General features: G+C 40.6%; 42 protein-coding genes, 2 tRNA genes and 2 rRNA genes (1 of these 46 running past the window's edge). 35 read left to right on the forward strand and 11 right to left on the reverse strand.

The annotated features are described in order from the left end of the window. The 9 genes from DXC10_RS06645 to DXC10_RS06685 all read left to right on the forward strand — a co-directional run. Window positions 1-2601: ribosomal RNA gene (locus tag DXC10_RS06645) — 23S ribosomal RNA — on the forward strand; the annotation flags it as partial. A 71-nt stretch (window positions 2602-2672) separates the two neighbouring features. Beyond that, a 5S ribosomal RNA gene (gene rrf, locus DXC10_RS06650) occupies window positions 2673-2783 on the forward strand. A gap of 313 nt (window positions 2784-3096) precedes the next feature. Further along, entirely contained in the window at window positions 3097-3681 is a 585-nt protein-coding gene (locus DXC10_RS06655) for a DUF177 domain-containing protein (protein ID WP_117737550.1), read from the forward strand. Between the two features lie 12 nt (window positions 3682-3693). After that, window positions 3694-3879: a 50S ribosomal protein L32 gene (rpmF, locus tag DXC10_RS06660; protein WP_004288267.1), complete on the forward strand. Its 186-nt coding sequence runs from the start codon at window positions 3694-3696 to the stop codon at window positions 3877-3879. 119 nt (window positions 3880-3998) lie between these two features. After that, entirely contained in the window at window positions 3999-5003 is a 1005-nt protein-coding gene (locus DXC10_RS06665; protein WP_101543493.1) for a beta-ketoacyl-ACP synthase III, read from the forward strand. Between the two features lie 120 nt (window positions 5004-5123). Beyond that, window positions 5124-6008, forward strand: coding sequence for a GTPase Era (gene era / locus DXC10_RS06670; protein WP_101544198.1), 885 nt, complete (start codon window positions 5124-5126; stop codon window positions 6006-6008). Window positions 6009-6049: 41 nt separating this feature from the next. Further along, on the forward strand, window positions 6050-7363 hold the full coding sequence (gene der / locus DXC10_RS06675) for a ribosome biogenesis GTPase Der (RefSeq protein ID WP_101543495.1): 1314 nt from the start codon (window positions 6050-6052) through the stop codon (window positions 7361-7363). A gap of 141 nt (window positions 7364-7504) precedes the next feature. Beyond that, window positions 7505-9706, forward strand: coding sequence for a tetratricopeptide repeat-containing sensor histidine kinase (locus tag DXC10_RS06680; RefSeq protein WP_117737551.1), 2202 nt, complete (start codon window positions 7505-7507; stop codon window positions 9704-9706). 7 nt (window positions 9707-9713) lie between these two features. Beyond that, window positions 9714-10367, forward strand: coding sequence for a response regulator transcription factor (locus DXC10_RS06685; protein ID WP_101543498.1), 654 nt, complete (start codon window positions 9714-9716; stop codon window positions 10365-10367). A gap of 235 nt (window positions 10368-10602) precedes the next feature. Here the strand turns inward: DXC10_RS06685 and DXC10_RS06690 are convergent, their stop codons facing one another. Then, on the reverse strand, window positions 10603-11373 hold the full coding sequence (locus DXC10_RS06690) for an ABC transporter ATP-binding protein (RefSeq protein ID WP_101543500.1): 771 nt from the start codon (window positions 11371-11373) through the stop codon (window positions 10603-10605). Window positions 11374-11400: 27 nt separating this feature from the next. Then, window positions 11401-12144, reverse strand: a complete 744-nt coding sequence (locus DXC10_RS06695) for an ABC transporter permease (protein WP_101543502.1) — start codon at window positions 12142-12144, stop codon at window positions 11401-11403. Between the two features lie 205 nt (window positions 12145-12349). On the opposite strand from DXC10_RS06695, the gene lptB reads away from it, so the two are divergent. Further along, the gene (lptB, locus tag DXC10_RS06700) at window positions 12350-13108 is read left to right on the forward strand and encodes an LPS export ABC transporter ATP-binding protein (protein WP_101543504.1); all 759 of its coding nucleotides are present in this window, start codon (window positions 12350-12352) and stop codon (window positions 13106-13108) included. 47 nt (window positions 13109-13155) lie between these two features. On the opposite strand, the gene DXC10_RS06705 is transcribed toward lptB, so the two are convergent. Beyond that, a complete protein-coding gene (locus tag DXC10_RS06705) occupies window positions 13156-13404 on the reverse strand; it encodes an RNA-binding protein (RefSeq protein ID WP_101543506.1) in 249 nt (82 codons plus the stop codon). A gap of 630 nt (window positions 13405-14034) precedes the next feature. On the opposite strand from DXC10_RS06705, the gene tig reads away from it, so the two are divergent. From tig to DXC10_RS06765, 12 genes are all read left to right on the forward strand, one after another. Further along, window positions 14035-15390, forward strand: coding sequence for a trigger factor (tig, locus tag DXC10_RS06710; protein ID WP_117737552.1), 1356 nt, complete (start codon window positions 14035-14037; stop codon window positions 15388-15390). Window positions 15391-15524: 134 nt separating this feature from the next. Then, window positions 15525-16187, forward strand: a complete 663-nt coding sequence (clpP, locus tag DXC10_RS06715; RefSeq protein WP_101543511.1) for an ATP-dependent Clp endopeptidase proteolytic subunit ClpP — start codon at window positions 15525-15527, stop codon at window positions 16185-16187. A gap of 2 nt (window positions 16188-16189) precedes the next feature. Next, window positions 16190-17431: an ATP-dependent Clp protease ATP-binding subunit ClpX gene (clpX, locus tag DXC10_RS06720; RefSeq protein ID WP_101543513.1), complete on the forward strand. Its 1242-nt coding sequence runs from the start codon at window positions 16190-16192 to the stop codon at window positions 17429-17431. A 158-nt stretch (window positions 17432-17589) separates the two neighbouring features. Next, entirely contained in the window at window positions 17590-19773 is a 2184-nt protein-coding gene (recQ, locus tag DXC10_RS06725; RefSeq protein ID WP_101543515.1) for a DNA helicase RecQ, read from the forward strand. A gap of 104 nt (window positions 19774-19877) precedes the next feature. Further along, window positions 19878-21353: an IMP dehydrogenase gene (guaB, locus tag DXC10_RS06730; protein WP_101543518.1), complete on the forward strand. Its 1476-nt coding sequence runs from the start codon at window positions 19878-19880 to the stop codon at window positions 21351-21353. An 82-nt stretch (window positions 21354-21435) separates the two neighbouring features. Beyond that, complete coding sequence (locus DXC10_RS06735; protein WP_117737553.1) at window positions 21436-22986, forward strand: peptidylprolyl isomerase; 1551 nt, start codon at window positions 21436-21438, stop codon at window positions 22984-22986. Between the two features lie 57 nt (window positions 22987-23043). Continuing rightward, window positions 23044-23886, forward strand: coding sequence for a peptidylprolyl isomerase (locus DXC10_RS06740; protein ID WP_117737554.1), 843 nt, complete (start codon window positions 23044-23046; stop codon window positions 23884-23886). Window positions 23887-23901: 15 nt separating this feature from the next. Continuing rightward, the gene (locus DXC10_RS06745; RefSeq protein ID WP_101544200.1) at window positions 23902-25269 is read left to right on the forward strand and encodes a peptidylprolyl isomerase; all 1368 of its coding nucleotides are present in this window, start codon (window positions 23902-23904) and stop codon (window positions 25267-25269) included. Further along, window positions 25254-26879, forward strand: a complete 1626-nt coding sequence (locus DXC10_RS06750) for an OstA-like protein (RefSeq protein ID WP_101543526.1) — start codon at window positions 25254-25256, stop codon at window positions 26877-26879. The genes DXC10_RS06745 and DXC10_RS06750 overlap by 16 nt, the downstream gene beginning before the upstream one ends. 4 nt (window positions 26880-26883) lie before the next feature. Continuing rightward, window positions 26884-27174, forward strand: a complete 291-nt coding sequence (locus DXC10_RS06755; protein WP_101543529.1) for a hypothetical protein — start codon at window positions 26884-26886, stop codon at window positions 27172-27174. A 36-nt stretch (window positions 27175-27210) separates the two neighbouring features. Next, window positions 27211-29094: a DNA mismatch repair endonuclease MutL gene (gene mutL / locus DXC10_RS06760; protein ID WP_117737555.1), complete on the forward strand. Its 1884-nt coding sequence runs from the start codon at window positions 27211-27213 to the stop codon at window positions 29092-29094. Window positions 29095-29204: 110 nt separating this feature from the next. Continuing rightward, window positions 29205-30398, forward strand: coding sequence for an OmpA family protein (locus DXC10_RS06765; RefSeq protein WP_187120671.1), 1194 nt, complete (start codon window positions 29205-29207; stop codon window positions 30396-30398). 151 nt (window positions 30399-30549) lie between these two features. Here DXC10_RS06765 and DXC10_RS06770 read toward each other — a convergent pair whose 3' ends face one another. From DXC10_RS06770 to DXC10_RS06805, 8 genes are all read right to left on the reverse strand, one after another. After that, window positions 30550-31767: a discoidin domain-containing protein gene (locus tag DXC10_RS06770; protein ID WP_117737557.1), complete on the reverse strand. Its 1218-nt coding sequence runs from the start codon at window positions 31765-31767 to the stop codon at window positions 30550-30552. 43 nt (window positions 31768-31810) lie between these two features. Continuing rightward, window positions 31811-34204 carry a M60 family metallopeptidase gene (locus DXC10_RS06775; protein ID WP_117737558.1) on the reverse strand — a complete coding sequence of 798 codons (2394 nt, stop codon included), beginning with the start codon at window positions 34202-34204 and terminating at the stop codon, window positions 31811-31813. A gap of 145 nt (window positions 34205-34349) precedes the next feature. Then, entirely contained in the window at window positions 34350-36401 is a 2052-nt protein-coding gene (locus DXC10_RS06780) for a RagB/SusD family nutrient uptake outer membrane protein (protein ID WP_117737670.1), read from the reverse strand. 25 nt (window positions 36402-36426) lie between these two features. Beyond that, window positions 36427-39741: a TonB-dependent receptor gene (locus DXC10_RS06785; RefSeq protein WP_233519886.1), complete on the reverse strand. Its 3315-nt coding sequence runs from the start codon at window positions 39739-39741 to the stop codon at window positions 36427-36429. A gap of 231 nt (window positions 39742-39972) precedes the next feature. Next, window positions 39973-40968, reverse strand: coding sequence for a FecR family protein (locus DXC10_RS06790; protein WP_117737559.1), 996 nt, complete (start codon window positions 40966-40968; stop codon window positions 39973-39975). 75 nt (window positions 40969-41043) lie between these two features. Continuing rightward, window positions 41044-41586 carry an RNA polymerase sigma-70 factor gene (locus DXC10_RS06795; protein ID WP_101543545.1) on the reverse strand — a complete coding sequence of 181 codons (543 nt, stop codon included), beginning with the start codon at window positions 41584-41586 and terminating at the stop codon, window positions 41044-41046. A gap of 163 nt (window positions 41587-41749) precedes the next feature. Then, a complete protein-coding gene (trpS, locus tag DXC10_RS06800) occupies window positions 41750-42850 on the reverse strand; it encodes a tryptophan--tRNA ligase (RefSeq protein WP_117737560.1) in 1101 nt (366 codons plus the stop codon). Between the two features lie 222 nt (window positions 42851-43072). Continuing rightward, window positions 43073-43309, reverse strand: a complete 237-nt coding sequence (locus DXC10_RS06805; RefSeq protein ID WP_101543550.1) for a hypothetical protein — start codon at window positions 43307-43309, stop codon at window positions 43073-43075. Window positions 43310-44204: 895 nt separating this feature from the next. On the opposite strand from DXC10_RS06805, the gene carB reads away from it, so the two are divergent. The 13 genes from carB to DXC10_RS06875 form a co-directional block, all read left to right on the forward strand. Continuing rightward, on the forward strand, window positions 44205-47426 hold the full coding sequence (carB, locus tag DXC10_RS06810) for a carbamoyl-phosphate synthase (glutamine-hydrolyzing) large subunit (protein WP_101543552.1): 3222 nt from the start codon (window positions 44205-44207) through the stop codon (window positions 47424-47426). 114 nt (window positions 47427-47540) lie between these two features. Beyond that, window positions 47541-48101 carry a sugar O-acetyltransferase gene (locus tag DXC10_RS06815; protein WP_101543554.1) on the forward strand — a complete coding sequence of 187 codons (561 nt, stop codon included), beginning with the start codon at window positions 47541-47543 and terminating at the stop codon, window positions 48099-48101. 130 nt (window positions 48102-48231) lie between these two features. Then, a tRNA-Val gene (locus tag DXC10_RS06820) sits at window positions 48232-48306 on the forward strand. 29 nt (window positions 48307-48335) lie between these two features. Further along, window positions 48336-48410 (forward strand) — tRNA-Val (locus DXC10_RS06825). Between the two features lie 162 nt (window positions 48411-48572). Continuing rightward, window positions 48573-49919, forward strand: a complete 1347-nt coding sequence (gene purB / locus DXC10_RS06830) for an adenylosuccinate lyase (RefSeq protein ID WP_117737561.1) — start codon at window positions 48573-48575, stop codon at window positions 49917-49919. A gap of 137 nt (window positions 49920-50056) precedes the next feature. Next, window positions 50057-51499, forward strand: coding sequence for a pseudouridine synthase (locus tag DXC10_RS06835; RefSeq protein WP_117737562.1), 1443 nt, complete (start codon window positions 50057-50059; stop codon window positions 51497-51499). A 28-nt stretch (window positions 51500-51527) separates the two neighbouring features. Beyond that, on the forward strand, window positions 51528-52931 hold the full coding sequence (gene asnS, locus DXC10_RS06840) for an asparagine--tRNA ligase (protein WP_117737563.1): 1404 nt from the start codon (window positions 51528-51530) through the stop codon (window positions 52929-52931). A 154-nt stretch (window positions 52932-53085) separates the two neighbouring features. After that, complete coding sequence (locus tag DXC10_RS06845) at window positions 53086-53577, forward strand: DUF4488 domain-containing protein (protein WP_101543561.1); 492 nt, start codon at window positions 53086-53088, stop codon at window positions 53575-53577. 330 nt (window positions 53578-53907) lie between these two features. Further along, on the forward strand, window positions 53908-54369 hold the full coding sequence (rplM, locus tag DXC10_RS06855; protein WP_101543563.1) for a 50S ribosomal protein L13: 462 nt from the start codon (window positions 53908-53910) through the stop codon (window positions 54367-54369). A 6-nt stretch (window positions 54370-54375) separates the two neighbouring features. Then, window positions 54376-54762 (forward strand): 30S ribosomal protein S9, encoded by a 387-nt coding sequence (rpsI, locus tag DXC10_RS06860; RefSeq protein WP_004288304.1) that lies wholly within the window; start codon window positions 54376-54378, stop codon window positions 54760-54762. Between the two features lie 177 nt (window positions 54763-54939). After that, the gene (gene rpsB / locus DXC10_RS06865; protein ID WP_101543565.1) at window positions 54940-55776 is read left to right on the forward strand and encodes a 30S ribosomal protein S2; all 837 of its coding nucleotides are present in this window, start codon (window positions 54940-54942) and stop codon (window positions 55774-55776) included. A 122-nt stretch (window positions 55777-55898) separates the two neighbouring features. Further along, window positions 55899-56891, forward strand: coding sequence for a translation elongation factor Ts (gene tsf, locus DXC10_RS06870; protein WP_117737564.1), 993 nt, complete (start codon window positions 55899-55901; stop codon window positions 56889-56891). A gap of 372 nt (window positions 56892-57263) precedes the next feature. Then, window positions 57264-57671, forward strand: partial view of an SUMF1/EgtB/PvdO family nonheme iron enzyme gene (locus DXC10_RS06875; RefSeq protein WP_117737565.1) — the 5' portion only. Its footprint extends 3021 nt past the window's final position; the window shows 408 of its 3429 coding nt (coding positions 1-408); the start codon lies at window positions 57264-57266; its stop codon lies off the right edge, out of view.

Genomic DNA, 57671 nt, shown 5'->3' on the forward strand with positions numbered 1-57671 from the left:
TGGGGTTGTAGGACCACGATGTGGCATGAAAACTGGTGAGTGGAACCCTCTGGAAAGTGGGGTCATAGACGGTGATAACCCGGTACACGAAGCCAGTCCAAGCCTAGTGGTATCCTGAGTAGCGCGGAGCACGAGGAATTCTGCGTGAATCTGCCGGGACCATCCGGTAAGGCTAAATACTCCCGAGAGACCGATAGTGAACCAGTACTGTGAAGGAAAGGTGAAAAGCACTTCGAACAGAAGAGTGAAATAGTTCCTGAAACCATGCGCCTACAAGCGGTCGGAGCAGCTATATGCTGTGACGGCGTGCCTTTTGCATAATGAACCTACGAGTTACTTTTTCCGGCAAGGTTAAGGGGCTAAGCCCTGCAGCCGAAGCGAAAGCGAGTCTTAATAGGGCGTCTCAGTCGGAAGGAGTAGACGCGAAACCAAGTGATCTACCCTTGGGCAGGTTGAAGGATGGGTAACACCATCTGGAGGACCGAACCAATAAGCGTTGAAAAGCTTCTGGATGACCTGAGGGTGGGGGTGAAAGGCTAATCAAACTTGGAGATAGCTCGTACTCCCCGAAATGCATTTAGGTGCAGCCTTGACTTATACTGGCATGAGGTAGAGCGACTGATAAGATGCGAGGGCTTCACCGCCTATCAAGTCTTGACAAACTCCGAATGCGTGCCAGTTCTATGTCAGGAGTGAGGGCATGGGTGCTAAGGTCCATGTCCTAAAGGAGAACAATCCGGACCAACAGCTAAGGTCCCGAAATGAATACTAAGTTGAACTAACGAAGTCAGATTGCTAAGACAGCTAGGATGTTGGCTTGGAAGCAGCCATTCATTTAAAGAGTGCGTAACAGCTCACTAGTCGAGGAGTTTGGCGTGGATAATAATCGGGCATAAGTATTCTACCGAAGCTTTGGGATGTTTATACATCGGTAGGGGAGCATTCCACTCCGCGTTGAAGGTGAAGCGCGAGCTTTGCTGGAGCGTGTGGAAAAGCAAATGTAGGTATAAGTAACGATAAAGCAGGTGAGAAACCTGCTCGCCGAAAGACTAAGGTTTCCTGATCAACGCTAATCGGATCAGGGTCAGTCGGGTCCTAAGGCTCAGCCGAACGGCGAGGCCGATGGCAGAACAGGTTAATATTCCTGTACTACCTTAAGGAGTGACGTGGAGACGGAGCAGTGACAATGCCGCCATCTGACGGAATAGATGGTTGAAGGGTGTAGATGTTGATTGTGCCAGGCAAATCCGGTGCAAGAGTCGAACCTGATAGTATGGAGCGTTCTTCGAACAATCCAATAGCGCATGTAATCATACTTCCAAGAAAATCCGCTAAACTTAATCCTTGAGGTACCCGTACCGCAAACGGACACACGTAGTCGGGTTGAATATACTGAGGCGCTTGAGTGATTCACGGTTAAGGAACTAGGCAAATTGACCCTGTAACTTCGGGATAAAGGGTCCTCATCAGCGATGGTGAGGCGCAGAGAATCGGTCCAGGCAACTGTTTAACAAAAACACAGGGCTATGCGAAATGGAAACATGAAGTATATAGCCTGACACCTGCCCGGTGCTGGAAGGTTAAGAGGAGATGTCATCGCAAGAGAAGCATTGAATTGAAGCCCCAGTAAACGGCGGCCGTAACTATAACGGTCCTAAGGTAGCGAAATTCCTTGTCGGGTAAGTTCCGACCTGCACGAATGGTGTAATGATCTGGACGCTGTCTCAACCGTGAGCTCAGTGAAATTGTAGTATCGGTGAAGATGCCGATTACCCGCGATGGGACGAAAAGACCCCGTGAACCTTTACTATAGCTTAACATTGAATTTGGGTAATTGATGTGTAGGATAGGCCGGAGGCTTCGAAGCAGGTACGCCAGTATTTGTGGAGCCGCTGTTGAAATACGGCCCTTTGATTATTTGAGTTCTAACCCGCGCTGCGGGGACACTGTTTGGTGGGTAGTTTGACTGGGGTGGTCGCCTCCAAAAGCGTAACGGAGGCTTCTAAAGGTGCCCTCACGACGATTGGTAACCGTCGGCAGAGTGTAATGGCATAAGGGCGCTTGACTGGGAGACAGACAAGTCGATCAGGTAGGAAACTAGAGCATAGTGATCCGGTGTTTCTGTATGGAAAGGACATCGCTCAAAGGATAAAAGGTACTCCGGGGATAACAGGCTGATCCCTCCCAAGAGCTCATATCGACGGAGGGGTTTGGCACCTCGATGTCGGCTCGTCACATCCTGGGGCTGGAGAAGGTCCCAAGGGTTGGGCTGTTCGCCCATTAAAGTGGCACGCGAGCTGGGTTCAGAACGTCGTGAGACAGTTCGGTCTCTATCTATCGTGGGCGCATGAAATTTGCGTGGCTCTGACACTAGTACGAGAGGACCGTGTTGGACTGACCTCTGGTTTACCGGTTGTGCCGCCAGGTGCATTGCCGGGTATCTAAGTCGGGATTGGATAAGTGCTGAAAGCATCTAAGTACGAAGCCAGCCACAAGATTAGATTTCTTAGGGTCGTCAGAGACGATGACGTTGATAGGATGCAGGTGTAAGGGTGGTGACATCTTAGCCGAGCATTACTAATTGCCCGTTGACTTTTTGCCTTCCGTGTATGGGGGATATATACGTTCAGCGTAAAAGACTGACTTTGCTTTTTACATCATGTCTGCCTTATTCAGGTGACTATAGCACCGGGGTTCCACCTCTTCCCATTCCGAACAGAGAAGTTAAGCCCGGTCACGCCGATGGTACTGCGTAACAGTGGGAGAGTAGGTAGTCGCCGTCTTAGAGGAAAGCCTCCATGTCGAAAGATGTGGGGGCTTTTTTTTGTCTTGCCCGTCCCTTGCCCGCCATCCCCCTCCTCCGCATACTGGTGGAAAAGGGAAGATAGAAAATGGAAAGTGGCGTTGGGAACGTTAGTGGGAATTTGCTCTAAATACCGTACTCTCTGGCTGGGAAGGAAAAACATAAGGAATTTATTGGGGGTATAGGTGTGATCTATAGTAGTATGAATATAAAAAAGTGAATATTTTGTCCTAAATACTACATAATGAGGATAATTATTTGTATCTTTGTCGCCCGAATAAACAAAAGAAGCTTTGGGAAAGTTTGATAAATACAAAATCGATTTGAAAGGTATGCAAGCTGACTCTTGTAAATATGAGTTTGTTTTAGATAACCTTTTTTTTGCTAATATTGATGGACCGGAAGTACAAAAAGGTAAAGTCAATATTCTGTTGGTTGTAAAGAAAACATCTCGTGCTTTCGAATTGAACTTTCAAACAGACGGTATGGTATGGGTTCCATGTGATCGTTGTTTGGATGATATGGAGCAACAGATTACTTCTACTGATAAACTGTTGGTGAAGTTCGGTCATGAATATGCAGAAGAGGGTGATAACCTCGTCGTTATTCCAGAGGACGAAGGAGAAATTAACGTAGCATGGTTCATGTATGAGTTTATAGCTTTGGCGATTCCAATGAAGCATGTACATGCTCCTGGTAAGTGTAATAAAGCAATGAGTAGTAAGTTAAGTAAACATATGCGTGTTACACCGGATGATGAAATGGAAGATGATACTTTTGTTCAGGAAGATGGGGAAAGTGTGATTGCTAATGAAGATACAGAAATAGCGGTAGATCCGCGTTGGGACGAATTAAAGAAAATATTAGATAACAATTAAAGATTAAAGAAAATGGCACATCCTAAGAGAAGACAGTCAAAAACAAGAACTGCAAAGAGAAGAACTCATGACAAAGCAGTCGCTCCTACATTGGCTATTTGCCCGAATTGCGGTGAATGGCATGTATATCACACTGTATGTGGTGCATGTGGTTACTATCGTGGTAAGCTGGCAGTTGAGAAAGAAGCTGCTGTTTAATTAGCAGTTTGACTAAAATTTATACTTGAATATCGGGCGTCTGAAAAGATTTGTAGATTGAAAGAGCAAACCTTTTTAGACTGCCGTTGTTTAAGTGTTTTTATAAGCAAACAAGATTAATGGAAAAAATAAATGCAGTAATTACAGGAGTCGGTGGTTATGTACCAGATTATATCTTGACAAATGATGAGATATCAAAAATGGTGGATACTAACGATGAATGGATTATGACTCGTATTGGAGTTAAGGAAAGACATATCCTGAATGAAGAAGGGTTGGGTACTTCGTATATGGCGCGTAAAGCTGCAAAGCAGTTAATGCAGCGTACTGGTTCTAATCCGGACGACATTGATTTAGTGGTTGTCGCTACCTCTACTCCTGATTATCAATTCCCATCTATCGCATCTATCTTATGTGATAAACTCGGACTAAAAAATGCTTTTGCTTATGATTTGTCTGCTGCTTGTTGTGGATTTCTTTTCCTCATGGAGACAGCTGCGAATTTCATTCGTTCGGGAAGGTATAAGAAGGTTATTATTGTAGGTGCAGATAAAATGTCATCCATCGTGAATTATACAGACCGTGCTACTTGTCCTATTTTTGGTGATGGTGCAGCGGCTTTCATGATGGAACCGACAATAGAAGATGTAGGTGTTATGGATGCTATCTTGAGAACTGATGGTAAAGGTTTGCCTTTTCTGCATTTGAAAGCAGGTGGTTCGGTTTGCCCCCCTTCTTATTTTACGATAGACAATCATATGCACTATCTTTATCAAGAAGGTCGTACAGTATTTAAATATGCAGTATCCAATATGTCTGATGTAAGTGCAGCAATTGCTGAAAAAAATAGTCTGACAAAAGATACTATTGATTGGGTAATTCCCCATCAGGCAAATCTTCGTATTATTGATGCTGTGGCACATCGTTTGGAAGTTCCTCATGAAAAGGTGCTGATTAATATTGATCGCTACGGTAATACAAGTGCTGGTACTCTTCCACTTTGTATCTGGGATTTTGAAGAAAAATTGAGGAAAGGTGATAATCTTATCTTTACGGCATTTGGAGCTGGGTTTACGTGGGGAGCCGTTTACGTGAAGTGGGGATACGATGGAAAGAAACAGTAATGGTTTAATTATGAATTGTAAATTATGGGTTACTTTCTTGATTAGATCATAAAAATATAAAAAACGCATCCTATTTCGATTCGATGCGTTTTTTTGTCTCAATTCAAATATACAATGATTATGACGCATAAAGCAGGCTTTGTCAATATCGTGGGAAATCCTAATGTAGGTAAATCTACATTGATGAATGTGCTAGTAGGTGAACGCATCTCTATCGCTACTTTTAAGGCACAAACTACTCGTCATCGTATTATGGGAATTTATAATACGGATGATATACAAATTGTATTTTCGGATACTCCGGGTGTACTGAAGCCTAACTATAAGTTGCAGGAGTCTATGCTGAATTTTTCTACTTCAGCTTTGACGGATGCGGATGTGTTGCTTTATGTGACGGATGTAGTTGAGACCCCTGATAAACATAATGATTTTGTGGAGAAAGTAGGACAGATGGATGTTCCGGTGTTGTTACTTATCAATAAAATAGATTTGACTACTCAAGAGAAGTTGGTGGAGCTGGTAGAGGCGTGGAAAGCCTTGTTGCCGAAAGCGGAGATTATTCCTATTTCTGCAGCAACGAAATTCAATGTAGATTATGTAATGAAACGGGTGAAGGAGTTATTGCCCGATTCGCCGCCTTACTTTAACAAGGATCAGTGGACAGACAAGCCAGCACGTTTTTTTGTGAACGAAATCATTCGTGAAAAAATTCTGTTGTACTATGACAAGGAAATACCCTATTCAGTAGAAGTTGTGGTAGAACAATTTAAAGAGGAAGAAAAAAAAATATATATTAATGCTGTGATATATGTAGAGCGCGATTCGCAAAAAGGTATTATCATTGGTAAACAGGGTAAAGCTTTGAAGAAAGTGGCTACTGAGGCGCGTCGTGATTTGGAGAGGTTTTTCGGGAAGACAATTTTCTTGGAAACGTATGTGAAAGTTGATAAGGATTGGCGTAATTCAGATAAGGAGTTGCGGAGTTTTGGTTATCAACTGGACTAATATTAAAACGACTGTGACAGTCGCAAAAAAGAGTAGGAACTATGGGAAATTTAGTTGCAATCGTAGGACGCCCCAATGTGGGTAAGTCTACATTATTTAATCGTCTGACTAAGACAAGACAGGCAATTGTAAATGAAGAGGCGGGCACAACACGTGATCGTCAATATGGTAAATCCGAGTGGCTGGGACGTGAATTTTCACTGGTAGATACTGGCGGTTGGGTAGTAAACTCTGATGATATTTTTGAAGAGGAAATTCGTAAGCAGGTTTTGATGGCTGTGGACGAAGCAGATGTAATCCTGTTTGTTGTGGATGTGATAAACGGAGTAACAGATCTTGATTTGCAAGTGGCTTCTATCTTGCGCCGTACTAAGAAACCGGTTTTGCTGATTGCCAATAAGACTGATAATAATGAGTTGCAATATAATGCTCCTGAATTCTATAGTCTGGGTTTGGGGGATCCGTATTGTGTCTCTGCCATGACTGGTAGTGGTACAGGAGATATGATGGATCTTATTGTGAGTAAGTTTAAAAAGGAATCTGATGAGATACTGGATGAAGATATTCCTCGTTTTGCAGTAGTAGGACGTCCCAATGCTGGAAAGTCTTCAATTGTGAATGCTTTTATCGGTGAAGAACGTAATATCGTAACAGAGATTGCCGGAACAACTCGTGACTCTATTTATACGCGCTATAATAAGTTTGGGTTTGACTTTTATTTAGTGGATACGGCCGGTATCCGTAAGAAGAACAAGGTAAATGAGGACTTGGAATACTATTCTGTGATTCGTTCAATTCGCTCCATTGAAAATTCAGATGTTTGTATTCTGATGCTGGATGCTACACGTGGTATCGAAAGTCAGGATTTGAATATCTTTTCTCTTATTCAAAAGAATGCCAAGGGATTGGTGGTAGTGGTTAATAAGTGGGATCTTGTGGAAGATAAAACAACAAAAGTGATGAAGACTTTTGAGGATGCTATTCGTAATCGTTTTGCTCCTTTTGTGGATTTCCCGATTATTTTTGCTTCAGCTTTGACGAAACAACGTATCTTGAAAGTTTTGGAAGAAGCACGTACCGTATATGAAAATCGTATGACTCGTATATCTACAGCTCGTCTGAACGAAGAAATGTTACCGCTTATTGAAGCATATCCGCCTCCTGCAATCAAAGGCAAATATATTAAAATTAAGTATGTCACACAGTTACCTAATACACAGGTGCCTTCTTTTGTATATTTTGCTAATCTTCCGCAATATATCAAAGAGCCTTATAAACGTTTTCTTGAAAACAAAATGCGTGAAAAATGGAATTTGACTGGTACGCCAATAAATATTTATATCCGTCAGAAGTAAGATTGTGACTTGATAAGATAAAAAGGACTGATTTTAAAATAAATCAGCCTTTTTTTATGTGATATTGGATAATATTTAAAAAAATATAGGTTAGTATTAATATTATCGGTATTTTTGTCTTGACACTAATACTTACAAAAGATGAGATTATTCGGTATCTTGTGTATACTACTTCTGTTATTTTTGCCAGTGAATAATCTGGGGGCGAATGAAGCCGAAGATTTGTTAACACTGTGTCGGAAAGCCACTTTACAAAAAAATATAGCAGGTTATTCTGCTGTTTGCCGTTATCTTTATCTGCGGGAGGAGAAGCCGGAGTTACTTGCCTTGTATGCAGATAGTATTCGACAAATAGGTGTTCGTACAAAAAATGTGGAGTGCTTTATAGAATATTATTCATGGAATAGTGAAGCGTGCTTTATGAAGGGAGATTTCGTAGGTGGCTACGCATTAAAAAATAAAGCATTATCCTTGGCTGAACGTATGAAGAATAATAGCTATATTACCGAATTATGCTCGGATATGGGATATTATTACAATGTTGATGCACGTTATGATTCTGCACGTTACTATTTAAAGAAAGGTATGGCAGTTTCTAAAGAAAGTCCGAAACTGGCAGAACATTACCGTACTATGTTGACAAATTATGCCAGTTCTTATCTGTATGAAGGTGAAACCGATTCAGCATTGATTTATACGGAAAAGGCTAAGGAACGTTCAGTTGCTGATAAAGATACAGCAATGTTGATTGAAAATCTGAATCAGCTAGGTACACTTTATCGTCGTAAAAAACATCTGGAACTATGTATTTCAAATTTTGAGGAAGCTATTAGATTATGTGAAGCACAAAAGAATTTCAAAACAGCCGCTTTTATTTATGGAAATATAGCCACAGCATACTCCGATTGGGATCGTCCGGCCGAGGCAATTCCTTTTTCCCAAAAAGCACTGGAGTATGCTTTAAAGATGAAAAATCCGCAAATGGAAGGAGTCTGCTATATCAATTTGGGGGCTATTCTGTGTAATATTGAGAGCTTACGGGAAGAAGGTATTGTTATGGTGAAAAAAGCTATTCCTCTTTTGATCGAGGTGAATAACAAACGTCGCCTTTGTGAAGCTTATGTGTACCTGGCAGATGCATATCGTCGTGGTGGTAATTTGAATGCCGCAGTGGAATATTTGAACCTGTTGGAAAAATTATCCTCCGAGCTTAAAACGGATGTAGAGCGTTATCGTTATTATCGGGTAAAGGCACCAATATTGCAAGATCAACAGCAATATGTCGAGGCTATAAAATACTACCTACGGATAACGGACATGTTGGAGAAAGGATATCGGGATGTGAAAGATAGTGAACATTACGTACGTCTTGCGGCATGTTACGCTGCCATTCATGAGGATCGGAAGGCATATACCTGTCTTCAAAAGGCTTATGCACTGTGTGATTTAAATTATCAGGAGAAATATGTAGATCGTTTATCTGATTTCTCAGTAAGGTACAAAACTAAGGAGAAAGAATTGGAAATCATACGCTTACGTCAGAAAGAATTGGAACAAGAAGCTGTGCAGTTACACCGTCGTGTAGTCTATGGAACAACGATTTCCACTCTCCTTATATTCCTTTTGGTACTTCTTTATACTCGGCAAAGGCAGAAAGCACATCTTTCAAAATTGGCACAGACTGCAGGAGAAAAAGAACGTCAATTTCTTGCTTTACAGCAAGAGACGGAGCAACGTTTATCACGAAAGTATATTGATGGCTTGGAAAGTGAGCGCGAACGAATGGCTACGGAATTACATGACGATATTTGTAATAATTTACTTGCGCTTGAAATAAATATCCGTTCGCTCACGGATGGTGATACAAAGATGAATAAGCAGATTGATTTGTTGGAAGAAACCCGTGAACGTCTGCGAAATATTTCACATGAATTGATGCCACCAGTATTCCAATATGCCACTATTGATGAAATGCTTGCCGATTATGTACAACATTTAACTCTTCCGGATTGTACACAGATCGTATATCGTTCTACTGAAAATGTAAACTGGAACTTGGTTCCACAGAAGATTGGATTTGAATTTTACCGTATAGTGCAAGAAGCTGTGAGTAATGCTGTAAAGTATGCTGATGCTTCGATCATCCAAGTGATACTGACTTTGGAGGAAAACAAACTTTCTGTGTTCATTGGTGATGATGGAAAAGGTTTTGATATGTATAAGAAAGTAAAAGGTATTGGATTGCGTACTATATTGCAACGTGCCGAAACAATAGAAGCAAAAGTGGAATTAAACTCTGTATCGTGTAAAGGTACGAATATAGAAGTAACTGTCAGGATTTAAAAGTGCTATGGAAAAGAATGCGAAAGCCAAAATGTTGGTGGTTGACGACCACAGCCTGATATTGGATGGTATTTGTAGGATTGTCAATAAAATACCTGAGGTTTTGATAGCCGATGCCGTTACTTCAGGCAAACAAGCGATCGAACTGATATCTCAACGTGATTATGATATCTATCTTTTAGATGTGAGTATACCGGATGTGTCGGGGTTCGACCTTATAACGCAAATTCGTGAAGTGAATGAGCAAGCACGCATTATTATAAATACCATGCATGAGGAAATATGGATTATCAATCGATTAATCCGTAGTGGAGTGAATGCGGTTATTTTGAAAACTTCTGCCTCTTCCGAATTATTGAATGCTATACATTGTGTGCTGAAAGGAGAAACTTATACATGCCCCCGTTTTGAATCTATTTGTCAAAAACTACGTTATTCTTTGATGCATTCACAACCTAAAGACGTCCCTACAAAACGTGAACTCGATGTGTTACAAGCGGTAGCTAAAGGATTTAGTACTCATGAAATTGCTGCATTACTTGCAATTTCAGAAAATACAGTAGAAACTTTTCGTAAAAGATTGATTAGTAAATTTGGGGCAAGAAATGCTATAGATATGGTAATCAAGGCTGTAGAACGGGGATGGCTTATACTGAGATAACTATTGGAAACCTTATATCACGGTTTTCCGTGATTTTTTATTGAACTGTTTTACTTAACTTTGCTCCGAGATTGAAGTTGTAGCTTATCCCCTTGATAATGAGTGTTTGAGTACAACGTAAAGTATATCGTGATGATATAAGTCAATTCTATTAACTGGTTTTATGAGAATGAGATATCCGGAACATTGTTCCGGATATCTTTTTTATCAATATAAATATCGAATGACTTTCTGGTTATCCTTCAATGTTTTGTATTTCAACCTCTTTGACTTTACGGAAAAGATCTGAAGCGAAAATAAAGCTATTTAAACGTTCGTTGCTAGAAGTGAAGATATCATCTTTACTCCCTTCCCATTCTTTATGCCCCTCGTAAATATAGATGATTTTCTCTCCGATACCCATTACGGAGTTCATATCGTGGGTATTAATAAGAGTTGTCATATTATATTCACGAGTAATATCTTGAATAAGCTCATCAATGACAAGCGAGGTTTTGGGATCCAGACCAGAGTTCGGTTCGTCACAAAACAAGTATTGGGGGTTTAATGCGATGGCTCGGGCGATAGCTACACGCTTCTGCATACCACCACTGATTTCGCCGGGGAATTTATCTTTGGCCTCAATCAGATTAACACGTTCCAGGCAAAACATGGCACGCTGGGTACGATCGCGCAACGTGTCATTACTGAACATATTCAAAGGGAACATAACATTATCGAGCACTGTCATGGAATCAAAGAGGGCTGCACTTTGGAAAATCATTCCCATTTCGCGGCGTAACGCTTTCTTTTCCTTTTTGTCCATCAGCAGAAAGTTACGGTTGTCATACAGTAACTCCCCCTTTTCAGGTATAAGCAGCCCTACGATACATTTCATCAAGACAGTTTTACCTGAACCGCTCTGACCAATAATAAGGTTGGTTTTACCATTTTCAAATATGGCATTGATATCCTTCAGTACCTCTTTCCTTTCAAATGACTTGCAAAGTCCCTTTAGTTCTATCATCTTGTTATTTACGATTTACTATTTAATTTACCCCATCAATAACTGAGTCAATATTAAGTCGGCAAATAAAATCAATACACTGCTACATACTACAGAATCTGTAGAAGCCTTACCTACCTCAATGGAACCTCCTTCAACAGTATAACCAAAGAAAGCTGATACACTGGCAATGATGAAGGCGAAGAATAAGGATTTGATGATACCACACCAAATGAACCATTCTACAAACATATATTGCAAGCCGTATTCCAGATCAACTGCTGACATGATTCCTCCAAACCAGCAGGTACAAAATGCACCGATAATTCCGGCAAATATACTGAATGTCACCATCAGCGGGATAGTGGTCACCATTGCTGTAATCTTAGGTAATATCAGATAATTGGCAGAATTGACCCCCATGATTTCAAGGGCATCGATCTGTTGGGTCACTCGCATGGTTCCTAACTCGGAAGCGATATTTGAACCGACCTTTCCTGCCAATATCAAACACATGATGGAAGAGGAGAACTCTAACAACATGATTTCCCGAGTGACATATCCCACCGTCCAACGTGGCATAAAAGGACTTTCAATGTTTAATTTTATTTGAATAGTGATAACGGCTCCAATGAAAAACGAGATCAGCAGTACAATGCCGATAGAGTTCACACCGAGTTGTTCCATTTCGTTGATATACTGACGAAAGAACATACGCATACGTTCGGGACGGGCAAATACTCGTCCCATCAGCATGATATATCTTCCTACTGTTCTAAGTGCTTTAATCATGACTCATAAGTATTTGTCTGCAAATGTACATTATTTCGGCTTATTTTTGCTACATTTGCGCCAGTTTCACCACAGATTACGCAGTTTAGCACAGATTTCTTTGTGAAGTTTCATATTATTTGTGCACGGTAATGTAATCTATAGTGGGAAACAATTAACTGCCGGATTGGTTTTAATCTGTATAAATCTGTGGTGATATAGCGATATGGAAGAAGAAAGTAAAATGGTGCTCCGCACGGAAGACTTGGTTAAGAAGTACGGAAAGCGTACGGTCGTGAGTCATGTCTCTATAAATGTAAAGCAAGGTGAAATTGTTGGTTTACTTGGACCAAACGGTGCCGGTAAGACTACTTCGTTTTATATGACCGTTGGATTGATTACTCCCAATGAAGGGCGGATCTTTCTGGATGATTTGGATATCACGAAATACCCCGTGTATAAACGTGCGCAGACAGGTATAGGCTATTTGGCACAGGAAGCATCTGTATTCCGTCAGATGAGTGTGGAAGATAATATTGCTTCTGTTCTTGAAATGACCGATAAACCCTTGGAATATCAGAAGGAAAAATTGGAAAGTTTAATCGCAGAATTTCGTTTGCAGAAGGTGCGTAAGAATAAAGGTAATCAATTGTCAGGCGGTGAACGTCGTCGTACCGAGATTGCACGTTGTCTTGCCATCGACCCAAAGTTTATTATGCTTGATGAACCGTTTGCAGGCGTAGACCCGATTGCAGTGGAAGATATCCAGCAGATCGTGTGGAAGTTGAAAGATCGTAATATTGGCATTCTCATTACCGACCACAATGTGCAGGAAACACTGAGTATCACCGATCGTGCCTATCTTTTGTTTGAAGGCAAAATCCTATTTCAGGGTACCCCTGAAGAGTTGGCTGAGAACAAAATAGTTCGTGAAAAATATTTGAGTAACAGTTTTGTGCTTCGTCGTAAAGATTTTATGACATAAAAAAGACCGCTATAAGCGGTCTTCCTTTTTCTCCTTTATCTATATGATTAATATTTCGGAGGTCTGGCTTCTTTTACTACCATCTGGCGACCGAAGAATTCAGCGCCATCTAGTTCTGCGATAGCTTTGGCAGCAGCAACGCTGTCTTCCATTTCTACGAATGCGATACCTCTGAAACGTCCGGTTGCGCGGTCATTGATAAATTTTACAGAAGTTACTGTACCGTAATCTTCCATGGCCTTTTGCAGGTCACTTTCCTTAACACGGTAGTTAAGGTTTCCAACATAAATGTTCATAATGAAAAATGTAAATAAATGAAATAAATAAAACTCTCTTTGGAAAGACGACTTAATAATAAAAAGATTACATCGACAGAGAGTTTACAAAAGCGTTTTTTAACTGAAGTAAAAACTATGTAATAGAAATCGAGAAACTAATGTGTCGTCATTCCGCGACAAAGGAACACATTAATTTCGGATATACAATATTTTTCCTCAATTATTTTCAATTTTCTTTCCATTTCAATGAGTATCGGTAGCTTACCAAATATATGAATTGTGGACTGTACTGATTTGCGATATATGTGATATTTGAGCCGTTATAAATACTGGATTTTCATTTGTTGCTAAGCGGTTGAGTGATAGATGTATATGTGTGCCTGAAAATCCCTCATTTGGTATCTATCGTACCTTAGTAGGGTACATAACATTTCTTGGTAAGGTATCGGATGTGCCAAACTTGGGTGTTTTGTTACCCTGTGCGGGAACAGATGATATCCTTTGTAGAAACAGAACGGAATAGGAAATGAAGAAAGAGGAGACAGGAAATAATTGTCTGTGTTTTTTTGATAATTGAAAGATTAACGCTAATTTTGCACGCTCATTTGAGATTGAAATAAAGTATAAATCAAATAAATAATTGTCAGAATGAACGTTTCATTGCAAAACATTGACAAAGTAAGTGCATTGCTTACTGTAAAGCTTGAGAAAGCAGATTATCAAGAAAAGGTAGATAAGTCGTTGAAGCATTTCCGTCAGAAAGCTCAGGTACCGGGTTTCCGCCCGGGTATGGTGCCGATGAGTTTAGTAAAGAAAATGTATGGTAAGTCAGTATTGGCTGAAGAGGTGAATAAAGTTCTTTCGGAAGCTGTGTATAAGTATATTCAAGATAATAAGGTGAATATCCTTGGTGAGCCTTTGCCTAACGAAGAAAAGCAAAAGGAAATCGACTTTGATACAATGGAAGAGTTCGAATTCTTGTTTGATATCGCTTTGTCTCCTGAATTCAAAGTTGAAGTGGATGCAAAGGATGAAGTAGATTACTATACGATTGATGTAACGGAAGAAATGGTGAACAACCAAGTAAAAGCTTATACTCAACGTAATGGAAAATATGAAAAAGTAGAAACTTTCGAAGGTAACGACATGATGAGAGGTTTGCTTGCCGAGCTGGATGAAGAAGGTAATACAAAAGAAGGCGGTATTCAGGTAGAAGCTGCCGTTATGATGCCGTCTTACATGAAGAACGATGAACAAAAGGCTATTTTTGCTAATGCAAAAGTAAATGATGTTCTTGTATTCAATCCTTATGCTGCGTGGGACGGTAATGCTGCTGAACTTGCTTCTCTGTTGAAGATTGAAAAGGAAGCTGCCACTGGAATGAAGTCTAACTTCAGCTATCAGGTAGAAGAAATCACTCGTTTCGTGGAAGGCGAACTGAATCAGGAAATCTTCGATCAGGTGTTTGGTAAAGAGGTAGTGAAGAGCGAAGAAGAATTCCGTACAAAAGTAAAAGAGGTGGTTGCCGCTCAGTTTGTAGCAGATTCAGACTATAAGTTCTTGATCGATGTTCGTAAGATGTTGATGGAAAAAATTGGTACTTTGGAATTTCCGGATGTGTTGTTGAAACGTATTATGCGTTTGAACAATCCAGATAAGGATGAGAAGTTTGTAGAAGATAACTATGCAAAGAGCATTGAGGAACTGACTTGGCACTTGATTAAAGAACAACTGGTGAAAGCTAATGATATCAAGGTTGAGCAAGAAGACATCGCAAATATGGCTAAGGAAGCTACCCGTGCACAGTTTGCGCAATATGGTATGTTGAGTGTGCCTGAAGAAATTCTTGAGAATTATTCAAAAGAAATGTTGAAGAAAAAAGAAAGCGTTGAAGGTCTGGTGAATCGTGTGGTTGAAACCAAATTGGCTGCTGCATTGAAGTCTCAGGTGAAGTTGAACAACAAAACAGTTTCAGCAGAAGAGTTTAATAAGATGTTTGAATAAGACATTACCAGAAAATGGCCGGTTTTTATAAAGAAACACAGAGTTTGACAAACTATAACTCTGTGTTTTTTTGTGTCTCTGTGTTCTTTTTTGTTTCTTTGTACCTTATTATATAACCCAAAAACAGAAAGAAAATGGATGATTTTAGAAAATACGCTACCAAGCATTTAGGTATGAACAGCTTGGTGTTGGATGATGTGATTAAATCACAGGCTGGGTATTTAAATCCCTATATCCTAGAAGAACGTCAGCTCAATGTAACTCAACTGGACGTCTTCTCCCGTCTGATGATGGATCGTATCATTTTTCTAGGTACTCAGATTGACGACTATACTGCCAATACATTGCAGGCGCAGTTGCTGTATCTGGATTCTGCCGATCCCGGTAAAGATATTTCTATTTATATTAACTCTCCAGGTGGCTCGGTATATGCCGGATTGGGTATTTATGATACTATGCAGTTTATCAGCAGTGATGTGGCAACTATCTGTACCGGTATGGCAGCCAGTATGGCAGCTGTACTTCTCGTAGCAGGCGCAGAAGGTAAGCGTTCTGCCTTGACGCACTCCCGTGTCATGATACATCAACCGATGGGAGGTGCTCAAGGGCAAGCTTCGGATATTGAAATTACTGCGCGTGAAATTCAAAAATTGAAGAAAGAACTTTATGCTATCATTGCTGACCATTCTCATACTTCGTTTGATAAAGTATGGGCCGATTCCGACCGCGATTATTGGATGACTGCACAGGAAGCCAAAGAGTATGGTATGGTAGACGAAGTGTTGATTAAAAAATAAATATGGCAGACTCTAAACGAAATAAAAACAGATGTAGTTTCTGCGGACGTTCGGAAGATGAAGTAGGTTTCCTGATAACGGGAATGAACGGTTACATCTGTGATAGTTGTGCTACACAGGCATACGAGATTACTCAGGAAGCTTTGGGTGACAAAAAAAGTGGTGCTGCAAAACTAAATCTGGAAGAACTTCCTAAGCCCGTAGAGATTAAGAACTTTCTCGACCAGTATGTTATCGGACAGGATGATGCTAAACGTTTTTTGGCTGTATCCGTATACAACCATTATAAGCGTCTGTTGCAAAAAGACGGTGGGGATGATGTGGAAATAGAAAAGTCCAATATTGTTATGGTAGGAAGTACCGGAACCGGGAAAACGTTGTTGGCGCGTACTATTGCTAAGTTGCTTCATGTGCCTTTCACTATTGTGGATGCAACGGTTTTGACGGAAGCCGGTTATGTGGGTGAGGATATTGAAAGTATTCTGACGCGTCTTCTGCAAGTGGCTGATTATAATGTACCTGAGGCAGAACAAGGTATCGTGTTCATTGATGAAATCGATAAGATTGCACGTAAAGGTGATAATCCTTCGATTACTCGTGATGTAAGCGGTGAAGGTGTACAACAAGGATTGCTTAAATTGTTGGAAGGCTCGGTTGTAAATGTTCCGCCTCAGGGGGGGCGTAAACATCCCGATCAGAAAATGATTCCGGTGAATACTAAGAATATATTGTTTATCTGTGGCGGAGCATTCGATGGTATCGAGAAGAAGATTGCGCAACGGTTAAATACTCATGTGGTGGGGTATAGCGCTGTCCGTAATACGGCTACTATTGATAAGAACAACCTGATGCAATATATTGCCCCACAGGATTTGAAGTCCTTTGGCTTGATACCCGAAATTATCGGTCGTCTGCCAGTGTTGACTTATCTAAATCCGTTAGATCGTACTGCATTGCGGTCTATTCTTACAGAACCGAAGAATTCTATTGTCAAACAATATATCAAGTTGTTTGAAATGGACGGAGTAGAACTCGCTTTTGATGATGCTGTGTTTGAGTACATTGTAGATAAAGCTGTTGAATATAAGTTGGGAGCTCGCGGATTGCGCTCTATTGTGGAGACCATTATGATGGATGCGATGTTTGAAATCCCTTCTGAACAGAAAGATAGCTTTGTCGTAACGCTTGATTATGCCAAACGCCAGTTGGAAAAAGCAAACTTGGCAAGGCTTCAAAGCGCTTAAAATCAAAAGGTAATGCAAACTAAAGCCGACTTTTTTACTTTTTATTGAAAAATATTCGGTAGATTATGCTTGAAATTTAAGAAGTTGTTTATAACTTTGTTAGAGTTCTTGAAATACAAGTAGTATAATTGGTAACTCTATAAACAACCTAATGAATCATGGCAGGGAAGAAGATTAATTTGACAGACCAGCTGAAGAAATACTTCGGGTTCGACACTTTTAAAGGAAATCAGGAAGCAATCATACAGAATCTGTTGGAAGGTAATGATACGTTTGTGTTAATGCCTACCGGTGGTGGAAAGTCTCTGTGTTACCAGTTGCCTTCTTTATTAATGGAAGGTACGGGCATTGTGATCTCTCCGTTGATAGCTTTGATGAAAAATCAGGTCGACGCGATGCGTAACTTTAGTGAAGAAGATGGAATAGCTCATTTTATCAATTCTTCCCTTAATAAAGGTGCGATAGATCAGGTGAAGTCTGACATTCTTGCTGGTAAGACAAAGCTACTGTATGTAGCGCCCGAATCACTGACGAAAGACGAAAACGTGGAGTTTCTAAAAACGGTAAAGATCTCTTTTTATGCCGTAGACGAAGCTCACTGTATCTCAGAATGGGGACATGATTTTCGTCCTGAATATCGTCGTATCCGCCCTATTATCAATGAAATTGGGAAAGCCCCGTTGATTGCGTTGACTGCGACTGCCACTCCGAAAGTGCAGCATGATATCCAGAAAAATCTGGGTATGGTGGAGGCACAGGTGTTCAAGTCGTCGTTCAACCGTCCGAACCTCTATTATGAGGTACGTCCTAAGACTGCAAACGTAGATAAGGATATCATTAAGTTTATCAAGAACAATCCGGAAAAGTCGGGTATCGTTTATTGCCTGAGTCGGAAGAAAGTAGAAGAACTTGCTGAAATCTTACAGGCAAACGGTATTAATGCTCGTGCTTATCATGCAGGAATGGATTCGGCCACACGAACACAAAATCAAGACGATTTTCTGATGGAAAAAATTGATGTGATTGTGGCTACTATTGCTTTTGGTATGGGTATTGACAAGCCTGATGTGCGTTATGTAATTCATTATGATATTCCTAAGAGTTTGGAAGGATATTATCAGGAAACCGGACGTGCCGGAAGAGATGGGGGAGAAGGACAGTGTATTACTTTCTATACGAATAAAGACTTGCAGAAACTGGAAAAGTTTATGCAGGGTAAACCTGTTGCAGAACAGGAAATAGGCAAGCAGCTTCTGCTGGAAACCGCTGCGTATGCCGAATCGTCCGTTTGTCGTCGGAAGACGTTGTTGCACTATTTCGGTGAAGAATATACGGAGGATAATTGTGGTAATTGTGATAACTGTTTAAATCCGAAAAAACAAGTGGAGGCTCAGGAATTATTATGTACCGTGATAGAAGCGATTATTGCGGTGAAAGAGAATTTTAAAGCAGATTATATTATAGATATCATACAAGGAAAAGAAACTTCAGAGGTGCAGGCTCATCTGCACGAAGATCTTGAAGTGTTCGGTTCTGGTATGGGAGAAGAAGACAAAACTTGGAATGCTGTTATCCGTCAGGCACTGATTGCAGGCTATTTAAGTAAAGATGTGGAGAACTACGGTTTACTCAAGGTTACGGAAGAAGGTAAAAAGTTTCTTAGACATCCGAGATCTTTCAAGATAACGGAAGATAATGATTTTGAGGAGACAGAAGAAGAAGCTCCGGCACGTGGTAGTGGTGCTTGTGCGGTAGATCCGGCACTTTACTCTATGTTGAAAGATTTGCGTAAAAAACTATCTAAGAAGTTGGAAGTACCACCGTATGTGATTTTTCAGGATCCTTCTTTGGAAGCGATGGCTACTATTTATCCAGTGACTTTGGATGAGTTGCAGAATATTCCAGGGGTTGGAGCTGGTAAGGCAAAACGTTATGGTGAAGAGTTCTGTAAATTGATTAAGCGCCATTGTGAGGAAAATGAGATTGAACGTCCTGAGGATTTGCGTGTCCGTACGGTTGCCAATAAATCTAAATTGAAAGTTTCTATTATCCAGGCTATTGACCGTAAGGTCGCGTTGGACGATATTGCATTGTCTAAAGGTATTGAGTTCAGCGAATTGCTGGATGAAATTGAAGCCATCGTTTATTCTGGTACGAAGTTGAATATCGATTATTTTTTAGATGAAATCATGGACGAGGACCATATGTTGGATATATATGATTATTTTAAAGAATCTACTACGGATAAGATTGATGATGCATTGGATGAATTGGGTGATGATTTTGCGGAAGAAGAGGTACGTTTGGTACGTATTAAATTCATTTCTGAAATGGCGAATTGATTATAGTTCGGTGATTTAAAAAAAGAAAAAATATTGCGTGTAAATATACGGAATGGAATAAAAAACGTATATTTGCACGCAATAATTTTTAAACGCATAGCCCTATGTCATTTATTGCTGATAAGATTGTAATGGATGGATTGACTTACGATGATGTTTTGTTAATCCCTGCTTATTCTGAAGTACTTCCCAAAACTGTCGAGCTCACGACAAAGTTTTCACGAAACATTGAGTTAAAAGTCCCGTTTGTAACAGCCGCTATGGATACGGTTACCGAAGCAAAGATGGCTATTGCCATTGCTCGTGAAGGTGGTATCGGCGTTATTCATAAAAATATGTCTATTGAAGAGCAGGCGCGTCAGGTTGCTATTGTGAAACGTGCTGAAAATGGTATGATTTATGATCCGGTAACTATCAAGAGAGGGTCCACGGTAGCTGATGCTTTGGCTTTGATGGCTGAGTATAAGATTGGTGGTATCCCAGTGGTGGATGATGAAAAATATTTGGTGGGTATTGTTACCAATCGTGATCTGCGTTTTGAGAAAGATATGAATAAGCGTATTGATGAGGTAATGACTAAGGAGAATATAATTACTACCAATCCTACTACAGATATGGAGGCTGTTTCTCAAATTCTGCAAGAACACCGGATTGAAAAATTACCGGTAGTAGATAAGGATAATAAATTGGTAGGATTGATTACTTATAAGGATATTACTAAAGCAAAAGACAAACCGATGGCATGTAAAGACAGTAAAGGTCGTCTGCGTGTTGCTGCCGGTGTCGGTGTAACGGTTGATACGCTTGATCGTATGCAGGCTTTGGTCGATGCAGGTGCAGATGCAATTGTTATTGATACGGCTCACGGACATTCTGTTTATGTAATTGAAAAATTGAAGGAAGCCAAAAAACGTTTTCCAGGTATTGATATTGTCGTAGGTAATATTGCTACTGGAGAAGCTGCCAAAGCTTTGGTAGAGGCTGGAGCTGATGGTGTAAAAGTGGGTATCGGTCCAGGATCTATTTGTACGACTCGTGTGGTTGCCGGTGTTGGTGTACCCCAGTTGTCTGCCGTGTATGATGTAGCCAAAGCATTGAAAGGTACAGGCATTCCTCTGATTGCTGACGGTGGTTTGCGTTATTCCGGTGATGTGGTGAAAGCTTTGGCTGCTGGTGGTTACAGCGTAATGATTGGTTCGTTAGTTGCCGGAACAGAAGAGTCTCCGGGTGATACAATTATTTTTAACGGTCGTAAGTTTAAATCTTATCGTGGTATGGGGTCTTTGGAAGCAATGGAGAATGGATCAAAAGATCGTTACTTCCAAAGTGGAACAAGTGATGTAAAGAAGTTAGTTCCGGAAGGTATTGCTGCACGTGTACCTTATAAAGGTACTTTGTATGAAGTTATCTATCAGTTGGTAGGTGGTCTGCGTGCAGGTATGGGCTATTGTGGTGCTGCCAATATCGAGCAGTTGCATAACGCCAAGTTTACTCGTATTACCAATGCTGGTGTGCTGGAAAGTCATCCGCACGATGTAGCGATTACGAGTGAAGCCCCGAACTACAGCCGTCCGGAATAAACATATTTTGTAGACATGAGATAAATGCCCGGGGAGTGTATTATGCTTTTCGGGCATTCTTTTGTTTTCAGACAAAAAAATTATGGTAAGAACAAATTTGACAATCATACTTCTATTGCTGGTAAGTACTATAGTTGCGCAGCAAGATCCGGTAATGATACGTATCGACGGGAAAGATGTACTACGTTCAGAGTTTGAGTATTTTTATAATAAAAATAAGTCAGGTTCTGATTTAGAGAAGAAAACGCTAGATAAATATGTCAATTTGTTCGTGGACTTCAAGTTGAAAGTCCGGGCAGCTGAAGATGCTGGTTTGGATACTGTGGCGTTGTTTAAGAAAGAACTTGAAGAATATCGTCTACAATTGATTAAATCGTATCTCACCGATAGGGAGGTCACGGAGAAAGAAGCCCGTTACTTGTATGATAAAATGAAGGACAATCACCGTGCTGGTCAGGTACATGTGGCACATATTTTTAAGTATCTTCCTCAGAATGTAACTAGTATCACTCTTCGTGAAACTGAGATGCAGATAGATTCTGTTTATAAATTCCTGCAAAAAAATAATACGGATATGGCTTTTAAAAATTGTGTGGATAAGTTTTCCGATGAAAAGCAGACATTCTGGATGAGTTGGTTACAGATGCCGATAGAGTTTGAAGATACCGTATTCAGTTTAAAAGTCGGTGAGATATCACGTCCTTTTTATACTCCTCAGGGTATTCATATTGTAAAGGTACTTGAACGGAAAGAAATACCTTCGTTTGAAACTGTCAAAGATGAAATTATCCGGAGGAGGACACACCATTATAATATAGATAAAGGTACAAGGGCTTTTGTGGAAAAGTTGAAAAAGGAATACCGTTATACTCCTGATAAATTTAGTATCGATGAACTGATGACCCAAGGATCTACTGTCCGGACTTTGTTTACTCTCAATGGGAAAAAATATACAGGTAAGGAATTTTCTCATTTTGCCATGACCTATCCGGCAGGAGTACGTAAGCAACTGGAAGGTTTTATTATGAAATCTGTTTTAGATTATGAAAACTCGCGTTTGGAACAGAAATATCCGAATTTGTGTTATCAGGTATTGGAATATCGGGATAATCTTTTATTAGATAGAATTACTGAACAAGAAATTGAACGACGTGCTTTGACTGATGAGTACGGTTTACAGGCGTATTTTAATAAACATCGTTCTAACTATCAATGGAAAGAACCCCGTTACAAAGGTATTGTATTGCATTGTACCACTAAACGTATTGCTAAGCAAGCCCGTAAATTTCTGAAACATTTGCCAGAGAATGAGTGGAAAGATGCTATTCGGTTAACTTTTAATGCTGGCTCTCAACCTCAGATACAATTGGAACAAGGGGTATTTACTATGGGTGATAATATCTATGTTGACGATTTAGTGTTTAAAAAGGAGGATGCTACTCCTGTAATGTCATTCCCTTTTACTGCTGTGTTAGGTAAAAAAGTAAAAGGGCCGGAAGATTATCAGGAGGTACGTAAAGTTCTTATTGCCGATTATCATAACTATCTAGAGGGGCAGTGGATGAACCGATTACGTACTAATGCTAAGGTTGAAATTAACCAAGAGGTTTTAAAAACCGTTAATAATCACTGATGCAACCAATTAAAGCACTATCTTCGTACCTTAAAATATAGTAAATATCAGTAGATAATGCGAACAACCTGTATTGGGCTTTTAATTCTTCTTCTTTGTGTTGCATGCAAGGAACAACATGACCACGAGGGACGGACACCTTTGGTGGAGTTGGACGGTAATTTTCTTTATCGAGAAGACTTACAATCGGTACTTCCTGATGGATTGACGACGGACGACAGCCTGTTGTTTGCCGAACATTACATCCGTAATTGGGTGGAAGATGTTCTGCTCTACGAAAAAGCACGGAGTAATATCCCTAATAATGGTGAGATAGACAAGTTGGTGGAAAATTATCGTAAGGCTTTGATTATGCATACTTATCAACAGGCATTGATACATCAAACTCTTTCCGGGGAGATATCCGAACAGGAACTGATTGATTATTATACTAAGAATCATGTGCTTTTCAAGGTAGAACGTCCGTTAATGAAGGGATTATTCATCAAAGTTCCGTTGACGGCTCCTCAGTTGGGTAATGTACGGCGTTGGTATAAGACTGAAAATCGTGAGGCGGTGGAACATTTGGAGAAATATAGTTTGCAGAATGCTGTGAAGTATGAATATTTTTATGATAAATGGGTGCCGATGGCTGACGTGCTTGACTTGATGCCGTTGAAAGCTGCCGATACCGAAGAATATTTGGATAAAAACCGCCATGTAGAATTGAAAGATACAGCCTTCTATTATTTTCTGAATGTGAGTGATTTTCGTCGGATAGGAGAACAGGAACCGTTTGAATTTGCACGTGCGCAAGTGAAGGATATGCTGCTGAATATGAAACAAGTGGAATTTATGCAACAGGTAAAGAACGACTTGTATCAACGGGCGGAGAAGAAAAATGAAATTAAATATTATTAGTATAAGACACCAAGAATGAGAAAGTGTATGAACTTTAAGTTTGTAGTTTTATTTGCCTTGACACTGTTAGCCGGTACTACCGTTTATGGACAAGACAACGTGATTGACGAGGTAGTTTGGGTAGTAGGTGATGAGGCTATCTTGAAGTCTGAAGTAGAAGAGGCGCGTATGAGCGCTTTGTATGAAGGACGTAAATTTGATCGTGACCCCTATTGTGTGATACCGGAGGAAATAGCGGTACAGAAATTGTATCTGCATCAGGCTGCACTCGATAGTATTGAAGTTTCCGAAAGTGAGGTTATTCAGCGTGTGGACTACATGACAAATATGTATATTGCCAATATCGGTTCGCGCGAGAAGATGGAAGAATACTTTAACAAAACTTCCAGCCAGATACGTGAAACTTTGCGCGAGAATGCTCGTGAAGGGTTGAAAGTACAAAAGATGCAACAGAAACTTGTAGGGGAAATTAAAGTGACTCCGGCCGAGGTACGCCGTTACTTTAAAGATTTGCCACAGGATAGTATCCCTTACATTCCTACTCAGGTTGAAGTACAGATTATCACTCAGCAACCGAAAGTCCCTTTAGAGGAGATAGAAGATGTAAAGAGACGTCTGCGTGAATATACCGATCGTATCAACAAGGGAGAAACTAGTTTCTCTACATTAGCACGTCTTTATTCAGAAGACCGTGGGTCTGCCATGCATGGTGGTGAAATTGAGTTCTCCGGACGTGGTATGCTCGATCCGGCTTATGCAAATGTTGCTTTCAACTTGCAAGACCCTAATAAAGTGTCTAAGATTGTTGAGTCTGAATACGGTTTTCATATTATTCAGTTGATAGAGAAACGGGGAGACCGCATTAAGACCCGTCACATTTTGCTGAAACCGCATATACCGGAGGAAGCATTAGAGGCTGGTAAGGCTCGTTTGGATTCCATTGCTGATGATATCCGTAATGGCAAGTTTACTTTTGAAGAAGCTGCATCTGTGCTTTCACAGGATAAGGATACACGCAATAATCATGGCTTGTTGCCTAATCCTAATACCAATACTTCTAGATTTGAAATGCAGGAGCTTCCCCCTGAAATAGCTAAAATGGTAGATAAGATGAAAGTGGGTGAGATTTCTGAAGCTTTCGTGATGATACCGCAGAAGACGGGAAAGGAAGAGTGCGTTATTGTGAAACTTAAAAGTCGTACCAACGGTCATAAGGCTACCATTTCTGAAGATTATCAAAATCTGAAAAATATCGTATTGGAAAAACGCCGTGATGAAATGTTGGATAAATGGATACGTGAGAAACAGAAGCATACTTATGTCCGTATCAATGAGAATTGGAGAAACTGTACATTCAAATATCCAGGATGGATAAAAGACTGATATTTTCTGTTTTATACTTGTTCTGTGTGTGCTTGTTGAGCGCACAGGACAAGAAAAAAGAGCCTGAAAAGAAAAAAACGCGTGTTGATTTGCTCTATGCCGACGAAGCGCGGGCAGACAAACAGTTTCGTCCAGATGTACAAGTGCTTATCGGGGCGGTTAGGTTGAAGCATGACAGCATGTATATGTTTTGTGATAGTGCATTGATTTATGAGAAAATCAATTCTGTCGAGGCGTTTGGTAATGTACGTATGGAGCAGGGAGACACCTTGTTCATATATGGTGATTACCTGTATTATGATGGTATGTCTCAGTTGGCCATGTTGCGTGAGAATGTACGTATGATTAATCGTAATACTGAACTTACTACCGATAGTTTGAATTATGATCGTCTTTACAATTTGGGGTACTACTTTGATGGTGGTACGCTTACAGATGAAGAGAATGTATTGACTTCAGAATGGGGTGAATATAGTCCGGCAACTAAATTATCAGTATTCAACCATGACGTAAAGTTGGTAAATCCCAAGTTTGTTTTGACTTCGGATACATTGAAGTATAATACAGCTTCTAAAATAGCTACTATCCTTGGTCCTTCGGATATTGTTAGTGACAAGAATCATATTTACTCGGAACGTGGAATATACAATACCATTACAGAACAAGCTGAACTTTTAGACCGTTCCGTGTTGACCAATGAAGGTAAGAAACTCACAGGTGACAGCCTTTTCTATGACCGTAATCTGGGTTATGGTGAAGCTTTCAATAATGTGCAGATGAACGATACGGTGAACAAAAATATGCTTACTGGTAATTATTGTTTCTACAATGAACTTACTGGCAATGCTTTGGCAACTCAGCGTGCTGTTGCTATTGATTATTCTCAAGGTGACAGCCTTTTTATGCATGGAGATACATTGCGGTTGGTTACTTATCATTTGAATACGGATTCTATGTACCGTGAGATGCGGGTTTATCATAAAGTTCGCGCCTATCGTACAGATGTACAGGCTGTTTGTGATTCTTTGGTGTATAATTCCCAAGATTCCTGCATGACGATGTACACCGATCCGGTTATTTGGCATGGTGCGCAACAATTGCTTGGTGAAGAAATTAAAGTTTATATGAACGACAGTACCATTGATTGGGCTCATATTATTAATCAGGCTTTGGCAGTAGAGCAAAAAGACTCTATACACTATAATCAAGTTACTGGTAAGGAAATGAAGGCCTACTTTATAGCAGGTGAGATGCGTCGTGTGGATGTAAATGGTAATGTTCTTATCATATTCTATCCGGAAGAAAAAGATTCTACAATGATTGGTATGAACTATGCTGAAGGCAGCTTTTTGCGTATTTATCTCAAAGATCGTAAAATGGAGGAAGCTGCCCTCATCGGTAAGTCTAATGGTATTTTATATCCTATGGATCAGATACCGGCAGATAAAATGAAACTGCCTTCTTTTGTGTGGTTCGACTATATTCGTCCGCTCAATAAAGAGGATATCTTTGAGTGGCGGGGTAAAAAAGCAGGTGAAACTTTGCAGAAAAGTGATAGGAAACCTGTCTCTTCGCCAAGAGACATGCATATTAAACGAACTAAAAAGTAATGCTATGGGAATGTTTACAATGCGGAAGCCTCGTGGCTTTAATCATTCATACATTTATGTGGATGAGCGAAAAGAGAAGTTGGCAAAGATGGAAGAAGATGCTAAGCGTGAATTGGGTATGATACCAGAGAAAGAGTTTTCTCCGGAAGATATCCGAGGAAAGTTCGTTGAGGGTACCACTCATTTGAAACGTCGCAAGGAAAGTGGACGTAAGCCTGTACACTTGGGTGTTATTTTGGTTATCATAGCCTTATTAGGATATCTATGGTATGCTATCGCGAGCGGACTTCTCTAAGTTCCCATATCTTATATCTTATATTTTAACTTAATTATGAGCGATATCATTCATTTGCTGCCCGATTCGGTTGCTAATCAAATTGCTGCCGGAGAGGTTATTCAGCGTCCGGCATCTGTTATTAAAGAATTGGTAGAAAATGCGATTGATGCCGAAGCACAAGAAATACATGTATTAATAACTGATGCGGGAAAGACCTGTATTCAGGTGATAGATGATGGTAAAGGGATGTCTGAGACTGATGCTCGTCTCTCTTTTGAACGTCATGCCACATCCAAAATTCGTGAGGCCTCGGATTTGTTTGCCTTACGTACGATGGGATTTCGTGGGGAAGCATTGGCATCTATCGCTGCTGTGGCGGAAGTAGAGTTGAAAACTCGTATAGCCGATGAGGAATTAGGGACACGATTAGTAATAGCCGGTTCAAAAGTGGAGAGCCAGGAAGCGGTTTCTTGTCCGAAAGGTAGTAATTTCTCTATCAGAAATTTGTTTTTTAATATCCCGGCACGTCGAAAATTCCTGAAAGCTAATTCAACGGAGTTGAGTAATATTCTTATGGAGTTTGAACGTATTGCTCTGGTACATCCTGATGTTGCTTTTTATTTGTATAGCAACGATACGGAATTATTCAATCTTCCCGTCATGCCTTTGCGTCAGCGTATTCTTGCTATCTTCGGAAAGAAACTGAACCAGCAACTGCTGTCTGTTGAGGTAGATACAACGATGGTTAAGGTTTCCGGTTTTGTCGCTAAACCGGAAACTGCTCGTAAGAAGGGAGCACATCAATATTTCTTTGTGAATGGTCGCTATATGCGTCATCCTTATTTTCATAAAGCTGTGATGGATGCATATGAACAGTTGATACCTGCCGGTGAGCAAATTTCCTACTTTATTTATTTTGATGTAGACCCTGCTAATATAGATGTAAACATTCATCCCACAAAGACTGAAATCAAGTTTGAGAATGAGCAAGCCATTTGGCAGATCGTTTCAGCGGCAGTTAAGGAATCATTAGGGAAGTTCAATGCTGTACCTTCCATTGATTTTGATACGGAAGGTATGCCGGATATTCCTGCATTTGAACAAAGTCGTCCGATAGAACCTCCTAAAGTACACTATAATACGGATTTTAATCCTTTTAAAACCTCTTCTGCGTCAGCATATGGAGGAGGTTACTCTCGACAGAATGTGGAATGGGAAGGATTATATTCTGGCCTGGAGAAAGCCAGTAAAATGAACGAGCCTATGGAGGCATCGTTTGATCTTGAAGAAACCCCTCTTGCAGAAAGACCGGTGGAGATAATTCCTCAACCCGTTTCTTCACTGTATGCCGGTGAAGCATCTACTGTAGAAAAAGGAGCACAGCATTTACAATTCAAAGGCCGTTTTATACTTACGTCTGTTAAATCCGGTTTAATGTTAATAGACCAACATCGTGCACATATTCGGGTGTTATTCGATCGTTATATGAACCAGATACGCCAAAAACAAGGGTTTTCCCAAGGGGTGTTATTCCCTGAAATAGTTCAATTGCCGGTTTCGGAAGCAGCTGTGCTCGAAAGCCTTTTCGATGATTTGGCGGCAGTAGGGTTCGATCTAAGCCCATTGGGTGGGGGAAGTTATGCCATTAATGGTATTCCTTCGGGAATTGAAGGTCTAAACCCGGTGGAGCTTGTTCGTAATATGGTACATACAGCTATGGAAAAAGGTAATGATGTAAAAGAAGAGATACAAACTATTCTTGCATTGACTTTGGCACGTGCGGCTGCTATTGTTTACGGACAAGTATTGAACAATGATGAAATGTCCAATTTGGTGGATAATCTTTTTGCTTGTGCCACTCCTAACTATACACCCGATGGACGTACGGTTCTCGCTACAATCAAAGAAGAAGAAATCGAGAAGCTATTCTCAAAATAAGAGAAATCATAAAAAAAAACTCTTTTTCTAAAACCTTTTAGTTTCGATGGTGTTAATTAATCAGATTGAATGATAAAGAATTTAATTAACCACTTAACTATTTGAGGTATATGAAAAAGATTCTAATGTTGCTGGCTTTAGCCGGCGTATCTTCTGTTGCTATGGCGCAACAAAAGCCTGTTGTTGTAGAACAAATTGACGTTATCCAATTGCAGGATAAATATCAAGTAATCACCAATCCATTCTGGAGTAATTGGTTTTTCTCTATCGGGGGAGGTGCCTCGGTTATGTATGGAGATAATGACCAACAATTAGGCAGTTTTGGTAAGCGCATCAGTCCGACGATGAATGTTTCCGTTGGTAAATGGTTTACTCCTGGTTTAGGACTGCGTTTGCAATATAGTGGTCTTCAGGTAAAAGGTTTCACAATGGATCCTTCAGCTGATTATGTAAGAGGAACTCAGCGTAGTAATGGTTCCTACAAACAACGTTTTGATTACATGAATTTCCATGGTGATGTAATGTTTAACTTGAACGCACTTTTCGGTGGTTATAATCAGTATCGTGTATATGAGATTATTCCTTACTTAGGTGCTGGTATCACTCATAATTATACAAAGCCTCATCGCGAAGCCTTGGCGATAAACGCCGGTATTATCAATCGCTTCCGTATTTCGAATGCGATAGATATTAATCTCGAACTGAGTGCGATGGGAGCAGAGGATAAATTTGATGGAACAGTTGCCGGAAAGCGTGGTTATGACGGTGTATTTAGTGCAACTCTTGGGTTGACTTACCACTTCCCGAAACGTGGTTTTAACCGTCCGACACCACAATTGGTTTCTGCTGTGGAGTTGGCTGCAATGCAACAAGAAATTGCTAATATGGCTGCTGCAAACCAACAATTGAAGTCGGCTTTAACTGCTGCTGAAAACAGGCCGGTAGAGGTTTCTGAAATGGAAGTTGTTGTTACTGATCCGGATATTGCACCGCGTACTGTATTCTTCAATATAGGTTCTGCCGAAATAACTCCACGTGAAGTTATGAACATTTCTTATCTGGCAAAACAGATGAAGGAATTCCCGAATGCAACTTATACAGTAAACGGTTATGCTGACTCTGCAACAGGTACTCCGACATTCAATCAGGAATTGAGTTTGAAACGTGCACAAGCTGTAGTGAACGTATTGGTGAAGGATTATGGTATTTCTGCTGACCGTCTGAAAGTAGCTGCCGGTGGCGGTGTAGACAAGTTTGGACAACCTATTTTAAATCGTGTGGTATTAGTAAAATCCGCTAATTAAAATAATTAGTCTATATAAAAAAATCCCCCAAGAGTTTGAGAAATCTCACTCTTGGGGGATTTTGAGTTTAGACTTTTACGATATAAACTAAGGAAACATGTATTTCTTATTTATCTCTAAAAGTACAATCAGTCATTTTTTAATAAAAAAATTATTCTAAAGCATAATTCATTCCTAAATTGAATTCTGCAATTTGTAAGGTACTACTTGCCGATTCCCAGGCAGAATATTCAATTTTGACATATCTATATGTACTTGTAGTGATAGGATAATTAATGTTCTGCGTCTTATTAAGAGTTATCTCATTATCTATTTGGGTGAACGTACTACCGTCATTACTACCATGAATTTTTACTTTAGAAACTCTTAAGCCGGAAGTTGTATTGTCGCTTCTGTGTCCGATATAGAAATAATTAAACTTTTGTTGCTCTTTCATATCCACTATGAAATACAAAGAACCACCGGGGGTTTGACTAAAAGTGACACCTTTGTATTTACCGGCATTTGGAGCAAAGCTCGATTTTTCGGCTTTTAGTATTGCGAAATATGTTTTACTGTTACCGTCGAACATAGCTTCCGGTTCTCCGGTTTGTCCGGGTAGATTGTTGTTATAATCACCTATATAATTTAATGTTCCTCCAGTGGATAATGTATAATTTGTTGATGTAGACACCTTCCAATCTTTACGATCGAATAGGATATTGTTTTCTATGGTAATTGTAGCGGTAGTGGTTACATTACTGCCATCCGTTGTCGTTATATTGATCGTAGCATTACCACCGGTCTTACAACTCAATATGCCATCTGCGCTGATGGATATTATTTTCTCACTACCTTCTGCTACTGTAAATCGTAATGTCTTATAACTTGCATTGGATGGCAGTACGGAAGTGTAGTCATTCAAGTTGAGTGTTTCATTCATACGGATACTTACGGGGATATTGTCGGTAATGATTTCAGTTACCATTGTAGGAGGTGCAGGTGCTTGTATTACACTGATCTCTGTTTGATGCTTGTCATCGTAGCATAAAGTGAATTTTGCTTCTCTTTCTTCTATAAGTTCCGATTCTTCGACTTCAATTTTTAAAACATTTAGTTTTTTTTCTTGATCATAATCAATATATCCGGAAGCCCATAATTCATGGCTGACAACATATACGACTGAAGCATCCAATCCTGGAGCTAGTGTATAGTCACAAGATAGATCACCCCCCCTGTAGCCGATAGTCAAAGGATCAGAGGGTACAGTCACCCAGTTGTCGGGTACAGTAACATCTTTATCGTCATCGTTACATCCTGTAATGGAAAAACACATAAAAAGTAACAGTAACATAGTTGTAGTTACGTTCATTGCATATTTCTTATTCATAATTTTTAAACTTAATAGTTATAACTTTATTTTTCTAATTCTGTTATTTGTTCTTATAAGATTCCCAGTTATTATCTGTTATCAGATATAAATCGGCGGGAGCTTTCTTGGGATAGTTTTGGGCTTTGATTTCTGCAATCAGGGCATCAATCTGTGCTTGCGTGATTGTGAATTGTTTTTCTCCATAATCTTTCAGTTTCGTGCTTACCGCAGTGAGGAAGCCCATATCCTTGAAATAGCCGGTAAAGTCAATTCGGGCCATTCTACATACTTGTCGTACAAAATCCAGCTGATAGACACCATGAGTCATGCTTTCTGCATCAGTAGCAAGGGAATTTTCACCACGATAGTATTCATACAAGTCCCGATAGAAGTCTTTTTGTCCTAATGCATCAATCATATATAGTTTCAATTGCCAGAAGGGAACCAGTTTCTCATAACAATGGTTATAGGTATCATCCGAATAACCAACACAATGAGGGGTCTTGTTATCTTTGAATAGAGTAATTGCACTTTTATAAAAACCGTTACCATTATTCTCTTCGATAAGATAGGAGGTTCCTGTCAATTCCCAACGTACATATGTAGACATGATGTTGTTGGTCACTTCAGTCATACCAGCCCATTTCAAACCCGGACGTGTTTGATTACAATGCCCTACTTCATGTGCAGGTCCCCAACAACGTACTCCAAACCGTGCCGGATTACAGAATATTTCGGCATAGCTGTTGGAGTTTCCCACACTATATACGGTACGGTAATCACTGGCATTGGGGCTTGTTGCTTTATAGTCAATACAGAGGTGCATACGGTTGTTGAACTCCTTATGATATTTGAATAGTCCCATGAAATCCCATTCCAGCTCAACCAGCCGATCTGTGTTCGCTACCGTTTTGGTAATTTCTGTATTCGCAGCTCTGAAGTCTTCTACTTTCCACGTAATGTGTGAGTATTTGCCTAATATATCTATATCTTGATATTGAGCTTTATTGAGGATATTTTTCCAGTCGTTTTCCGTATTCTTCTGAATATCGAAGTAGCCGTTTACCTTCCCTGCCCCGAAATGTACTTGCACGGTCTTTGCCTTGATAATTTGCTTTTGGGCTTCTGAAGCTTGATCTGCCAATAATGGAATATCGTCTTCCACATGGTTCAGGATATAAATGAGACCACCAATTTCTACCGTTATTTCGTTATATCCTTCTTTAAGCTCATAAGTCTTACTGTTGGAATAACCACCGTTCAAGTCTTGGATCAACATCGATATTTTTCCGCCTTCATAAATCTCTCCCACAAATATAGGTAAGGTTTCGCCTGCCTTTGCATAGATGCCTGTAGGGTTATCACGCAAACTGTATTTGTTCGTCTTATTTTTAGTTGCCATGATATCCGGTTTCTGATAAGGACGGTAACTGGCTGAGCGATAAGACGTGTCGTACTCTCCTTTTAATAGGGCAAGCCCTAACTCTTTCAGATACTTGTTGGGCAGTTGTTTGATATTGTTTTCAGTTAGCCCTTCCTTAAGTTGCAGACCCATTTTATCTGCGAAGACAGAAGAACCGTCAAACTTATTGTTACTGGCTTCAAAAAACTCCATTTCAGCGCAACTAACCCGGTCCTGATAGGCTTTGGTGATAACAAATCGAACTTTCTTTACCTGTTTGATACCGTTTGCCAGTGTAATCGTGAATGGAGTAAACACTCCGTCGCCACGCTCATAACTGCCTATAGAGGTGAAATCATCCGGTTTGTCGACAGTAGATATTTCTACAGAGAACTTATCGAACGCTCCCCAGTAATTGTAGGTTTGCCGTGGCGTATAGACAATATAATCTAGAGTATGCCCGGTTTCCAATTCGTAGGTGATGTGGAACGGATAATTGACAGCTCCAAATTTAGAATTGAAGTAAGTGTTTTTATTACCATCATAAGACATTTTTAGAGTCAACGGGTTTTGGGTCGTTTCGTCTTTTTTGTCTGTTTCTTCAGAATCTGCTATTGCACCGATTATTTTGATAGTCTGATCTGCTGAACTGGGTGCAGCTTCTTGCGAAATGGGAAGATTACACTTATGATTATCGTCATACGTTAAAGTCAATATTGTATTTCTCGGTTTGTTATTCCATGAACGTTCACATAGAATTTTTAGTTTACCATTTTCAAGGTTAACTGTAATCCAGTCCTTCCCTTGCTGGGAAAGAGTAGAGGTTACCTTGGCGGCATCCAATCCTGTACCGAGTATAGCATCACGACTTTCCGTTCCTCCCTCAAAAGAGAAGCTCAGAGGCTCGGTAGATATATTTATCCAGTTCTCAGGAAACACCTCACCGTTGTCATCGCTACACGCCATAAGAGGAAATATATAAAGTAGTATCCATAAAAAGAACTTTGTATAGCTCCATTTACTTCTTATGGTATATTTATTCATATTATTCATGTTTCTGCTATTCTTTGTAGAATTGATCAATATCTGTTTAAGATATAGAGATTTAAGATTTAAAAGAATTGTGTTTCAAAAAGTAAAGGCAAGAGCAGACAAAGAAAAGAGTTTCTGTTCCTGCCTTTACATATTCGTACTATGATTAATTCCACAAAGGATTTTGTACCATTAACTTACTTTTCTGCATTTCATTATAAGGTACAGGATATAGTAACATTGCTTTCTTCCATGGGAAACGGTCTATAACGATACGGTTGTAATATGTACCGGGACCGTCTGCCTCCCGGAAAGTCTTGGCTTGTTTATTGGCACTTTCCTTGAATGCTGTAACTGTAATCTCATTTATATTCATACCGGTACGGATAATAGCTTTATCTTCATTGTCCTTGATCCATCGTCCGGTATTTTCGTCTTTAGACCACCCAGCTCTCATCCAACGGTGCATATCAAAATAATAGTTACCTTCGGCAAACATTTCGACAATGCGTTCTTGATAAATTGCTTCACGTTGCGCATTTTGGTTACCAATAATTCCTGTTTTAGTTCCGTTATCATTCATTTCACGATAACCTGGAATACCGGCACGTTCACGAACCATGTCCAAATATTTAATGATATTACTGTTACTCGGGTCTATTTCATTCAATACTTCCGCATAATAAAGGTAGAAATCTGCCAGACGGAAGTAAATCCACGGACGTCCCCAACTGGTTTTGTTACCATTGTTCTTCATAATATCACGATTATTGAATTTATAGAGTAAATAGCCTGTGCGTGCATTTGTATCATCTCCTTTATAAGAAGATTTTGAAGCGACGCTGAAGTAGGCTCCCCAGTCAGGATAGCTTGAAGGTTGGATGTGCCAACTCTTTCCTTCGTATGTAATGTTGGAGTAGAAACGTGGTTCACGATTGGCATACATATTGAAGATATGCTTGTCTACATGTTTTTTAGTCACCTTCGTATCAATCTCAATGTTGGTACAAGGATTTTGGATGTCACTGAAACCAGTTTCCTTATAACTTCCATTATTTAAACCGTCTTCAATAGTCAGACCGTCCTTGGTGAAGAACATATCTACCAATTCTTGATAAGGACCTACATTACCACCAATAGTACTGGCATAACCCAAAGACCAGGGAGCAGTACGTGGCTCCATTCTGCTTCCTATAGCACTATAATCATTGGTAGGATTAGCCCATAGAATTTCGTCATTGAGCTCCTGGAACAAATAATATACAGACATGTGAGGATCTTCTGTTCCGTCTGGATTTAAGTATTTATATAAACCCATTCCGTGAGAATCGGCAAAATTCAGTAATGCTTCCAGATGTGTTTTGGCTGTTTGCCATCTACTGCGGTCTTCGGGTTCGAATAGTTGTTTACCACTTTTGTCTGTCACCAATAGAGCTTCTGGATAACCGCCATTGAAGAGTGGAGAAGCTGCATATACCCACAAGCGTGCTCTCAATGCCAATGCGGCAGCTTTAGTAGGACGTAACATCTCGGTATAGTTATAACTGTTACCTTGCTTATAGTTGTCGGGGAGCACGTCGCTGTATTCACCTTCAATAATTTGTTCCAACAGACCGTCAATGTACTCTACTGTTTCTTTTACCGATGCACGCGGAAGATCAAGATCGGCGCTTTCGGGATCGGCAATTGTCTGTACGATGGGTACGGGACCATACATCTCAAACAACAGGAAATAGTTATACGCCATCAGGTAGATTACGTCTGCTTTCATACGGCGCATATCTTCTTCAGATCTGTATCCGTCACGGTCACTGGGATCACCCATTGTGGCTGGTGCATTTTCTAGATAAATCATGGCCTGGCGGATTTGTTTATAGCAGGATGCCCAACGATGATAACCTACTTGTGTGGTAAATGTATTTTGTCCATGTTGCAGTACATTGGGATGCGCGCAAATCAATTCACCCGAATATATGGCCCATATATTAGGAAATTCACCCGAATTATTGACAATATCCAGACCTGTTTCCGAATATCGGGGTACAGTAGAGTATAATTCGCCATACCATTGTTTCAAATAAGTATAGTTGGAGAATACCTCTTCCTTGTTTAAGTCTTTGGATAACTCTTTGGAGACATCCAGAAAATCGGAGCAAGAGGAGAAAACGCTTGCTATGGAGGCAACTGCTATTGTATAAATAGTTTTTCTGATATTCATATTCATTGTTTAATTTGAAGGTTAATTAAAAGGTTACATCCAGACCCACGGTCCATGTTGCGCTGATAGGATATCTTGAACCACTGTTTCCTACTTCAGGATCCCATAATTTGATGTCATCAAATAATAAGGCGAGATTACTGCCTTGAACGTAGACACGTAAATTCTGCATTTTCCATTTTTGGATGAGTCTTTTATCGAATTGGTAACCAAGTTCCACATTTTTCAGGCGTAGATAATTCCCGCTACGATACCACCAGGTACTGTTTCTTTCATTATTATCATTCTTGGCAGTATGTAATCTCGGATATAATACATTCATATTGTTCGGATCGTTGGCACTCCAGTGGTCGGCAGCTTCCGCACGTGCGGATGTCTGCGAAACTCCCTGATGGAACGGCATGAAATAACTGTCATTGGCTTTCAGGTTCACCGAACGTCTGCCTGCTCCCTGGAAAAATACGCCTGCATAAATACCTTTGTATTGTACATTGAGACCGAAACCGTAGACGATTTGCGGGTTATTGGGATGTATGCCACTGTAATAGGTCTCGTCCATCTCATCAATTTTTCCGTCATTATTCAAGTCTTTGTACTTGATGTCACCTGGTAGTACCTTATTGACATCGGTAGCTGGAATTCCATTTTTTAATTTGTAGCTATAACTTCCATCGGCTTTTTGGGTAATAATGAAGTCTTGGTTGGTATAGAGTCCGTCGGCTATCAGGATTTTATTGGTTCCGATTGAAGTTCCAGTCTGTGCCAACCATGGGTACTGCTGTGGAATCTCATCTTTTTCTACAATTTTATTTACAGCATAGGTCATATTACCTCTGGCGGACAGAGTCCAGTCACCGATATTATGTTTTATTACAATACTGGCATCAAAACCTTTGTTGGTGGTGATACCGAAGTTCTGCCACGGATTGTTACGGAAACCTGTTGAGGTAGGAACAGTGACACGTTGAATTAGAATGTCTTCACGGCGGTTGTTGAAGTAATCGGCCGTAATGTCTACACGTCCGCGGAACAATCCCAAGTCAATACCGAAATTGGCTTTTTTCTCTATCTCCCATGTCAATGAAGGAGATGCAAAAAGATTTTCGTATACTTTTCCATAATTGTTGGTGACACTACCGCCTGGCCCCGTCAAACCAAGATATGAGTTCCCGCTGTCTGTATAAGATTCTCTGTACATGAAGCGGCTGCTGCTACCAATATTGTCGTTACCGGTCAGACCGTAAGAAGCTCTGATACGTAACTTGTTAATGATATTGAGTATGTTATCTTTTTGCATGAATTTCTCTGCATGTACATTCCATGCAGCTCCCACTGCAGGGAAAATTCCCCAACGGTGACCGGATGCAAAGTTTTCGCTACCGGTAGCGCCAAAACTGGCCTCCAATACATAACGGCTATCAAAGGTATATGTACCGCGTACAACGTAGTTTTGTTTGCGGTAAGGAAGTAATTTTAAACCACCTACATCCTGAGTTCCGTTTGATTTTCTAGAACCTTGATACTGAGTCTCTTTCTGATTATATACGAAAGTACCTGTAACGGCATGTTTTTGGGCAAAGGTACGGGCATAGTTCAATTGTGCTTCAAGATAAATTTTCTTTGTACCACTACTGCCATTGACGGTAGCTTCGCCAAGTGGGCTTCCATCCGCCACTTTTTGTTTAATCAGCTTCCCTTCTTCATCCCTGCCATTGACAAACCATTTTTCCGGGGTCAGAGAACGTTTCATGGTGGAGGTGAAATCTGCATCGAAACTGATACTTCCTTGTGCAGACAAACCTTTAGTAATAAAATCGAGTTCCTGTTTCAGGGTGACTTTACTTTGTAAAGCGGCTGACCACTGTTTGGTGTAACCAGAGTAGTTCAATAGGTTATACGGATTATAACGTCCATCGGCTTCACCGGTAACGGCAGATGCTGTACCGTCTGACCATGTCATCGGGATAAGGTGGGTAGGGAATACCACAATATGTTTGAATATGGACTCTGAAGAACTGCCCGGGTTGTTTTTTGTGCGGTACTGTCCACTCATATCAACAGACAATTTGGTAGTTCGTGTGATATCCATATCCACATTGGAACGCAGATTATAACGTTTCACACCAATGTTGGCATCATAATCGTCTATAGGGTTGGACTTAAAGATACCTTTCTCGTCATAGAAGGCTCCTGAAACAAAAAATCTCGTCTTTTCAGAACCTCCCCGGAAGTTGATTGTATATCGTTGGTTGTGTGTGTTGTCCGCTAATAAGTCGGTCCAGATGGAGTTGGGGTACAAATCACGGTCTGTTCCATTACGATACATATCCAATACTTCTGCCGAATAAGGAGCATTATTTTGCATATAGTTTGTCCAGTCGGGATTTCCGGCGTCATTCCAGGATGCTTCATTCCACAGCGAGAGATAATCCCAGGAGTTCATAAGTTCAGGCATACGGGTAGGAGTAGCAATGCTATATTGTGCATTGAAAGAAACCACTGTCTTTTGAGCACGTCCGCGTTTGGTAGTAATCAACACAACACCATTGGCTCCTTCAGAACCATATACAGCGGTGGCGGCGGCATCTTTCAAAACGGTAAAAGTTTCAATTTCATCTGTATCCAGATCATTCATGGCACGGGGAACACCGTCTACCAATACCAACGGACTTGTGCCACCGGCATAAGAACTTTGTCCACGAATCCAGAAACTGGCATCGTCATTACCTGGTTCACCCGATACCTGGATGGAAATCACACCGGCAATCTGACCACCGATCATGTTGGACAAACTGCGGGTCGGAATTGCTATTTCGGCAGGTTTTATTGTGTTTACTGAGGATGTTACACTCTCCTTTTTCTGAGAACCGTATCCTACGATTACCACATCATCCAAGTTGACATTGGATTCGGACATTGCCACGTTAATTGTGTTTTTATCTTTTACTTTTTGTTCTATACTGTTATAGCCGATATAGCGGAATTCCAGTATTTCTCCTTCATGGGTCTGGATACTATATTTACCGTCAATATCAGTTAGTACACCATTTATGGTACCTTTTACAGTTACTGTAGCACCGATGACCGGTTCTCCTTGCTCGTCGGTGACAAGACCGGTAATGGTTTTGGCTGCTCCTTTTTGGTTACTATTGATTTCTTTGACAGTTAGTACGATCTGCTTTTTCGAGAACTTGAATGTGAGATCGGTAGGTTCAAACATTCTGCGTAATGCCAGACGAATTTCTTCATTCTTGGCTGTCAGACTAACGGGTTGTTCTGTATTTGTTTCTGTTGCATCATAAAAGAACGTATATCCGGAAGCCTGTTCTATCTTTCCCATGGCTTCTTTTAAAGGTATGTTTTTGAAAGATAAGGTGATCTTTTCCGAACCGCTTTGGGCGATTACACCTAGGGAAAAGAAACATGTAATAATTAATAAATAAAGTTTTTTGTATTTCATAAGTTAATTAGATATTTTTGGTTTTTTATCCATATAAATTCTCTACATTTTTAATTGTTTACATTAGTTTTCAAGTTTCTACATAGGCGTTTGTATTAAAGGTTAATGATTTTATTGAATAATATCGATTGTGCCATCATTGTTAAATGTGTATTTTATCGGATGGATACTTGCAATAAGTTCCAGTATCTCAAAAATATTCTCATCGTGTAGGGTGAAAGTGTATAAGTACTTGTCTGCTAGTTCTGGTGCTATACGTATGGTGACGTCAAATCTGTCGGATAAAACGGTACATATTTTCCCCAGTGAACGATTGGAGAATTGTACGGTGGGAGTGGCCCATGCCGCATTCATGTCTACATCTTCCCGGGTGATTGATACTTGGTGGCTTTCTTTATTATACACAGCTACTTCACCGGGATTTAAGAAACTTTCTTGCGGATTGTTTGCAGTAGTAAAGGCTACGGAACCTTCTAAAAGACTAACAGAAGTCTCTGCGTTTTTCGGGTGGGAGGAGATATTGAACTTGGTTCCGTATACGGCAACGTCAATTCCATCTGTGTGTACAATGAAACGTTTATGCTTATCTTTGGCTACTTCAAAGTAGGCCTCACCTTTCAGGTTGACTATGCGGTTGTTTTTCTGGAAATCAGTATTATATGCCAAAGTGGTGTTGGAGTGTAGCCAGACAATACTGCCGTCAGGTAAAGTGACTTGTGACTTCCCGTTGACATTGGTATAGCATTGTTGCGATGTCTTACTTGTAAAATCCCAGGTTGTTCCGAAATAGAATGAAAGTGAGGAAACCAACAGTACGGCAATACATGCTGCAACTTTATAGATGTTTCGAATAGAGTGAAGTCTTTTCCGTTCTTTTCTTACTGAAGGTAGATTAAGTTGCTTGGCGACCTGATTCCAATAGTGAGCCGGCTGTGGAGTATAACCGTCTGCTCGCTCTTGTACCTTGTTCCATAAGATGGCTATTTCTTCATAGGCTTGAAGATTTTTACTGTCGGACAACCATTCTGCCAGTAATTGGTCATCATCGGAGTTGATAGTGCGTTCAAGTTTGGCGATGATTAAATTCCAAGGTATTTCTTTTCTCATTTTAACTGTTTTTTTAAGGTCTTTTACTAGTGTAACCCTAAAAACAGTTTTGACCCTACGGTAAAAATGGATTTTTTACAAGAAAATAAAAAAAATGTATTGGTCACCTATGATTTCTCTTACTATCTTCAGCGAACGGGAAATGTGTTTTTCTACTGTTTTCAAAGAAATATTCATTTTTTCAGCTATTTCCTGATTGGTGAGATTGTCGTTCCTGCTTTTTAGGAAAATTTCACGGGAGTTGGCTGGAATAGCGAGGATTGCTTTTTGAATAAGTTCATTGAGCTCTTGCATTTCAAGCGATGTCGGTTCGTCCGTGTTTATGTTTTCTTCGAGTCCGTCAAGTGAAAGTATTTCTTTTTTGTCGCGTATAAGCTTGAGGCATTTATTACGTGCGGATTGGAACAAATAAGCTTTGATGGATAAATCTGGTTTGATTTTTTCGGGATGCTGCCATAGATGGACATATATGTCCATAACTTCTTCTTCGATCTCCTGTTTGTTATCCCAATAGGTATACATGAATTGGCACAATCGGGTAAAGTAAGTATCGAATAGGTATTTCAATACTTCCTCATTGTGTTCCTCTATAGATTGGTTACTGTGGGATACTTTCATTCGGATCTGTTCCTTTTTTTTATTTATATATAATTATTCACTTTTTCCTTTTATAGGAGTAGTAAATTTAATAATTTACACGGATGTATATTTTTTATAACATCCGTGTATTATTGGGATACAGCTTTTTTAAAATATTGTCGGATGAGAATTCCAGGAGTATTTATGCTCCTTCTCCATTAAATCTCTTCACCTGTTCTGAAATTAACTCTTCATCGTCAAAGTAGTTTATTTTCATAGCACGGCGCACTTCATCCAATGTTCTGGCAGCAGCCTCACGTGCTGTTTCGCAACCTTTTTTCAACATGTCATAAATGGCCGGAATATCCTTCTCGAATTCTTTGCGGCGATTACGGATAGGTTCTAGAGTTTCCTGCATGATAGAATTGAGGAACCCTTTTACTTTCATATCACCTAAACCGCCACGTTGATAGTGCGCTTTCAGTTCTTCCAGCGAAGGGTAATCGGGCAAGTAACGTTCAAAGTGCTCGGGACGGCAAAAAGCATCCAGATAAGTAAATACGGTATTACCTTCAATTTTGCCCGGGTCTTGCACGCGCAAGTGGTCGGGGTCGGTATACATACTCTTCACTTTCTTCTGCACCGCGTCGGCTGAGTCGGAAAGATAGATACAGTTTCCCAACGATTTACTCATTTTGGCTTTTCCGTCAGTACCCGGCAGACGCAGGCAGGCGGCATTATCCGGTAAAAGAATTTCCGGTTCTACTAAGGTGTCTCCATAAATAAAGTTGAAACGGCGTACTATCTCGCGGGCTTGCTCAATCATTGGTTCCTGATCTTCACCTACAGGAACGGTTGTAGCCTTGAATGCGGTGATATCTGCGGCCTGACTAATAGGATAGGTGAAAAATCCTACCGGAATGCTTGTCTCAAAGTTACGCATCTGGATTTCTGTTTTCACAGTGGGGTTACGTTGCAAACGGCTGACGGTAACCAAATCCATATAGTAGAATGTGAGTTCACAAAGTTCCGGTATCTGGGATTGGATGAAAATGGTGCTCTTTGTCGGATCCAGGCCACAAGCCAGATAATCCAAGGCTACCTCGATAACATTCTGGCGCACCTTTTCCGGATTTTCCATGTTGTCCGTCAGTGCTTGCGCATCAGCGATGAATACAAACGTCTTATCAAACAGTCCGGAATTCTGCAACTCCACCCTGCGTCTTAGCGAGCCTACATAATGTCCGATGTGCAGGCGTCCTGTGGGGCGGTCGCCCGTAAGGATGATTTTTTCTTTTGCCATATTTGTTATTCTTTTATTATATACTTTGTTCTAAACCATTATAGATACAGAATGGTAGTTTGGCTGCAAATATAGTGTTTATTAATTAGAAATATTTAGAAAAGGTTCGGTTTTAGCCTAAAATCTCACTTTTCACATATGCCTTATGGTTCCTTTTCTACTACTTGTGATGTTGCTTTCGGGCATTTTTTTTCACTGATGCAGCTCTGTGGTAACAGCAGTTTACAGTACTCCCGTCAGTTGGCGATAGTTGTAGACGGTGAGGCAAGGATGTTCTTCCAGATATGCTTGTACCCGTTTTTTGACACTTTGTACTTTCCGAAACCCGAGGATCGCGTATTTCCACCCGTTGGCAGACGCAAGCGGAAATTTGCGAACGAAAATCCGTATCTTCCTCATGAATAGCGAAATACAGAAATATGTATAATCCAAATAGACGGAAAACAGTGGGTTACCCATCCAGAAACGCTCTTTTCACGGGAGAAAAGGAGCATTTGCAGGAGAAATGTCCATTTTTTCCATGAGGGAAGTTAACATCCCTCACGTCGGAAGTTGATATCTCTCGCGCGGGAAGTTAATATCTCTCGTGTGGGAAGTTAATATCCCTCGTGCGGGAAGTGTGCAACCGGTATATATTCGGTAAAAACGTCGCATATTTATGCGTTAAATCACACGCTTTCGGACTTTTTGGAAAGCGGGCGTGTCAGTAAAATGGGCAGTTTGGAGACAGAAAACGCCTGATGAGCGTCTTTTTGAAATCAATTTGACAACTGATTTCTCTGTGATGAATACAGTATCAAAAGAACTTATCAAGTATATCTCCCATTAAATATCTACTGTCCCTATAAAAAATATTATTGAAGAAAATTTAAACAGGCTCATAGTGTGCAGATACATTTATTATAAAGTCGCGGCTGTTGTGACGTAAACTTAAAATGAAGTCTTCCTTTTAAGGAATGAAGCTTTCGTTCTAACTTTATGTACCGGCAAAGGTAACTTTCTGGAGAATGATTATGTTCTTGGGTAGTATGTTCAAGAAACGGAGAGCGAGTAAGAAGAGGAAAAAGGTTTATGATTTGTACTTCGCCCTTGACAACGTTTTTTTTCGGAATATTTGCATCTTATTGAAATAAGTCGTTACTTTGCACAAATTTTAAAGATAACTATGCAATCGCAGGAAATGAGAAGTGAATACAACCTCCGCTCGAATGAGTTTCATTCGTTAGCCGTCGGTTTTTCTTTTTCCGAAAATGATATTTTTAGTTCTTTGGTAATGCGTTAGACCTCTTTCGGGTAACGCATTTTTTTTTGCCGGAACGTATGGGATGAACTTATATAGATAACAAAAGAGAATATGGAAAAGAATTTAAAGAAAGTACTTGTTTTGGGCTCAGGAGCGCTCAAAATCGGACAGGCTGGGGAATTTGACTATTCCGGGTCACAAGCGTTGAAGGCATTGCGTGAAGAAGGTATAAGTTCGGTATTGGTAAATCCGAATATTGCTACAATTCAGACATCAGAGGGCATTGCCGACAAGGTTTACTTCCTGCCGGTCACTCCTTATTTCGTAGAGGAAATTATCAAGAAAGAGCAACCGGACGGTATTTTGTTGGCTTTTGGCGGACAAACAGCATTGAACTGTGGTGCGGAACTTTATACGAACGGTATTCTTCAGAAATATGGAGTACGTGTGCTGGGCACCTCAGTGGAAGCTATCATGTATACGGAAGACCGTGATCTCTTTGTGAAGAAACTCGATGAGATACAGATGAAAACCCCTATCAGCCAGGCTGTGGAGAGTATGGAAGATGCTATCGCCGCCGCGCGTAAAATCGGTTATCCGGTGATGGTACGTTCGGCCTATGCATTGGGTGGCCTGGGTAGCGGTATTTGTGCCGATGAGACTGAATTCCTGAAGCTGGCTGAAAGTTCTTTTGCTTTCTCTAAACAAATTCTGGTAGAAGAATCTCTGAAGGGATGGAAAGAAATAGAGTTTGAAGTTATCCGTGATGCCAATGACCATTGCTTTACGGTGGCAAGTATGGAAAACTTCGATCCGCTGGGTATCCATACGGGTGAGTCTATCGTAGTGGCTCCTACTTGCTCTTTGACTGATGAGCAGGTGAAGATGCTTCAGGAACTTTCTACAAAGTGCATCCGTCACCTCGGCATCGTAGGTGAATGTAACATTCAGTATGCATTCAATGCTGAAACCAACGACTATCGTGTGATTGAGGTGAATGCCCGTTTGTCTCGTTCTTCTGCGTTGGCTTCCAAGGCTACCGGTTATCCGTTGGCATTCGTTGCCGCTAAGATCGCGTTGGGGTATACGCTTGACCAAATCGGTGAAATGGGTACTCCGAATTCTGCATACGTAGCTCCGCAATTGGATTATCTGATTTGTAAGATACCTCGTTGGGATTTGACGAAATTTGTGGGTGTGAGCCGTGAGATTGGGTCCAGCATGAAGTCTGTCGGCGAAATTATGTCTATCGGACGTACATTCGAGGAAATCATCCAGAAAGGTCTCCGTATGATCGGACAAGGTATGCATGGTTTTGTGGGTAATGATGATTTGGAATTCAGCGATCTTGATTATGAGTTGTCTCATCCTACCGATTTGCGTGTATTCGCTATCGCTGAGGCTATGGAAAAGGGGTATTCCATCGACCGTATCCATGAATTGACTAAGATTGACCCGTGGTTTCTTGGCAAGTTGAAAAACATTGTTGATTATAAGTTCAAACTTTCCCAATATAATAAGGTGGAAGATATTCCGGCTGACGTGTTACGTGAAGCAAAAGTGTTCGGTTTCTCTGATTTCCAAATTGCCCGTTTCGTATTGAACCCTCAAGGCAATATGGAAAAAGAAAACCTGATGGTGCGTGCACGCCGTAAAGAGTTGGGAATCCTTCCGGCGGTAAAACGCATTAATACCGTTGCTTCCGAGCATCCTGAATTGACGAACTACCTGTATATGACATATGCTGTTCAAGGGTATGACGTGAATTATTACAAGAATGAGAAATCGGTGGTTGTACTTGGTTCGGGTGCTTACCGCATCGGTTCTTCCGTAGAATTTGACTGGTGCTCGGTGAATGCTATCCAGACGGCACGTAAACTGGGGTACAAATCAATAATGATTAACTACAATCCCGAAACGGTTTCTACTGACTATGATATGTGTGACCGTTTGTACTTCGATGAACTTTCTTTTGAGCGTGTACTCGATGTTATTGATTTGGAACAGCCACGCGGTGTTATCGTATCCGTGGGCGGACAGATACCCAACAATTTGGCTATGAAGCTTCATCGCCAGTCGGTTCCTGTATTGGGTACTTCTCCAATTTCTATTGACCGTGCCGAGAACCGCAACAAATTCTCTGCTATGCTTGATCAACTGGGTATCGACCAGCCGGCTTGGCAGGAACTGACGAGCTTGGAAGACGTGAAAGGTTTCGTAGAGAAAGTAGGTTATCCTGTATTGGTCCGTCCGTCGTATGTACTCTCTGGAGCCGCAATGAACGTATGCTATGACGAAGAAGAACTGGAAAGCTTCCTGAAAATGGCTGCTGAGGTATCTAAGGAATATCCGGTAGTTGTATCTCAGTTCTTGCAGAATACGAAGGAAATAGAGTTTGATGCCGTGGCTCAGAATGGCGAAGTGGTGGAATATGCTATTTCGGAGCATGTAGAGTTTGCCGGTGTACACTCTGGTGACGCTACATTGGTGTTCCCGGCGCAGAAAATTTACTTTGCTACCGCTCGCCGTATCAAGAAGATCAGCCGCCAGATTGCAAAAGAACTCAATATTTCCGGTCCTTTCAATATTCAGTTCCTGGCCCGTAACAATGAGGTGAAAGTTATTGAGTGTAATCTCCGCGCTTCACGTAGTTTCCCGTTTGTTTCTAAAGTACTGAAGCGTAATTTTATCGAAACTGCTACCCGTATCATGCTGGATGCTCCATATGCGCGACCCGACAAGTCGGCGTTCGATATCGATTGGATTGGTGTAAAGGCTTCTCAGTTCTCATTCTCCCGTTTGCATAAAGCAGACCCTGTACTGGGTGTAGATATGTCCTCTACAGGTGAAGTAGGTTGTATCGGTGACGACTTCTCTGAAGCATTGATGAGCGCTATGATTGCTACCGGGTTTAAAATCCCTCAGAAGGGGGTTATGTTCTCTTCCGGTGCTATGAAATCTAAAGTGGATTTGTTGGATGCCAGCCGTATGCTTTTTGCTAAAGGGTATAAGATTTATGCAACGGCGGGTACGGCTGCATTCCTCAATGCGCATGGGGTGACTACGGAACCGGTTTACTGGCCGGATGAACGCCCGGATGCAGAGAATAATGTAATGAAAATGATTGCTGAACACAAGTTTGACTTGATTATAAATATACCGAAAAATCACTCTAAACGCGAGTTGACTAACGGTTACAAGATCCGTCGCGGTGCCATTGATCATAATATTCCATTGATTACAAATGCGCGTCTGGCAGGTGCTTTCATCGAAGCATTCTGTGAAATGAAGATGGAAGATATTCAGATTAAGAGTTGGCAAGAATATAAATAAGCCTTTACTTGCCGAAAACGGTTGTGAAAGCGGGAAGCCGATTACGGTTTCCCGTTTTTTGTTGTCTTTGGCTTTATCGCTATATTTGTCTCATCAATTAAAAAAGAGAACAAAATGAATGAAGTGGAGAAAATGCGGAGTTCGCAGTTGGCGGATATGTCAATGCCGGAAATACAGGTGAAATTTAAACATGCCAAGCGGTTGCTTGCCAAAATGCGTACAATGAGTACGTATGATGAGGATTATCGGAACTTGCTGGAGGAGTTGGTACCGGGTATTCCCGCAACTTCTATTATTTGTCCGCCTTTCCATTGCGACCATGGTGATGGTATCCGTTTGGGTGAGTATGTTTTTGTTAATGCCAATTGTACCTTTCTGGATGGTGGTTATATAACGATTGGCGCTCATACCCTGATTGGTCCGTGTGTACAAATTTATACACCGCATCATCCGGTTGATTATGTAGAACGGCGTACAGAAAAAGAATATGCCTATCCGGTGACGGTGGGAGAAGATTGCTGGATTGGCGGAGGGGTTATCCTTTGTCCCGGAGTGACGATTGGGGATCGCTGTATTATTGGTGCGGGCAGTGTGGTGACGAAAGATATTCCATCCGATAGCGTGGCTGTTGGTAATCCAGCAAGAGTGATCCGGAAAAACGAAGTGAAAAAGTGAATGTGCTAAATGCTTGAAATTCAATAGTGCTGAATGTGACGTGATTTTTTTATTGCAAAATATAATGCAAAAGTTTTGGTAATGTCAAAATAAGCTGTACCTTTGCATCGCTTTTGAAACGAAAGTGTACGGGCGTTTAGCTCAGCTGGTTCAGAGCATCTGCCTTACAAGCAGAGGGTCGGCGGTTCGAATCCGTCAACGCCCACACGTAATCCACACTTTCGTAAATCAAAAGGGCGTTTAGCTCAGCTGGTTCAGAGCATCTGCCTTACAAGCAGAGGGTCGGCGGTTCGAATCCGTCAACGCCCACTAAATTTCAATGTTTTTAATGACGGATGGTCTTGCAAGTGATTGTGAGGCTATTTTTTTTATCCATTAATGTCCTTTTCTTAAATTCTTTTCTTCTTTATACCTTATTACTCAGAAAAAAGCCGTAATTTTGCACCTCGATAATTATCATAAATACGATGTATGGAACTTGATTTACTTACCGCAATCTCTCCGATTGACGGCCGATACAGAGGTAAGACAGATGCTTTGGCTGCCTATTTCTCTGAATTTGCACTGATAAAATACCGTGTACAGGTTGAAGTGGAATATTTCATAACCTTGTGTGAGTTGCCTTTGCCTCAGCTGAAAGGGGTGGATAAGAGTGTATTTGAGACTTTGAGAAATATTTACCGTAATTTCTCTGAAACTGACGCCGGGCGCATTAAAAAGATTGAAAGCGTGACCAATCACGATGTGAAGGCTGTGGAATATTTCCTGAAAGAAGAATTTGATAAGTTGGGCGGAATGGATGACTACAAAGAATTTATCCACTTCGGATTGACTTCACAAGATATTAATAATACCTCTATCCCTTTGTCTGTGAAAGACGCGTTGGAACAGGTTTACTATCCTCAGATAGAAGAGTTGATAGCTCAACTTCGTTCTTATGCGGAAGAATGGGCTGGTATCCCGATGCTTGCCAAAACGCACGGACAACCGGCTTCTCCTACTCGTTTGGGGAAAGAAATAATGGTGTTTGTTTATCGTCTGGAACGTCAGTTGGCTACTTTGAAAGCTTGTCCGTTGACAGCTAAATTTGGTGGAGCTACCGGCAACTATAATGCGCATCATGTAGCTTATCCGGAATATGATTGGAAAGCTTTTGGTAATAAGTTTGTTTCAGGGAAGCTTGGATTGGAACGTGAAGAATATACGACCCAGATATCCAATTATGATAATCTTTCGGCTGTTTTTGATGCAATGAAGCGTATCAATACAATAATGATAGATATGAACCGTGACTTCTGGCAATATATATCTATGGAATATTTCAAGCAGAAGATTAAGGCCGGTGAAGTGGGCTCCAGTGCAATGCCTCATAAGGTTAATCCGATTGATTTTGAAAATGCAGAAGGTAACTTAGGCATGGCAAATGCCATTTTGGAACATTTGGCTGTAAAGCTTCCCGTATCTCGTTTGCAACGTGACTTGACCGATTCTACCGTATTGCGTAATATCGGTACTCCCTTCGGTCATATTATAATCGCTATCCAAAGTTCGTTGAAGGGTTTGCGTAAACTGTTGTTGAATGAAACAGTGATTTATCGTGATTTGGATAATTGTTGGAGTGTTGTGGCTGAGGCTATTCAGACTATATTGCGCCGTGAGGCTTATCCGCATCCATACGAAGCTTTGAAAGCATTGACCCGTACTAATCAGGCTATTACGGAAGCGTCTATCAAGGAATTTATTGAGGGCTTGAATGTAAGTGAAGAAATAAAGCAAGAACTGAGAGTTATCACTCCCCATACATATACGGGAATTTAAGCAGATATGAATGCCGGGTTGAGGAAATATCAACTTTTTTATCCGGTGGTTGTTTATAATAAACATATTAAAAAGGTATAAGAGAAACAAAAAAATGGCCGTGAGGCCAGTAGGTTTAATTTTATTCGAATAAAACAATGAATACAGAAAATGAAACTTGGCGTGATGCTTCTTCCTCAGAGGAGAACTCAGGTGCCGGCCGTGATGGTAACCAGTTTAATAGAGAAGGTGGCTATAGCCGTCCGTCTTATAATCGTGAAAACGGCGATCGCTCTTATCGTCCGAGGTTTAATCCTAACGCGGAAAATGGCGACCGTCCTCAGCGTCCTTATAATAGTGAACGTTCGTATGGTAATAGTGACCGTCCTTACCGCCCGCGTTATAACAGTGAAGGTGGCGACCGTCCTCAACGTCCTTCTTATGGTAATAGTGACCGTCCTTACCGCCCGCGTTATAACAGCGAAAGTGGTGACCGTCCTCAACGTCCTTCTTATGGTAATAGTGACCGTCCTTACCGTCCGCGTTATAACAGCGAAGGTGGTGACCGTCCTCAACGTCCTTCTTATGGTAATAGTGACCGTCCTTACCGTCCGCGTTATAACAGTGAAGGCAGTGACCGTCCTCAACGTCCTTCCTATGGTAATACCGGTGGTGACCGTCCTTATCGTCCGCGTTTTAACAGCGAAGGTGGTGATCGTCCTTATCGCCCGCGTTTTAACTCGAATGGTGGCGGCAGGCCAAGTGGGTATGGTAACAAAGATAGTTATAGCCGGCCAATTCGCCGTACGGGTGATTACGACCCCAATGCCAAGTATAGTAAGAAAAAACAAATTGAATATAAAGAACAATTTACCGATCCGAACGAACCGATTCGTTTGAATAAATTCTTGGCAAATGCAGGCGTTTGTTCACGTCGCGAAGCTGATGAATTTATCACGGCTGGTGTGGTTTCTGTAAACGGTGAAGTTGTGACGGAGTTGGGGACTAAAATAAAACGTTCTGATGAGGTGAAGTTTCATGATCAGGTGGTCAGTATTGAACGTAAGATTTATGTTTTACTGAATAAACCGAAAGATACGGTAACTACTTCCGATGATCCTCAAGCTCGTCGTACGGTTATGGATTTGGTGAAAGGCGCTTGTGATGAACGCATTTATCCGGTGGGGCGTCTTGACCGCAATACAACAGGTGTACTGTTGCTTACAAATGATGGTGATTTGGCTTCTAAATTGACTCATCCTAAGTTCCTGAAAAAGAAAATCTATCACGTGCATCTGGATAAAAACCTTACAAAGGCTGATATGGAGCAGATTGCTGCCGGTATCCAGTTAGATGACGGTGAAATTCATGCGGATGCCATCAGTTATACTGATGATTTTAAGAAAGATGATGTAGGCATTGAAATTCATTCAGGAAAGAATCGTATCGTACGTCGTATTTTTGAATCGTTGGGATACAAGGTTGTAAAACTGGACCGGGTGTTCTTTGCCGGATTGACAAAGAAAGGATTACGTCGCGGTGAGTGGCGTTATTTGACGGAACAGGAGGTAAACTTCCTGCGTATGGGCTCTTTTGAGTAATATAAATAAGTTATTTAAAACTGTTTTTATGGAAAAGATTAGTAGAACAAAAATTGTTGACTTGTTGAAGCGCGAAGATTTTGGCGCCATGGTCAATGTGAAAGGTTGGGTTCGTACCCGCAGAGGTAGTAAACAAGTAAACTTTATCGCGCTGAATGACGGTTCTACAATAAATAATGTGCAGGTTGTGGTGGATTTGGCAAACTTCAATGAGGATATGCTGAAAGATATTACTACCGGTGCTTGTTTGAGCGTGAACGGTATGTTGACGGAATCTGTGGGCTCCGGTCAGAAAGCTGAAATACAGGCTTGTGATATTGAAGTTCTGGGAACCTGTGATAATACCTATCCATTGCAGAAGAAAGGCCATTCTATGGAATTCCTTCGTGAGATAGCTCATTTGCGTCCGCGTACAAATACGTTCGGTGCAGTGTTCCGTATTCGGCACAATATGGCCATTGCCATTCATAAGTTTTTTCACGAAAAAGGATTTTTCTACTTTCATACACCTATCATCACGGCTTCTGACTGTGAGGGTGCCGGACAAATGTTTCAGGTAACTACAATGAACTTGTATGACTTGAAGAAAGACGAAAATGGTTCTATCGTTTATGATGATGACTTCTTCGGTAAGCAGGCCAGTCTTACAGTTTCCGGTCAGTTGGAAGGTGAACTCGCTGCGACTTCATTGGGGGCTATCTATACATTTGGACCTACATTCCGTGCGGAAAACTCCAATACTCCCCGCCACTTGGCTGAGTTCTGGATGGTTGAGCCGGAAGTGGCCTTTAATGATATTGTCGATAACATGGACTTGGCGGAAGAGTTTATCAAGTATTGTGTGCAGTGGGCTCTTGATAACTGTGCCGATGACGTAAAGTTCCTTAACGATATGTTCGATAAGGGGTTGATAGAACGTCTGCAAGGTGTATTGAAGGAAAGTTTTGTTCGTCTGCCCTACACGGAAGGTATCAAAATTCTGGAGGAAGCTATAGCCAAAGGGCATAAGTTTGAGTTCCCGGTATATTGGGGAGTAGACTTGGCGTCTGAGCACGAACGTTATCTGGTAGAAGAACATTTTAAACGTCCGGTTATTCTGACTGATTATCCAAAGGAAATCAAGGCTTTCTATATGAAACAGAATGAAGACGGTAAGACAGTACGTGCTATGGATGTTCTTTTCCCGAAAATCGGTGAGATTATCGGCGGTTCCGAACGTGAAGCGGACTATAACAAGCTGATGACCCGTATTGATGAACTCCATATTCCAATGAAAGATATGTGGTGGTATCTCGATACGCGTAAGTTCGGTACTTGTCCTCATTCCGGATTTGGTTTGGGTTTTGAACGTTTGCTGTTGTTTGTTACCGGAATGACAAATATCCGTGATGTGATACCTTTCCCGCGTACGCCTCGCAATGCTGATTTCTAACAATTAGGATGAATTAACGGAGTATAGATTGAAGAGTCCGCATAAACTTTAAGTTATGCGGACTTTTTTATGCTTTGAATTGTTATTTTCTCGAAATAATTCTTTATATTTGTCTCAATAGGAATGACGTGACGTTAACCAATATCATACGAATATGAAAAGAATTTATTTCTTTACCATGCTGGCAGCGATGCTGTTTGCGGTAACAAATCTCAAGGCGCAGGGTAAGTCTGCTTTTAAACCTGCCCATTTGGAAGGTATCTGGCAGTTGTGTCATTATGTATCTGAGATCCCCGATGTCCCGGGAACATTGAAGCCGAGTAATACATTTAAAGTGTTGAGTGATGACGGACGAATTGTGAATTTTACGATACGTCCCGGATCGGATGCGATCGTTACCGGATACGGTACATATCAACAAATATCGGACAACTCCTATAAAGAAAGCATCGAAAAAAACATCCATCTGCCTATGCTTGATAATAAAGATAATGTACTTGAATTTGAAATGGGTGAAGGTGGGCTGATGTATTTGAAGTACTTTATTTCCAAAGATTTGAATGGCAATGAGCTGAATACTTGGTTCCATGAGACATGGAAACGGGTCAATATGCCTTCTAAGTTTCCGGAAGATATTGTCAGATGATTTGTTTGTGACAGATTTACCCTTGCCGGTTAAGTGGTAGGGGCAGGGCAAAGCGAAGAAATTGCTCTTCTGATATGTGCGAATATAAGTCATGTCGGGAGATGCTTCTTCGCTTTGTCCTGAATAACAGTACTTATCGTCCGGCCGGCTATCTAAAAAAAAGAAGAAAACGTTTGCCAGTTATCAGAAAATCTGTACCTTTGCAAGCCGATTATTATCTCAAAAGGATAAGCATTTAATTCATAGCGAGTTAATCTTCCTTTGTCCGGGGTGAATAACTTGTGGTGAAGAAAATATTTTAGTAGTAACATTTTAAAAAAACAATTAAGAGTGGATACTTTAAGTTACAAGACCATTTCTGCAAACAAGGCTACAGTGACTAAAGAATGGGTCATTGTTGACGCTACAGACCAAGTGTTAGGCCGTCTGGGCGCAAAAGTTGCGAAACTGTTGAGAGGAAAGTATAAACCAAACTTTACTCCTCACGTAGATTGTGGCGATAATGTAATCATTATCAATGCCGACAAAGTAAAATTAACCGGTAACAAATGGAATGACAAGGTATATCTGTCATATACAGGTTATCCCGGCGGTCAGAGAGAAATCACTCCTGCTCGTTTGCAGGCAAAACCGAACGGTGATGACAAGTTGCTGAGAAAAGTAGTAAAGGGTATGCTGCCTAAGAATAAACTGGGCGCTCAATTGCTGGGCAATATGTACGTTTATGCAGGTGGTGAGCACAAACATGCAGCTCAAAACCCGAAAATGATTGATATTAACGCACTTAAATAAGAGATAATGGAAGTAGTAAATGCATTAGGCAGACGTAAAAGTGCAATTGCACGTATTTTCGTAAGCGAAGGTACTGGAAAGATTACTATTAACAAGAGAGACCTCGCAGAGTACTTTCCATCAAGCATTCTTCAATATGTGGTAAAACAACCGTTGAACAAGCTGGGTGTTGCTGAAAAGTACGACATCAAAGTTAATCTCTGCGGTGGTGGTTTCACCGGTCAGTCTCAGGCATTGCGTTTGGCAATCGCTCGTGCATTGGTAAAAATCAATGCTGAAGACAAGGCTGCTCTCCGCGCTGAAGGCTTTATGACTCGTGATCCGCGTTCTGTTGAACGTAAGAAACCGGGACAGCCGAAAGCACGTCGTAGATTCCAGTTCAGTAAACGTTAAGAGTTGGAGAACGGTTGGGGCGGACAAGTTGCTTAATTCTCGACTTTCACCTCTCAACTCTCAACTGAAAAAGCGTTTAGTATCTAAACTACCGGGACTCTTCATCTGGATAGGCTACCCGGCGGTTGGTTTAGAAAAAACAAAAAAGAAAGTAAACGATTTAAAGATTAAAACAAAATGTCAAGAACAAATTTTGATACATTATTGGAAGCCGGTTGTCACTTCGGGCATTTAAAAAGAAAGTGGAACCCTTCAATGGCTCCTTATATTTTCATGGAGCGCAATGGTATTCATATCATTGACCTCAACAAGACGGTTGCTAAAATTGACGAAGCTGCTGAAGCTTTGAAGCAAATCGCTAAATCAGGAAAGAAAGTCCTGTTTGTTGCTACTAAAAAACAAGCTAAGCAGGTGGTTGCCGATAAGGCTTCATCTGTAAATATGCCTTATGTAATCGAGCGCTGGCCAGGTGGTATGTTGACTAATTTTCCGACAATCCGTAAGGCTGTAAAGAAGATGGCTACTATCGATAAGTTGACTAATGATGGTACTTATTCAAACCTTTCTAAAAGAGAAATTCTTCAGATCTCTCGTCAACGTGCAAAGTTAGACAAGACTTTGGGTTCTATTGCTGACCTGACTCGTTTGCCGTCTGCTCTGTTCGTAGTTGACGTAATGAAGGAAAATATCGCTGTTCGCGAAGCTAATCGTTTGGGTATCCCTGTATTCGGTATAGTTGATACTAACTCTGATCCTTCAAATATTGATTTCGTAATTCCGGCAAATGATGATGCAACTAAGTCAGTAGAAGTTATCCTTGATGCTTGTTGCGCTGCTATGCAGGAAGGTTTGGAAGAGCGTAAAGCTGAAAAGGTAGATATGGAAGCTGCCGGTGAGGCTCCTGCTAACAAAGGCAAGAAGAAAGCTACAAAGGCAAGACTCGACAAATCCGATGAGGAAGCAATCAATGCTGCTAAGGCTGCTGCTTTCATGAAGGAAGACGAAGAGGCTTAATTATATAGTTGAGAGTTGAGAATTGAAAGTTGAGAGTTACTTTACAGCAATTCTCAATTCTCTATTCTCAGCTCTCAATTGTTTTATAAAGATATTATTAACAATTAAAATATAAAGATATTATGGCTGTAAGTATGGCTGATATAACCAAGCTCCGTAAAATGACCGGTGCTGGTATGATGGATTGCAAGAATGCATTGAACGATGCAGAAGGCGATTTTGACAAGGCAATGGAGATTATCCGTAAGAAGGGACAGGCTGTTGCTGCTAAGCGTTCAGACCGTGAAGCTTCTGAAGGTTGTGTTTTGGCTAAAACTACTGGTGACTTTGCCGTTATCATTGCTCTGAAGTGTGAAACTGACTTCGTAGCTCAGAATGCTGATTTCATAAAATTGACTCAAGATATTCTTGATTTGGCTGTAGCCAACAAGTGTAAAACATTGGATGAGGTGAAAGCGTTGCCGATGGGTAAAGGTACTGTACAAGATGCAGTGGTAGATCGTAGCGGTATTACTGGTGAAAAAATGGAACTTGACGGTTATATGACTGTAGAAGGTGCAAGTACTGTTGTTTACAATCACATGAACAGAAACGGTCTTTGTACTATTGTTGCTTTCAACAAAGAAGTTGATGAACAATTGGCTAAACAGATAGCTATGCAAATTGCCGCCATGAACCCGATTGCAATTGATGAAGATGGAGTTTCTGAAGAAATAAAGCAGAAAGAAATCGAAGTGGCTATTGAGAAGACTAAAGCAGAGCAAGTACAGAAGGCTGTTGAGGCTGCTCTGAAGAAGGCAGGTATCAACCCAGCTCATGTAGATAGCGAAGATCATATGGAAAGCAATATGTCTAAAGGTTGGATTACTGCTGAAGATGTAGTTAAAGCAAAAGAAATCATTGCTACAGTTTCTGCTGAAAAGGCTGCGCATTTGCCTGAACAAATGATACAGAACATTGCTAACGGTCGTTTGGGCAAGTTCTTGAAGGAAGTTTGCTTGCTGAACCAAGAAGATATTATGGATGGTAAGAAGACTGTAAGGGAAGTGTTGAAGGAAGCTGATCCTGAATTGAAGGTAGTGGATTTCAAGCGTTTCACTTTGCGCGCTGAATAATTCTTTCCAATTAAATATGGAAACGGTTGCACGGAATATCCGTAGCGACCGTTTTTTTATATATATCATTTCACCTTTACTTCTCTTTCGTTTATAGATTTCTATAGATATTTTCTTCCTACTGTTGATTGATAGTTTTTTTGGTAAATAATAAAAAACTTGCAGTATTATATATATTATTGTATGTTTTTATATCAAGATATAAAAGTGATACAAAAATTACAATAATATATATAATACTGCAAGTCCCTCATCCTTTTTCGTTCGTATCTTTACAATCGGTTTTATATGAGAACGATAAATGAATGTTACCTCAGATAGAATATCGGATGATTGTTGGTGATATTTTGTCTTTATCTAATAAGTAATTCTATGAATAAAGTATTTTTATTATTGAGTTTAGTGCTGTTGTCTTTTTCTACTTTTGCGACAGGGCAAGTGAAGGCAGGACGCAGTGCGGCTTCTTCGGGCATTTCTTATGAAAAAAAGGTGCTGAATGACCGGATTTCCCGGTTGAGTGATCCAGCTTATTATCAGAGTCGTTTTTCTCAGATAGAGACTGAAGCGGACAGCGTAAAACTACTGAAAGCAGTGATGACATTGCGTGATGAAGTAGACAATGTATTGGATATACAATCGCAGCTGGTATGGTTGAATACGGATGCAGTAAAACTTGCTTTCGATGACATGAAGAAGAACCGTAATTATCTTGCGGAGAAGTATGAACCGATGTGGCAAGAACTGCAACGATTAGCCGGAAAAGGATTTAAGGGTATCTAT

The organism is Bacteroides sp. OM08-11 (assembly GCF_003438665.1).
In the GTDB taxonomy this organism is placed as follows: Bacteria; Bacteroidota; Bacteroidia; order Bacteroidales; family Bacteroidaceae; genus Bacteroides; species Bacteroides cutis.

Bases quoted from the DNA above. Each gene is read 5' to 3' on its own strand.
- rpmF (WP_004288267.1), top strand. From the start codon at position 3,694: ATGGCACATCCTAAGAGAAGACAGTCAAAAACAAGAACTGCAAAGAGA.
- DXC10_RS06665 (WP_101543493.1), top strand. From the start codon at position 3,999: ATGGAAAAAATAAATGCAGTAATTACAGGAGTCGGTGGTTATGTACCA.
- era (WP_101544198.1), top strand. From the start codon at position 5,124: ATGACGCATAAAGCAGGCTTTGTCAATATCGTGGGAAATCCTAATGTA.
- der (WP_101543495.1), top strand. From the start codon at position 6,050: ATGGGAAATTTAGTTGCAATCGTAGGACGCCCCAATGTGGGTAAGTCT.
- DXC10_RS06680 (WP_117737551.1), top strand. From the start codon at position 7,505: ATGAGATTATTCGGTATCTTGTGTATACTACTTCTGTTATTTTTGCCA.
- DXC10_RS06685 (WP_101543498.1), top strand. From the start codon at position 9,714: ATGGAAAAGAATGCGAAAGCCAAAATGTTGGTGGTTGACGACCACAGC.
- DXC10_RS06690 (WP_101543500.1), bottom strand. From the start codon at position 11,373: ATGATAGAACTAAAGGGACTTTGCAAGTCATTTGAAAGGAAAGAGGTA.
- DXC10_RS06695 (WP_101543502.1), bottom strand. From the start codon at position 12,144: ATGATTAAAGCACTTAGAACAGTAGGAAGATATATCATGCTGATGGGA.
- lptB (WP_101543504.1), top strand. From the start codon at position 12,350: ATGGAAGAAGAAAGTAAAATGGTGCTCCGCACGGAAGACTTGGTTAAG.
- DXC10_RS06705 (WP_101543506.1), bottom strand. From the start codon at position 13,404: ATGAACATTTATGTTGGAAACCTTAACTACCGTGTTAAGGAAAGTGAC.
- tig (WP_117737552.1), top strand. From the start codon at position 14,035: ATGAACGTTTCATTGCAAAACATTGACAAAGTAAGTGCATTGCTTACT.
- clpP (WP_101543511.1), top strand. From the start codon at position 15,525: ATGGATGATTTTAGAAAATACGCTACCAAGCATTTAGGTATGAACAGC.
- clpX (WP_101543513.1), top strand. From the start codon at position 16,190: ATGGCAGACTCTAAACGAAATAAAAACAGATGTAGTTTCTGCGGACGT.
- recQ (WP_101543515.1), top strand. From the start codon at position 17,590: ATGGCAGGGAAGAAGATTAATTTGACAGACCAGCTGAAGAAATACTTC.
- guaB (WP_101543518.1), top strand. From the start codon at position 19,878: ATGTCATTTATTGCTGATAAGATTGTAATGGATGGATTGACTTACGAT.
- DXC10_RS06735 (WP_117737553.1), top strand. From the start codon at position 21,436: ATGGTAAGAACAAATTTGACAATCATACTTCTATTGCTGGTAAGTACT.
- DXC10_RS06740 (WP_117737554.1), top strand. From the start codon at position 23,044: ATGCGAACAACCTGTATTGGGCTTTTAATTCTTCTTCTTTGTGTTGCA.
- DXC10_RS06745 (WP_101544200.1), top strand. From the start codon at position 23,902: ATGAGAAAGTGTATGAACTTTAAGTTTGTAGTTTTATTTGCCTTGACA.
- DXC10_RS06750 (WP_101543526.1), top strand. From the start codon at position 25,254: ATGGATAAAAGACTGATATTTTCTGTTTTATACTTGTTCTGTGTGTGC.
- DXC10_RS06755 (WP_101543529.1), top strand. From the start codon at position 26,884: ATGGGAATGTTTACAATGCGGAAGCCTCGTGGCTTTAATCATTCATAC.
- mutL (WP_117737555.1), top strand. From the start codon at position 27,211: ATGAGCGATATCATTCATTTGCTGCCCGATTCGGTTGCTAATCAAATT.
- DXC10_RS06765 (WP_187120671.1), top strand. From the start codon at position 29,205: ATGAAAAAGATTCTAATGTTGCTGGCTTTAGCCGGCGTATCTTCTGTT.
- DXC10_RS06770 (WP_117737557.1), bottom strand. From the start codon at position 31,767: ATGAATAAGAAATATGCAATGAACGTAACTACAACTATGTTACTGTTA.
- DXC10_RS06775 (WP_117737558.1), bottom strand. From the start codon at position 34,204: ATGAATAATATGAATAAATATACCATAAGAAGTAAATGGAGCTATACA.
- DXC10_RS06780 (WP_117737670.1), bottom strand. From the start codon at position 36,401: ATGAATATCAGAAAAACTATTTATACAATAGCAGTTGCCTCCATAGCA.
- DXC10_RS06785 (WP_233519886.1), bottom strand. From the start codon at position 39,741: ATGGGAAAGATAGAACAGGCTTCCGGATATACGTTCTTTTATGATGCA.
- DXC10_RS06790 (WP_117737559.1), bottom strand. From the start codon at position 40,968: ATGAGAAAAGAAATACCTTGGAATTTAATCATCGCCAAACTTGAACGC.
- DXC10_RS06795 (WP_101543545.1), bottom strand. From the start codon at position 41,586: ATGAAAGTATCCCACAGTAACCAATCTATAGAGGAACACAATGAGGAA.
- trpS (WP_117737560.1), bottom strand. From the start codon at position 42,850: ATGGCAAAAGAAAAAATCATCCTTACGGGCGACCGCCCCACAGGACGC.
- DXC10_RS06805 (WP_101543550.1), bottom strand. From the start codon at position 43,309: ATGGGTAACCCACTGTTTTCCGTCTATTTGGATTATACATATTTCTGT.
- carB (WP_101543552.1), top strand. From the start codon at position 44,205: ATGGAAAAGAATTTAAAGAAAGTACTTGTTTTGGGCTCAGGAGCGCTC.
- DXC10_RS06815 (WP_101543554.1), top strand. From the start codon at position 47,541: ATGAATGAAGTGGAGAAAATGCGGAGTTCGCAGTTGGCGGATATGTCA.
- purB (WP_117737561.1), top strand. From the start codon at position 48,573: ATGGAACTTGATTTACTTACCGCAATCTCTCCGATTGACGGCCGATAC.
- DXC10_RS06835 (WP_117737562.1), top strand. From the start codon at position 50,057: ATGAATACAGAAAATGAAACTTGGCGTGATGCTTCTTCCTCAGAGGAG.
- asnS (WP_117737563.1), top strand. From the start codon at position 51,528: ATGGAAAAGATTAGTAGAACAAAAATTGTTGACTTGTTGAAGCGCGAA.
- DXC10_RS06845 (WP_101543561.1), top strand. From the start codon at position 53,086: ATGAAAAGAATTTATTTCTTTACCATGCTGGCAGCGATGCTGTTTGCG.
- rpsI (WP_004288304.1), top strand. From the start codon at position 54,376: ATGGAAGTAGTAAATGCATTAGGCAGACGTAAAAGTGCAATTGCACGT.
- rpsB (WP_101543565.1), top strand. From the start codon at position 54,940: ATGTCAAGAACAAATTTTGATACATTATTGGAAGCCGGTTGTCACTTC.
- tsf (WP_117737564.1), top strand. From the start codon at position 55,899: ATGGCTGTAAGTATGGCTGATATAACCAAGCTCCGTAAAATGACCGGT.